Below are 57,671 nucleotides of genomic sequence, written 5' to 3' on the forward strand. Positions count from 1 at the left end.
AGCTGCCGCGGCTCGAAAACGGCCAGAACGTCTATTCGCATGTGCTGGATATCCGCAACGGCTATGTCTCGCTGCTTCCGGTCCATTTCGATACAATGCCGGATGTGGCTGCCGAAACGCCCCTTATCGCCGCCGAATAAAGCCTGTCTCATCGCTCGAAACACCGTAGAGTTGCAAAAGTCCAAATTTGGACTATATTCTGATCTGGACGATCGGAGGCAATTATGGCCAGAAGCAATACGGTGTTGAAGACAATGATAGGTAAGGGGCCTGATGTTCTCGACGCGGCTCGTTTTTCTCCTCATTCGCGCAAGCGATTGAGCGGGCCGGGCCTGCGTACATTTCTGACCATTGCCGATCTGTGGGGGCTGGACGAGCAGCAGCGGCTCATGGTGCTGGGTCTGCCTTCCAGATCAACCTATTACAATTGGGTGAAGGCGGTGCGCGAACGTCGCGATATCACGCTGGATGTGGATGTGCTGATGCGCTTGTCCGCCGTGCTTGGCATTCATCAGGCGCTGGGCGTACTTTATCCAGATGGGAAAGCTGGTATCCGCTGGCTGCACACGCCCAATCAGTCCGGTGTCTTCGGCGGTCATCCGCCGTTGAGCCTGATAACAAGCGGTCTGCAGGATGGTTTGCTGACAGCTCGCCGGTTTCTGGATGCGGCGCGCGGCGGCCTTTATATGGAACCGAACGAACTGGATCGCGAGTTCCGACCTTATCGCGATGAAGACGTGGTGTTCTCGTGAAGCGCAATCCCGCGCCACAGCCAAGCTATCGCCTGATCCCGTCGCGTTTCCCGCCGATTGGTCTTTTTGACACGGTTGCCACTGCTGCCGATCTGGAAGCGGTGATGGAACTGGCAGGCTGGACGAATGATCGTCTTCTGACTGAGCGATTGCAGCGCCTTCCGCACGAGGAATGGGTGTTTGGCAGACCCAATTCCAGCATCGTCATGGCGACGTTTCTGCATGTCGCGCCGGGCGGCATGCGCTTCAATAGTCCTGAGCTTGGCGCCTGGTATGCGGCGGCGCGGCTGACCACGTCCGTCGTCGAGGTTGCGCACCACATGCGTCGCGAAACCGTTGCGACGCAGCAGGACAGTCTGGCTCGCACTTTTCGGGTCTATACGGCGAAGCTGGAAGAAGATTTCGTCGATATATGCGGCGAACAGGCAGCATTGCCTGCCATCTACGATCCGACAGATTACGCCGCGTCACAGACGTTCGGCGAGGAGATGCGCGTGAGTGGCGAATTCGGAATCCTGTTCGACAGTTTGCGCCACGAAGGCGGTATCAATGCCGTAGCATTTCGTCCGAGCCGGATCGCTGAAGTAACGCAGGGCGACCATTATGAAATCACGGTCGAAAGAGCGTCTTCGCGCATTCAGGCGAAGAAGCTCAGTGCCTGAAAAGGCAGGCGTCGCCGCCTGCCTCGGTTCGTCCGATTATGACCACCCATATTCCTCATCGAGATCCTGAAATTTCTTCAGGTCAACGATGTCGCAATATTGCTGATAGGTGATCATATCGCCGGAGCGGGCCTTCGGCGTACCGTCGCGCTTGAGGACTGACAGCGTGTCGCTCATTGCCTTCACAGCCGAGAAAAGTGTTGAAAGTGCATAGAATATGACGTTGAAGCCCATCTGTTCGAGGTCGGCGGCCGTCAGAGCCACGGTTTCGTTGCCGTCGACAATGCTGACGACCTTCGGCCCTTCGACGTGTCGGGCGACAGCTTCGACTTCCGCGATGGTCTTGATGCCGTCGACGAAAACAAGATCGACACCCGTATCCTGATACATTTTCGCGCGGCGGATGGCTTCTTCCGCACCGGCCGCAGGCATGGCGTCGGTGCGGGCGATCAGGAGCAGGTCCTTGTCGGCGCGCGCCGCAATCGCGCATTTGAGGCGGCGCACATTTTCTTCTGCGGGGATCAGCCGGATACCGGCAAGCTGGCCACAGCGTTTCGGCGCCATCTGGTCTTCCAGATGAATGGCTGCGACACCGGACTGGATATATTCCTCCACCGTACGAACGATATTGGCCGGGCCGCCATAGCCAGTATCGGCATCGGCGATGACCGGAATATCCACCACGCGGGTCATATCCCGCGCATGGGTTGTCATTTCGGTCTGTGTGAGAAGACCAAGATCGGGCGTGCCGAGGCGGCTTGCCGTCGCGCCGAACCCGGTCATGTAAATGGCCGGAAACCCTGCCTGCTGCACGAGACGAGCGGTCAACGGATCGGGTGCGCCCGGCGCCTGAATGATGTGACCGGTTTCGATGAGGCTTTTCAGGGTCTTTGCCTGCGTCATCATTGTCTCCTTATCGCCCGCCCGAAACGTCAAGCACAACACCGGTAATATAGGCCGCTCCCGGTGACAGCAGCCAGATGGTTGCGTCTGCAACTTCGTCGGCAGTTCCAAGCCGCTTCAACGGAATGAGGTCGGCCATTTTCGCGATACTGGCAGGATCGGCAAAGACGTCCTTCTGGATTTCCGTGTCGATCACGCCGGGCGCCAGCGCATTGACGCGGATTTCCGGCGCAAGCTCCTTGGCGAGTGCGTAGGTGTAGGAAGCGATTGCTCCCTTGGTCGTCGCATAGGCGATATTGCCGACCATGCCGCCGGTACGGCCGGCGATGGAAGACAGGCCGACAATCGATTTACTCGGCTTGATGCCCGGATTGTTGAGGAAAGCACTGGAAACGTAGAATACGCTTTTCAGATTGACGGCCAGCACACGGTCCAGTTCGTCCGCATCGAATTCCTTCACGGTCATGCGCTGACCGATGATGCCTGCGTTGTTGACGAGATGATCGATGCCACCCCATTTGGCGGCGATATCATGCGCTGCGCGATCAACTGCGGCCTTGTCAGAGACATCCACAATGGCCGTCAGAACCTGCTCGCCATGTTTGTCCGCCATTTCCTGCAGGCGCGCGCCGTTCACATCCCAAAGCACTACCTTGGCCTTGAGCGCGATGAGCTTTTCAGCAACGGCCTTGCCGATGCCCGATGCACCGCCGGTGACAAGCACCACCCGGTCTGCAAAAAAATCGGCTAGAAACGCTGTTGAACTTGTCGTCATGAAATACTCCTCCTCGAAGAAGGGCGTCGCTGCGCGCCCATAGGTCACCGAAGAGAATCTGCAGACTCAACCATTCGGCGACAGTGGCTTTAAAAGCCATGTGCGGACACTTCTGTCAATCTAAGGTACAAGATTTTGTATGCTACTTGTAAAGTAGTTGTTTGCACGCTAATCATTGCAGTGGGAGTGAGACGATAACGGCCGGATCAGTGCTCGTGGCCTGTCCGTGATCGGGATTGCCTATCTGTTGAAAGTGAGCCGGATTGGCCTCGGTTCGATTTCCGCTGATGAAGCTCTGAACGGGAGCGCGCATTAACGTGTGACAGCTCCCGCAAAGATTATTGCATGCCGCTCATGCTGGAACGTGAGCGGAGACCTGGGAGGACATCGTGGTCAATTCCACTCTGAGTGCGGTCGGCGCAACGCCCGACCTGCGCGACAGCACCATTCGCAAGCTCAATCTGCGGATCGTTCTGTTCTGCTTTATCTGCTTTATCGTCAACTATCTCGACCGTGTGAATATCGGCTACGCCGCGCTTCACATGAACAATGATATCGGCCTGACACCCTATATGTTTGGCATCGGTGCGGGTATTTTCTTCATTGGCTATATGCTGTTCGAAGTGCCGAGCAACATGATGCTGCACAAGCTCGGCTCGCGCGTCTGGATTGCGCGCATCATGGTCACGTGGGGGATCGTGTCCTGCGCTATGGCTTTCGTGCAGGGCCCGGTTTCGTTCTATGTTCTGCGCTTCCTGCTTGGCGTGGCAGAAGCCGGTTTTGCGCCGGGCGTTCTGCTTTATCTGACCTACTGGTTCCCGGCCAAGGAACGTGGTCGCGCAACGGCCCTGTTCATGACGGCAACCGTGCTTTCCATCGTCGTGGGCGCACCGTTTTCCGGCTGGCTGATGGATGCGGGCGAGGGGCTTTTCGGTCTGCATGGCTGGCAGGCGATGTTCATTCTTGAAGGACTTCCCGCCGTGATCCTCGGTGTCGTGACCTTCTTCTATCTGGTCGACAGTCCGGAAAAGGACAAGCGGTGGCTCACCGCCGACGAACGCGCATGGCTGATGGCCGAACTTGCCAAGGAAAATGCAGGCAAGCAGGCCGATACCCGTCACTCGCTGAAAGAAGTGTTCAGCGATTACCGCGTCTGGCTTCTGACGCTGGTTTATATGTTCAACGGTATCGCTGTTTACGGCGTGATCATGTGGTTGCCGCAGATCGTAAAGAGCCTTGGCGACTATACCGCAGCGCAGACCGGGCTCATTTCGGCCATTCCGTTCGTGTTTGCCGCGATCGGACTTGTCGTGATTTCGCGTAGTTCGGATCGTACCGGCGAGCGCAAGATCCACACGGCAATTGCCGGCCTGTTCGGCGGTGTCTTTCTTGCCGCCAGTGCGCTGGCTCCGTCGCCGATCCTGAGCCTCGTGCTCCTGTCGGTCTGCGCGTTCTTCCTGTGGTCCTATCTCGGCGTGTTCTGGACGCTGCCGACGCAATTCCTGTCCGGCGCCGCTGCCGCTGGTGGACTTGCGGCCATCAATGGCTTTGCACAGCTTGGCGGGTTCACAGGGCCCTATCTGGTCGGCTGGGTCAAATCCACGACTGACAGCTTCTCGCTGTCGCTGCTGGCTTTGTCCATCTTCCCGATCCTTGGCTTCTTCCTCTGCATGAGCCTGAAAGCCAAACGGGACTAATCAGATTGACGGGTCCGGTTTTCGGCCGGGCCCGTTATCGTTGATGGGTGTAATTTGAATGCGGTTTCAACCGCTCTATACGTCGCAATGAGGCGTCTGTAAGATTCGGACATGAGAGAGATTCGAGGCAAGAGCAAGAAGTCGCTGGCAAGCAGCATCGCCGAACGTATTCGCGGTGCCATTGTCGATGCAGAGTTTCAATTCGGAGAGAACCTCTCCGAAGACATGCTCGCTGCGGCTTTCGATGTCAGTCGCACGCCGGTGCGCGAGGCACTCAACATTCTGCAGATGCAGGAACTGGTTCACATTGTTCCGAAGTCCGGCACCTATGTTTTCACGCCGACGCAGGAAGATATAGCCGAGCTTTGCGATTTCCGCGTCGGGCTGGAAGATCAGGCCATGCGGTTGGCGCTGATCGGCAATCGCAAGAAGCTCGTCTCTCAATTGAAAAAGCAGTACGATCTTATGCGCGCGGCAATAGATGAGGACGATCTGCGCGCTTACGGGCGTTGCGACACCGAATTCCATCTGGCCTTTTTCCGCGTCTGCGGTAATCGCTATCTCGCCCGTGCCTATGACAGCATTCTGGGGCGCGTCGCAGCCTTGCGGACACATCTTGCCATCGGTGCCGAAGGCGAGCCTGCGCGATCCTTCGCCGACCATGCCACCATCATCGAGCTGGCCGATGCCGACAAGCCCGAGGAATTGCGGGAAATACTGGAGGCGCACATCATGCGCACCAAGACCAATTATTTGAATGCTTTCAATCGGCTGCCTCGTCAGCCGGGGGACAGCCGCACGATGCGGCTGCGCCGACAGTTGTCGCTGACGAACGAGTAACAACCATTCAGGTCAGACGGCCCACTCAACATCCGTCGTAAACGCGATGGTCAACCACCGGTCCGGCCCCTCACCGCCGAGTGCATCACCGATTTCGTCGCGTAACGCATCCCACTCCTCGAGCTTTCGTGGCGGAAGATCGGGCGGAACGATGAAATAGAGTTCGATCTGCTTGCCGCGACCAACCTTGGCGACATAAGCGCGGTATGACAGAAAGCCGTTGCGTTTGACGAACTCTTCCGCAACCGCATCGACATGCTGCTTAAGGTCGACAGGCGTAACAAGAAATATGTCAGCCAATGCCTGTCTGATCGTGCCGACTGGCATGGGGATGATGACAAGACAAACAACCGCGAGAACTGCCGGATCGATATAGGGCGTCAGCCAGCCGAGTTCTGTTCCTTCAATGGCATAGCCGACCGAAAAAGCGATCAGAAGCGCTGCAGTTATGCCACCAGACATGATCCAGGCTTTGGCATCGAGTGCGACGAAATCTGATTTTAGGGTTCGGTTTGCGCGCATTTCCAGGAGTGCCATGCCCAGACAGGCAATCAGGGCAACGACGGCATAGAAAATCGCGTAGCTGAATTCGAGATCGCGTCCGCCATCCATCAGGCTGCCGACTGCGTTGATGAGCGCGTAGATCGCAACGCCGGTGAGCATCATGCCGTTAAGGCCAAGCACCATCGGTTCGAGATGCCAGAAGCCCATTGTGAAGCGATCGCGCAATTTTCCGCGTGGCTGTTCCGGCAAGGCAGAAAGGGCGATGAGGCGTGAGACGAGGAGGGCGAGCCCGCTCATCGCAGCATCAGCCAGCATGTAAACACCATCGAATACGATAGAAAATGAGCCGGATAACAGGCCGAAAACGACACCGAAACCAGCAACCAGAATAGTAACCGCTATGGAAATTTGAAGAATAGATTGTTCACTACGCAATTTTTACTCCGATATAAACCGCATGCAACGCGGTTTGGTTTCGGATGCGTATTTCTACGTGCTGAACCAATTCCGCGTTGCACGACAAATCTACACCAGCGGCCTGAATCTGACAAATCGCGTCAAATCTTGAATATTACTAGGCCCATTCCGGCACGCGGGTTGCTGATTCTCGCAGGATCAGTTCGACCGGCCATAATTCATGGATGTCAGTTGCCGCGCGTCCGTCGAGTATGTCCATCAGGAGATCGGCGCAACGTTTTCCCGCAGCGCGCATCGACGAGCGGGTTGCGGTCAGGGACGGCACCATATTGTCGGCGCTCAGGAACGAGATGACATCGTCATGGGCGATGACGGAAATATCCTTGCCGATAGTCAGGCCGAAAGAGCGCGCGGCCCGGTATATGCCAAGCGCAGTCATCATAGAGCCGGCAACAAACGCGGTCGGGCGCGGATCGCGCTCCAGAAGTTTGCGCGCGAGGCGATAGCCGATCTCGTCCGTGAAGTCGCCGTGCTCGACAAGTTCCGGATCGAAGGCGATGCCTCTGCTTTCGAGAGCTTTCCGGTAGCCTTCGTCGCGATGAAGCGAAAAGGTGAAGCCGTAGCGACCGTTTATCATCGCAATGCGACGGTGGCCGAGGTCGAGCAGATGGGCAGTCGAACGGTAAACCGCGCCTTCATTGTCGATGTCGAGCCATGCATGCGGAATATCGGTTTCAGATCGTCCGTGCACGAGGAATGGCATGCCCAGTTCGTGCAGCATGCGGATGCGCTCATCATTGGGCTTTGGAGATGTCACGATGATGGCATCGACGCGATGGCTGGTGGCCAGACGTCGGCAAAGCTGCACTTCGTCGTCGGTGCCGTTGTTTGCAATCGGGCTGACGAGAATATCGACTTCATCCTGACTGAGCCGTTCTGCCATGCCGCGCATGAACTCGGCGAAGTGAAACTCGCTGTTACGGCCCATCACGACGCCGATTGCACCGGCACGCCCGGTAACCAGTCTGACCGCGTTGACGTTAGGCCGGTAACCGAGGCGCACAGCCTCGTCCATGACCCGCTTGCGCGTGCTTTCCGCCACTTCGGGATAGCCGCTCAACGCCCGGCTGACGGTCGTGGCTGAGAGGCCGAGATGTTTGGCGAATTCACGGAGCTTCATTTGGCTTTCGAATTATTCAGGCAGGCAAGGCAGCGGATTATAGCCGCTTCCTTGCGATTAACAATTGGTCGGTTGAGTTCTTTGAACTGCTGCAACATATAGGGTGCACGAAAACCAAACCGATTTCAAGTTTGTTTCAGTTTTCGCTTTGTGATGTTTGGGAAGCTAAGGCTCCAGACCGACAATCAACAATGAAACAGAATGGTAAGATATTGAAATATCACTGTTTCATGGTTGGTGTTGGATGAAGTGAAGCATGGTGCAGAATCTGCGGCTTGACAGAAATGCGGTCCTCTGCAACCTTTTCGCCATCCAAACCGTTTTCGATTTTATCAAACCGCTTACAGAATGGATGGGAGGAGGGAACAATGAAGGCTTTTCAGGGTGTGCTCGCGGCCTGCGTGGCATTTGGTATGGCGACAGTGAGCGCTCATGCGGTGGAGATTTCCATCGCAGCCAATTCAACGGGCAATAACATCAAGTTTCTGCAGGAGCAGATCGTCAAGTTCGAGAAGGATACCGGCAACAAGGTCAACATCGTCTCGATGCCATCATCAAGCAGCGAGCAGTTCAGCCAGTATCGTCTGTGGCTTGCAGCCGGTAACGCCGATATCGACGTTTACCAGACGGATGTAGTCTGGGCGCCGCAGCTGTCCGAACAGTTTGTTGATCTGACGGAAGCCACCAAGGATGTCACGGGCGCGCATTTCCCGTCCATTATCGCGTCGCAGACCGTGAATGGAAAGCTGGTTGCGTTGCCATTCTATACTGACGCTCCGGCACTTTTCTATCGCAAGGATCTCCTCGAAAAATACAACAAGCAGGTTCCCAAGACCTGGGACGAGATGACGGCGACCGCCAAGGAAATCATGGACAAGGAGCGGGCCGAGGGAAAGTCCGATCTCTGGGGCTTCGTGTTTCAGGGCAATGCCTATGAGGGCCTGACCTGTAATGCGCTCGAATGGGTAAAGTCGTCGGGTGGCGGCCAGATCGTCGAAGCCGACGGCACGATTTCCATCAACAATGAAAAGGCTGCGGCAGCGATCGATCGCGCCAAGGGCTGGATCGGTTCGATATCGCCGCAGGGCGCACTCGCCTATCAGGAAGAGGAATCGCGCGGCGTCTGGCAGACCGGCAATGCCGTCTTCATGCGCAACTGGCCTTATGCCTATGCGCTTGGCAACAGTGCCGATAGCGGCGTGAAAGGCAAGTTCGACGTTGCGCCATTGCCTGCCGGTGCGGAGGGTGACGCGCCATCCTCGACGCTTGGCGGCTGGAATCTTGCCGTTTCCAAATATTCCACCAAGCAGGATGCTGCCATCGCGCTGGTGAAATATCTGGCTTCGCCGGAAGTGCAGAAGGTGCAGGCGGTCCAGATTTCGCGCCTGCCAACCATTGAAGCGCTTTACGACGACAAGGATATCATTGCAGCGCAGCCATTCATGGCCAACTGGAAGCCGATCTTCCAGAATGCAGTGCCGCGCCCGTCGGCTGCGACAAAGGTGAAATACAACGAAGTGTCGTCGAAATTCTGGACTGCCGTGCACAAGACGCTCTCGGGCAACGGTACGGCTGCGGAGAATCTCGAAATGCTTGAGGTCGAGCTGACTGAGCTGGAAGGCTCCGGCTGGTAGGGACCGATCAAGCCGCGTCCGGGTTGTCCTCCCAAGCCCCCGAAAAGGGCAGCCCGGACGCTCCAGTTTCTCTGAGCAGGACCAAGAGTGGGATCATGACGGAGACTTCTCTCGATATGTCAGGGAGCTCGGCCACAAAAAGCCGGGTTCACTCCGATCTGCGCGCGCAGCGTATCCGGTCGGCATGGGTGTTTCTCGCACCAACACTGATCGTGCTGGCGCTGGTGGCGGGCTGGCCGCTGCTGCGGACCATCTATTTCAGTTTCACCAATGCATCGCTGACGAGCCTCGGTACGGCGGAATTCGTTGGCTTTAACAATTATCTGTCCTGGGTGACGCTCAAGAGCGGGCGTACCGTCTATCGCGGTCTTCTGGCTGATCCCGCTTGGTGGGGTGCGGTCTGGAACACGATCCGGTTCACTATTCTGTCGGTCAGCCTTGAAACGATTTTTGGATTGATCGTCGCTCTGGTGCTGAACGCGAATTTCCGGGGGCGTGGGCTCGTGCGCGCCGCAATCCTGATCCCGTGGGCAATCCCGACGATTGTTTCAGCCAAGATGTGGGGCTGGATGCTCAACGACCAGTTCGGCATCCTCAATCATATCCTGCTCAATCTGGGCCTCATCAGCCAGAAGATCGCCTGGACGGCCAATCCCGACACCGCGATGATTGCGATCCTGATTGTCGATGTCTGGAAGACGACGCCCTTCATGGCGCTGCTTATTCTGGCCGGTCTGCAAATGGTGCCATCCGACATTTACGAAGCGGCCAAGATCGATGGCGTGCATCCGGTCAAGGTGTTCTGGCGTGTGACGCTGCCGTTGATCCGTCCAGCGCTGATGGTGGCGATCATCTTCCGTATGCTGGATGCCTTGCGCATCTTCGACCTGATCTATGTGCTGACGCCGAATAATGCGCAGACCAAGACCATGTCGGTTTTCGCCCGCGAAAATCTCTTCGATTTCGACAAATTCGCCTATGGTGCGGCGGCATCGACGATGCTGTTCCTCATCATTGCGGCGATCACCGTGCTCTACATGTTCTTCGGACGCGTCAATGTCGGCAGCAGGGGGGAATAGCATGATGCACTATGTGAAAACCCTCAGCTTCTATCTGCTGGTGGCGCTCATCATTTTGATCGCGGTGTTCCCGTTCTATTATGCGATCATCACCAGTCTCAAATCCGGGACGGCACTGTTTCAGGTCGATTACTGGCCAAGCAGTTTCTCGCTCGACAATTATGCCGGTGTTCTCACGCAGGGCAGCTTCCTACGCAGTCTTGGCAATTCATTGCTGGTGGCGACCGTTGTCGTGGCAATCTCGCTGTTGCTGGCGGTGACGGCTGCCTATGCGCTGGCGCGTGTGAGTTTTCGCGGGCGGGGCTTGTTGCTTCTCACCATTCTTTCGGTGTCCATGTTTCCGCAGATCGCCGTTCTGGCGGGTCTGTTCGAGCTGATCCGTTTTCTCGGTATCTTCAACACGCCGCTGGCGCTGATCTTCTCCTATATGATCTTCACGCTGCCGTTTACGGTCTGGGTCCTCACCACCTTCATGCGTGACCTGCCAATCGAGATTGAGGAAGCGGCCATCGTGGATGGCGCATCGCCATGGGTGATTATCACGCGTGTTTTCATGCCACTGATGTGGCCGGCGCTGGTGACAACCGGATTGCTCGCTTTCATCTCGGCATGGAACGAGTTCCTGTTCGCGCTCACCTTCACCTCTTCGGGCAGCCAGCGCACCGTGCCTGTGGCTATCGCGCTTCTGTCCGGCAGCAGTCAGTTTGAAATCCCCTGGGGCAACATCATGGCGGCTTCCGTCATCGTGACGGTTCCCCTCGTCATCCTCGTGCTCATCTTCCAGCGGCGGATCGTGTCCGGTCTGACGGCAGGCGGCGTAAAGGGTTAGGTACAACCATGGCAGAACTTCAGTTGCGCGATGTGCGCAAGTCTTTCGGTAACTTCGAGGTCATCAAGGGCGTGGATATGGATATCCGACCCGGTGAGTTCATGGTCTTCGTCGGTCCATCCGGTTGCGGAAAGTCCACGCTGTTGCGCCTCATTGCAGGCTTGGAGGAAATCTCATCAGGCGATCTGTCCATCGACGGAACGGTGGTCAACAGCTTCGCACCTTCGAAGCGCGGCATCGCTATGGTGTTCCAGTCCTATGCGCTTTATCCGCATATGACCGTCTACGAGAACATGGCCTTCGGCATGCAGCTCGCGGGCAAGAGCAAGGATGAATGCAAGAGCCGCATTCACAAGGCTGCGGAGATGTTGCAGCTGACGCCTTATCTCGAGCGCCTGCCACGCCAGCTTTCCGGTGGGCAGCGGCAGCGTGTCGCGATTGGTCGTGCCATCGTGCGCGATCCGAAAGTGTTCCTCTTTGATGAACCCTTGTCCAACCTCGATGCGGCACTACGTGTGGCTACAAGGCTTGAGATCGCCAGGCTCCACCAGAGCATGGAAGACACCACCATGATCTATGTGACGCACGATCAGGTGGAGGCGATGACGCTGGCCGACCGCATCTGTGTGCTGCGCGACGGACGCGTGGAGCAGATCGGAACGCCGCTCGAGCTTTACGAAAAGCCAAATTCGCTTTTCGTCGCCGGGTTCATCGGATCACCGAAGATGAATTTCCTGACCGGCAGATATAGTGAGCCTTTTGGCGCGCATACGGTGGGTTTGCGTCCCGAACATCTCGCTATCGTACACGAAAATGGTCACTGGACCGGTCAGGTAATCCATACCGAAATTCTCGGGTCCGACACCTATGTCTATATCGATCTCGGCCTGGAGGAACCGCTGGTGGTCCGCGAAAGCGGCGTGGCGGCGCGTAAATCAGGTGAGACGCTTTCGGTTTCCCCGATGGGTGAAAACATTCATCGTTTCGATGAAAAGGGCCGCGCCGTCTGACGCTGACCTCCCAAGCATAATGACACATGAGACAAATGGGCTGTGATGCCCGCAGCAAGGAGAATACTCGTGCCTATTCGTACCATCGTCTGGGGTGAAAACATTCACGAGCAGATCAATGAAACAGTGCGTTTGGTTTATCCGGACGGCATGCACAACACTATCGCCAGGGCGCTGAGCGAGGATAGCGCCATCGAAGCGACGACTGCCACCTTGCAGGAACCGGAGCACGGCTTGACTGAAGAGCGTCTCGCCAAGACCGACGTGCTGGTCTGGTGGGGCCACAAGGATCATGGTGGCGTCAGTGACGAGGTTGTGGAACGCGTGGCCAAACGCGTCTTCGAAGGGATGGGGCTTATCGTGCTCCATTCCGGACATTTCTCCAAAATCTTCAAGCGTCTGATGGGAACGCCCTGTGCGCTCAAATGGCGTGAAGCGGGCGAGCGCGAGCGGCTCTGGGTAGTCAATCGCGGCCATCCGATCACACAGGGGTTGGACGAGAATTTCGTGCTTGAGAACGAGGAAATGTACGGTGAACAGTTTTCCGTGCCGGAACCGCTCGAAACCGTGTTCATCTCGTGGTTCGCGGGCGGTGAAGTCTTCCGCTCGGGCATGACATGGCGGCGCGGTGCGGGCAATGTGTTCTACTTCCGCCCCGGTCATGAAACCTACCCAACCTATCATGATGCGAATGTGCAGACAGTTCTGCGCAACTCGGTCAAATGGGCCTACAATCCGCAACCGGCATGGACGGGCATTCACACCGCGCCGAATGTTCCCGTCGACAAGGCGCCAGAGCCGATTGTCGAGCGTGGGCCTAAACTGCACAAGCCGGGCGAAGCCGGTTATCGTTGAGGTGCATGATGCGTCTTCTTATTCTGGGAACAGGCGGCATGGCGAAGAACCATGCCGAAGCCTTCAAGGCCATCGAGGGCGTCGAGGTGGTTGCTGCATGTGACGTTTCGGCGGAGCGTGTCGATGCCTTCTCCGAAAATCACGACATCCACAACCGCTTCACGCGGCTTGAGGATGCGCTGGAATGGGGCCGCTTCGATGCGGTTGCCAATGTGACGCCGGATGCCATCCACCATCCGACCACGCTTGCGCTGGTGGGCGCGGGAAAGCATGTCTTCTGCGAAAAGCCGCTTGCAGAAAGCTACGAAAAAGCCGCTGAAATGGCGGATGCGGCAGAGCAGACCAATGTCATCAACATGGTCAACCTGACCTATCGCAATGTCGCGCCCCTGCAAAAGGCGCGCGAAATGGTGATGGCGGGTGAGATCGGCCAGGTGCGCCATTTCGAGGCGTCCTATCTGCAAAGCTGGTTAGTCTCGAAGACATGGGGCGACTGGAAAACTGAAAGCAAATGGCTCTGGCGCCTTTCGACCAAGCATGGTTCGAACGGTGTTCTGGGCGATGTCGGCATCCATATTCTCGACTTTGCCAGCTATGCTATCGGCAGCGATGTGGAGCGGGCCTCGGCACGTCTCAAGACATTTGAAAAGGCGGATAACAACCATATCGGTGAGTATGTGCTCGATGCGAATGACAGCTTCGTCATGATGGCGGAATACGCCAATGGCGCGCTGGGTGTCATTCACGCCAGCCGTTGGGCAACGGGGCACCTGAACGAGCTGCGGCTGCGGATCCATGGCGACAAGGGTGCGCTGGAAATCCTCCACGCACCGACAGGCTCAAGCCTGCGTGGTTCCATCGGCGAGGACATTGAAACGCCAGTCTGGCGGGACATCGATGCGGGAACGGTAGAGACGAACTACCAGCGTTTTGCGCGTGCTGTGGCCGATGGTACGGAACTGGAACCGAGTTTCCGTCACGCCGCCAATCTGCAACGGGTTCTCGATCATGCGATGACAGTGGATCGACCGTTGCCTGAAGTCGTGAGTGGATAAAAACCAGAAGCCCTCCCGGTGGGACCGGGAGGGCTATCGGTCAGTTGTCTTTGGTAAAAGTGTTGTCTACTTCACCACGGAAGAAGTCACGGCCATATATCAAAAGGCAGAGGACGACACCGGTCGCAAAAGCCCAGGCTGCACCGCGAGTGGCAAGAACCGCGCCGACCACGCCGGCAATGCCAAGATCGCGTTGGGAACGTGCTTCGAGAATGCCGACGCGAACCGAAACATATCCCTGAATAAGCAAGGTGAGGGCGAGTGCGACGCCAAGGATCGGCTGCACCAGAGTGACGATCGGCATCAGAAACAAGCCGGTATTGGTGCCCCAGCGAAATGAGCCTGCGCCACCAAAGATCGAATGCATGGCCTTCTTTCCTTGCGAAAAACGCTCGGTGATGACGACGTGCATAGCCGACCAGAGCGGGCCGCACATGCATACATCCGGTCCGAGAACACTCATTGCAGCATTGCGTCCGCCAAAGATGAGATGCGCCCGGTCGGGGTTGTAGTCCACTTTTTCATCAGGACGCGCTTCATCGGCTTCCTTCAGAATGGCGCGGCTTTGCAGGACATCGCCGAACACGACGATATAGGCCGCAAGCATTGTCGGGATTGCGCTGAGGAACATCGAAAGCGGCGGCAAGCCGAGGCCGAAAACCGTATATTCGCGCCATAGCGTGGTGAAATCCGGACTTGTGATCGACCATTCAAGCTTTGGCCACTGTGCTTCACCGAAGAGGGGAGCGATAACGACAGCGAGCAGAATAATCGGGAACACACCAAGCTTTCCGACAATGGCAAGCACCGGATTACTGTTCTTGATACGCGCAAAATGGCGGGAGAAGATGACGTAGAAGCCGAGGCCAACAGCAATGGTGATCGTGAACGGGAACGTATCGAAACGTCCGCCCAGCTGGAAAACCGATATCACGGCGGCAAATCCCGCGCCGACAATGATACCTGCCTTGATGGCGGCGGGAATAAGCTGCACCACCCGATGCGCCATGCCCGTCGCGCCGATAAAGATCGAGAATATGCCGAGCATCATCTGGAATGCGACCAGAGCGTGAACGCGTTCGGGACCTTCGGGGAACGTAGAGCAATAGGCCATCAGAAGCGGGATGGCAGGCGTGATCCAGCCCGGAACGACGGGATCGCCCAGAAGATGATGCGCAAGATAGAACAAGCCGTTCAGCACGACCACAGCAAGGGCGACCTCGAAAGGCATCCCAAGAAGTTCAGTCATGAGCGGGATGGCCGACAGATCCACTGCGCACATCAGCAGCCCTTGAAAATAATCGGGCCATTCGAATTTGTAGTGAACGAAAGGCAGACGAATTTTGAATGGTCCGGCAGGCCAATAGGGCTGCTCCTGACCGTCGATACGTTCAGTGCTCAATTTATTCTCCAAAGACACAGAGACAAGCTGCGGAGAAGCAGCTGTCAGCTCGCTTCTCCGGTGTCCGGTCCGTCAGGTCGTTATGTTTGATCAGAAAGCTTCGCGATAAAGCGCCAGAGCGTCGGCCTCGGTCACATCGACCGGGTTGTTACCCAGAAGCCGTGTTTGCAGCATCGCGTCGCGCGCGAGCATTTCGAGGCTTTCTTCCGTCACGCCAACATCACGCAGGCGGCGCGGTGCGCCGGACTTGTTCATCAACTCTTCCATATAGGTGACGAATGCTGCAGAACGCTCTTCCGTCGTGCCTTCGGATTTCTCCAGCAGCAGATCGCCAAGCTCTGCATAGAGCTTGGCCGCGCCCGCCATGTTGTAACGCAGCACAGGCCCCAGCATCAGCGCATTGGAAAGACCATGCGGTACATGGTAGTGGCCGCCAAGCGGATAAGCCAACGCGTGAACAGCGCCGACGGGCGAGTTGGAGAAAGCCTGACCGGCATAATTCGCGCCGAGTAGCATGGCCTCACGGGCATGACGATCATTGCCGTTTTCGCAAGCGGCGATCAGATTGGCCGAAAGAAGCTTCAGCGCTTCGCGTGCAAATGCGTCGGACAGCGGGTTCTTCTTGATCCGGCTTGTGTAGGCCTCGATTGCGTGGACCATGGCGTCGATGCCGGTTGCGGCTGTATGCAGGGCAGGCAGGCCACAGGTCAGTTCTGCATCGAGAATAACGAAATCGGCGTAGAGCTGACGGGCAACGACGCCCATCTTCGTGGTTTCACCGGTCGTCAGAATGGTGATGTTCGTGACTTCAGATCCGGTTCCAGCTGTGGTCGGGATCTGGATCAGCGGAAGACGGCTGCCCTGCACCTTGCCGATACCATACAGTTCGGAAAGTTCCTGTTCGGAGACAAGCAGCACTGCTGCGAGCTTGGCGATATCCATGGACGAACCGCCGCCCAAACCGAGCACGATGTCGCAACCAGCGGTCTTTGCTTGCTCGACGCAGGCAAACAGCACGGATTCCGGCGGATCGGCCACCACGTCATCGAAAACGCTGATACCGAAACCAGCTTTCTCCAAAGAAGCCAGTGCATGGTCGAGAACGCCTGCCTTGTGCAGGCCTTTGTCCGTCACGATCAGAATATTGCGTTCGGAAAACCGTTCGCCGAGGATTTCGCCGAGGCGCTTCGCAGCGCTCCATTCGACGAGCATCGAACCGACGGTGTCGAACGAAAATGGCTTGATCTCTGTTGTCATCATTCCACCCTTATCACATTCACCAGCGCCGAGGTCTCTCATTTCCTCACCGGCACACAACGCTGGGCTTATCCCGGACCTGCTTCTGTCTTGGGAAGGAAGCGTATCCGTAATTCTCCGATGCAGCCGATGCACCGGTGGCTTTGAAAGAAGGCCTTGGGAGAAACCTTCGATTGTTCAATATATTGAACGATGTTCAAAACCTAAAGATCGATACAGGATGGAAAGGCAGACTGTCAATTTCTCCCTTCGGCTAAGACGCTGAAATTAAGCCCTAAAAGCTGACAAGCGAAACATGCCTGAACATAAGTGGTTGAAAATGTTTACCAGTTCTTCGACGCCAGCCACACAACTTTGTGAATGTTTTATTTAATGCAGCTTGCCGGGCACTGCCTGACGCTACAGCGCGCCATGGAAAAGTACGTTCGCGTCTCCGCCGGATGCAGGATGGACGGAGAACCTCCTGCGCGGAGATCCATGACGATGCCGCAACCGCTTCGGTGGGGCCGTGCTGAACACTTCCGCACATTTTATCAAATGAGGATTCTAAAAAGTGACGAAACAAGCAGGATTTGCACTTGACCTCAACCAAGGTTGAGGAACTAGAGAAGCATGGCCGATCATCTGGAGTATCGCCCATGCGCTTGTCGCTTCTTCTTGTTCCCCTGGCATTTCCCGCTGCGCTCTTCGTCTCAACAGCTGCCTTTGGCGCGGAGGATGACGCTAGTGCGGGAGAAAAACTCTTCAAGCGGTGCTCCGTCTGCCACACAGCCGAGGCTGACAAGAGCAAGCGTGGGCCGTCATTGAACGGTGTCGTGGGCCGAACAGCCGCATCCTATCCCGGCTACCCCTATTCGGACGCGATGCGCAAGGCCGCCGCCGAGGGGCTTGTCTGGAATGAGGATGAACTGAAGAGCTTTCTCAGGAAACCGCAGGCCAGGGTCAAAGGCACCTGGATGGTTTTTGCCGGACTGACCAAGGAAAAAGACCTCGAAAACATGATTGCCTATCTGAAACAGCATTCCGAGTAGTGCTCGTTTCAGTTCGATGTGGCCGAGCGGGTATCCCGCCGCAAGGCCATAGCCGGTCGGAAACGCTGCGGGGTGTTTCCGACCGGCGCTACACAGGTATTCAATCCGAAGGGTTTGCAAGATGATGAACAGAAACGTGCTGCACTTAGATCGCGACGCAATAGGTGCTGTTTCGAAACGAGAGTTCGCGGATGCGATGTCGCGGATGGCATCCACCGTGTCCGTGGTGACAGCGTGCGATGCAGGAGAGGCCCATGGTCGCACGGTAACCGCAGTCTTATCACTTTCAGCAGAACCGCCGATGGTTCTGGTCTCGGTGAAAAGTGACAGTGCACTGGCTACAGCAATCATGGCGGATGGCGGTTTCTCGCTTGCCATGCTCGCGGAAGGGCAGGAAATGATCGGTGATGCCTTCGCAGGCAAGGTACAGCATGCGCAACGCTTCCTCATCGGCGTATGGGGGGAATGGCCGTCTGGCAGGCCGCATCTCTTTGGCGCTTCGGCTGCCATCGATTGCGAATTGGCGGGCAGCGTTCCAATGGCGGATCACACGCTTTTTGCCGGGCTGGTAACGGACACTGATTTGCCGTTGCATTCACGCCCATTGCTATGGGCGCGCCGCAATTATCGCGCACTGAGACATGACACGGATTTATGAGATATCTTGCATTGCCATGAGGCCGCAGCCTACACAGTTTGCATGATTGAGTTTGACGATATGGAACAGTCTGGTCTCAAGAAAAGCCTGGCGGTCGGTGATGTTTCCCGGCGCGCCGGTGTGGCGGTCTCCACGGTTCATTTCTATGAAACCAAGGGCCTGATCGAAGGCTGGCGTACGGAAGGAAACCAGCGTCGCTATCACCGCGCTGTGCTGCGCCGCATCGCCATTATCAAGATCGCGCAGCGCGCGGGCATCCCTCTGGTGATCATTCGTGAGGCCTTGGCGGATCTTCCGCACGATCACGTGCCAACGGTAGAAGACTGGCGGCGGTTTTCTGAAGCCTGGAAAGATATGCTTCAGGAACGTATCGACAGTCTGATGCAGCTTCGCGACCAGATAACGAGCTGCATCGGCTGCGGTTGTCTCTCGCTTTCCGAATGTCCGTTGCGAAATCCCGATGATGTCCTTGGACAACAGGGCGCTGGTCCCAGAAGGTTGATGGTCAAGTCCGGCAACCACACCTAATCGCACAGGGCCTGCATTGAGCCTTCTTTGACCGCAAATAGAGCACGTGGTGTGCTGCATCAGGTCTTTTCGCTGCGGTCTCGGTGCCGCGAAATTCATAATCGTCGTTATAGCAGCCATTCCATCGCGCAAAGTCTAAAGTGCTAGACGCATGGATCGGCCTGCCTGTACCTTACCTGTCGTCTGATCGATAGGCAGGGAGGGCCTCGCATGGACGTGACGATCATAACGGGAGCATCGGATGGGATCGGTGCCGAAACTGCACGGCAGATTGCCCGGCGTGACCGTGCCAATGCTGCTCTGGTGCTTGCTGCGCGCAATGTTGAAAAGCTGGAAAATCTGGCCATCGAATTGCGGCAACTGGGCAGTTCTGTTCTCGTGGTACCAACCGATGTGAAAGATCGTACAGCCTGTATCGATCTTATCAATAAAACCGTTTCCGCTTTCGGTTGTATCGACACTTTGATTGTGAATGCAGGCATGTCGGCCCACGCCAATTTTGCTGAGATCAAACCAGATGATCTCAACTGGATGCATGATCTGATGGAGTTGAATTACTGGGGTAGCGTCTGGCCCATTCATGCAGCACTTCCGTATCTTGCCGCCAGCAAGGGACGGATCGTGGCTGTGTCTTCTGTTGCCGGATTGATCGGTGTGCCGGGGCGCACTGCCTATAGCGGAACGAAGTTCGCTCTTTCGGGTTTTTGCGAGGCGCTTCGCGCGGAACTGGAACCAAGCGGTATATCCATTACCATCGTCTATCCGGGCGTCGTCAAAACCGACATTCGCAAGGTGGGTTACAGCGCAAGCGGCGGTGCGCTGGGAACAAGTGGTGTGCGCGAAGATGACATGATGCCCGTCGAGGAAGCTGTGCGGCTGATGCTGGAAGGCGTGCAGGCTCGCAAGCGTGAAGTGTTGATGACACGCCAGATGCGATTCGGGCGCTGGTTGAAACTGATTGCCCCCTCAATGGTGGATCGCATGGCCCTCAAGGCCATCAAACCGGAGTTCAGACCGAAACCGATTAAGCCAGCTGGGTGAAGAACGCTTCGTTCATTCCACGCTTTGCGGCCAACTATCTATTGACGAGTTTTTAACTTCGACTACTATATATAGTGTTCTAGGTTCTTTCGATTCGTTGGGTCGAAAGCTAAGACGGGAATCCGGTGCGTTTCATCCATGACGGATGCGGCAATGCCGGAGCTGCCCCCGCAACTGTAAGCGGAGAGTTCTGTCCATCACGTCACTGGCTTTGGCTGGGAAGGCGGACAGAATGTTGATCCGTGAGCCAGGAGACCTGCCTTGAACGAGTACGTCCACGGGCGGGGTGTCCGGTTGGCGCGCAATCTTGTGTGGCAAATCGTTGCCTTACGGGTTGCTGCCCCGAACTTCCCGCTCATAGCTTCGGGGTGAAGTCCATGTCCAGTTTATTCAGTTTCGGTTCCGATCCTCCCTTCGAGGCATAGTTTGTGTGGTCAGGCTGCTTGTTCGTGCGGCTGGCCGATCCCGTATCTCATGTCTTTCGACGCGCATTTTGCGATGCGCGAACGGCTCTTTGCGTCTCCTATCGAGAGTATTCCAGTTTAAACCGGACCGTTGGAAATACTCTATCTCTTTGTTTTTATGCATGTCTTAACCCCAAAACCGGTTCCCACTTTTGGGAGACATGCTCCAGTGAGGAAAAAATGAACGTCACCGTTTACAGCAAACCCGCCTGCGTCCAGTGCACGGCCACCACGCGCGCCCTCGACCGCCAGGGTATCGAATATGAAGTCATCGATATCTCCGCCGATGCCGATGCTTTCCATCTCGTTCAAGACATGGGTTATCGCCAGGTGCCGGTGGTTGTGGCAGGTGAATCCCATTGGGCGGGCTTCCGGCCCGATATGATCAGCGCTCTCGCCTGAGGGCTATGGTCACATGAGCCTGATCGTCTATTTCTCCAGCCGGTCGGAAAATACACACCGGTTTGTCGAGCGGCTTGGAATGCGGTCGAACCGTATCCCGATGGACGGTTCAGGCGGATTGCAGGTGCGCGAGCCATTCGTGATCGTGACGCCCACATATGGTGGCGGCGGCTCCAAGGGCGCTGTCCCCAAGCCTGTGATCCGCTTTCTCAACGATGAGAGCAACCGCTCTTTCATCCGCGGCGTGATTGCCGCGGGAAACAGCAATTTCGGCGAGGCTTTCTGTATCGCCGGCAACATTATCTCCGCCAAATGTCAGGTTCCCTATCTCTACCGCTTCGAGCTTCTGGGAACCGATGAGGACATTGGCAATGTCAAGAACGGGATGGAACGATTTTGGACACGGCAGACACGACCTTGATCCGAGAGCGCGAGGCACAGCCAGTGGCGCAGGATGCGCCTCAAGCTGTAACTTCCAACAGCAGTAAACCGTCAAAATCCTTGGACGGGCTGGATTATCACGCGCTCAACGCGATGCTGAACCTTTACGATGACGAGGGAAAAATCCAGCTTGACCGCGACCGGCAGGCTGCGCGCCAATATTTCCTCCAGCACGTGAACCAGAACACGGTCTTTTTCCATAACTTGCGGGAAAAGATCGATTATCTGGTGACCGAAGGCTATTACGAGCAAGAGGTACTGGATCAGTATTCCTTCAATTTCGTGCGCGATCTTTTCGACGAAGCCTATGCGAAGAAATTCCGGTTTCCGACCTTTCTCGGCGCGTTCAAATATTACACCAGCTATACGCTGAAAACCTTCGATGGAAAGCGCTATCTGGAGCGCTATGAAGACCGTGTCTGCATGGTAGCGCTGACGCTGGCGCGCGGCAATGAACAGCTGGCACGCAATCTGATGGAGGAGATCATTGCAGGCCGCTACCAACCTGCGACGCCGACTTTCCTCAATGCAGGCAAGAAGCAGCGCGGCGAGCTCGTTTCCTGTTTTCTGCTGCGGGTTGAAGACAATATGGAGTCCATCGGGCGCTCAATCAATTCGGCGTTGCAATTGTCGAAGCGGGGCGGCGGGGTGGCCTTGAGCCTTACCAATATTCGTGAGGCGGGCGCGCCTATCAAGCAGATTCAGAACCAGTCATCCGGCATCATTCCGGTGATGAAGCTTCTTGAGGATTCCTTTTCCTACGCCAATCAGCTTGGCGCGCGACAAGGTGCGGGCGCTGTCTATCTGCATGCGCATCACCCGGATATCATGCGCTTTCTGGATACGAAGCGCGAAAACGCCGACGAGAAAATCCGCATTAAAACCTTGTCGCTTGGTGTGGTCATTCCAGACATTACCTTCGAACTCGCAAAGAACAACGAGGATATGTACCTCTTCTCGCCTTATGACGTGGAGCGGGTCTACGGTGTGCCACTGACCGAGATTTCGATCACCGAAAAATATCGGGAATTGGTCGATGATGCGCGCATTACCAAGAAGAAGATCAATGCACGCGAGTTCTTTCAGGTGCTGGCGGAAATCCAGTTCGAGTCCGGTTATCCCTATATCATGTTCGAGGACACGGTGAACCGCGCCAATCCGATTGACGGGCGCATCACCATGAGCAATCTCTGTTCGGAAATCCTCCAGGTGAGTGAGGCGAGCATCTTCGGCGAAGACCTTTCCTATGATCATCTTGGCAAAGATATTTCGTGTAATCTGGGTTCGCTCAACATTGCATCGGCAATGGACTCGTCCGATTTCGGCAAGACCATCGAAACCTCCATCCGCGCTCTGACAGCAGTTTCCGATATGAGCCAAATCGGTTCCGTGCCGTCGGTCGCCCGAGGTAATGATGAAAGCCATGCCATCGGTCTCGGTCAGATGAATCTGCATGGTTATCTCGCCCGCGAGCGGATTTATTACGGCTCGGAGGAGGGCGTCGATTTCACGAATATCTATTTCTATACGGTTACCTATCACGCGATCCGCGCATCGAACCTGATTGCAGTGGAAACGGGCAAGTCCTTTAAAGGTTTTGAGAAATCCAAATATGCAACGGGTGAATATTTCGCCAAATATACCGAGCAGCTTTGGGAACCAGCGACGCAAAAGGTTCGAGAAATTTTCGAAAAGGCTGGCATTGCGATTCCGACGCAGGATGACTGGCGCGATCTGAAAAATGCGGTGATGGAGGGCGGGCTTTATAACCAGAACCTTCAGGCCGTGCCGCCGACAGGCTCGATTTCCTACATCAATCATTCGACGTCATCGATTCATCCGATCGTGTCGAAGATTGAAATCCGCAAGGAGGGCAAGATCGGTCGCGTCTACTATCCGGCAGCGTTCATGACCAATGACAATCTCGATTACTATCAGGACGCCTATGAGATCGGGCCGGAGAAGATCATCGACACCTATGCGGCAGCAACACAGCACGTCGATCAGGGCCTGTCTCTGACATTGTTCTTCCGCGATACCGCAACGACACGCGATATCAACCGCGCACAGATCTACGCGTGGAAGAAGGGCATCAAGACCATCTACTACATTCGCCTGCGCCAGATGGCGCTCTCCGGCACGGAAGTGCAGGGTTGCGTTTCCTGCGCCCTCTGACCACTGGTGATGACCAATGAATATTCAAGTGAAAACCAAGAACCCGAAACCCGCCGCAGTGCGTGCGATCAACTGGAACCGGATAGAAGATGAGAAAGACCTTGAGGTCTGGAATCGTCTGACCGGCAATTTCTGGCTGCCGGAAAAAGTGCCGCTTTCCAATGACATTCAGTCGTGGGAAACGCTGAAACCGCAGGAAAAGCAGCTAACGATCCGCGTTTTCACCGGGCTCACACTTCTTGATACGATCCAGAACGCAGTCGGTGCCGTGAAGCTGATGGATGATGCCGCGACGCCGCATGAAGAAGCGGTGCTGTCCAATATTTCCTTCATGGAAGCGGTTCATGCACGATCCTATTCGTCGATTTTCTCGACGCTGTGCCTGACGCCGGATGTTGACGATGCCTATCGTTGGTCCGAGGAAAACGAATTCCTGCAGCGCAAGTCCGTTCTGATCCTGGACCAGTATCGCGCGGATGATCCGCTGAAAAGGAAAATCGCCAGCGTCTTTCTGGAGAGCTTTCTGTTCTATTCCGGCTTCTATCTGCCCATGTACTGGTCGAGCCGGGCAAAGCTGACGAATACAGCCGATCTTATCCGGCTCATCATTCGGGATGAGGCCGTGCATGGCTATTACATCGGTTACAAATTCCAGCGCGGACTGGAACGCTTGAACGAAGAGCAGAAGCAGGCAATCAAGGATTTTGCCTTCGAGCTTCTTCTGGAACTTTACGACAATGAGGTTCGCTACACGGAAGCGCTCTATGATGGTGTTGGCCTGACCGAAGACGTCAAGAAGTTCCTGCATTACAACGCCAACAAGGCCCTCATGAACCTCGGCTATGAGGCACTCTTCCCGGCTGAAGCGTGCAAGGTCAACCCGGCGATCCTGTCCGCTCTTTCGCCGAATGCAGACGAAAACCACGACTTTTTCTCCGGTTCCGGCTCTTCTTACGTCATCGGCAAGGCGGTCGCGACTGAGGATGAAGACTGGAGTTTCTGATGGCATCTCGGCGCCGCGTAATACCGGTGCCGAAGTTTTCTGTTCTGGAGATGACGTTGACGTTGCGGTCTTGTTTTGCGACACATGAATGATGCAGACCGCCATCACAATCGATCAGGACTATCTCGTAACACGGCTCAAGGCGCTGCTCGCCATACCGAGCCCGACCGGGTTTACCGACGAAGCCGTGCGTTATGTTGCGCGCGAGCTGGAGCATCTGGGGCTTGAGGTTATGCTGACGCGCCGGGGGGCTATTCGCGCGCGCAGGGTGGGCCTGACGGAGAGACCGGCGCGCGGGATCGTATCGCATGTCGATACACTCGGCGCACAGGTAAAATATCTGAAGGAAAACGGACGACTGGAACTGGTTTCCATCGGTAACTGGTCAGCGCGTTTCGCCGAAGGTGCCCGCGTTTCCATCTTTTCGTCCAAAGGAATTTATCGCGGTTCGATCCTGCCGCTGAAAGCTTCCGGCCATACATTCAATGACGAAGTCGATACGCAACCGGTCGGCTGGCCTTATGTCGAACTCCGCGTCGATGCGCTCGCCCGAAATCGTGATGATCTGCTGCAGCTCGGTATCGATGTCGGTGACATAGTTGCCGTCGATCCCGCGCCCGAATTCATCGATAATGGCTTTATCGTCTCGCGTCACCTTGATGACAAGGCAGGCGTTGCAATCATGCTTGCGGCCCTCGAAGCGATGCAGAGAGCCAATGTGGAAACGCCGGTCGACAGCTATTGGCTGTTCACCATCGGCGAGGAAGTTGGAGTGGGTGCCTCTGCGGTCGTTGTGCCGGATATTGCCTCGCTGGTCGCCATCGATAATGGCACGACTGCGCCGGGCCAGAATTCATCGGAGTTTGGCGTCACGCTTGCCATGGCGGACCAGACCGGACCGTTCGATTACCATTTGACGAAGAAACTCTACGAGCTTTGCGGAGAGCATGACATTCAGGTCCAGAAGGACGTGTTCCGTTATTACCGTTCCGATGCTGCGTCTGCGGTTGAGGCGGGGCATGATGTGCGCACGGCTTTGCTGACCTTCGGTGTTGATGCCTCGCATGGTTATGAGCGCATTCATCTAAGCGCTCTGACTTCCATTGCAAAACTTGCAGTTCATTATGCAATGAGCGAAGTCGAGATCAAACGCGATGCCGAGGAAACCGCCAAGGGCCTCAAGGGTTTCACGCATCAGAAATCGACCAAGGCAGAGCAGGATTTGAGACCCGAGGATACGCCTGTGGAATAGGCTTTGAACTTTTTGAGATCACGAGCGGGCTCAGGCCCGCTTTTTTTGTCTCGCAAAAATTAATTATGATAATTCATTGATGGTCGTTGATTTATGCCTATAAATTAGAGTCTGACGGATTTGACAAATGAAGGGGAACCCCATGAGAAGGTTATTCCGTGCCGTCCTGACTGCTATGGCGCTTTCGGTCGCCGGGGCGGGCACAGTCGCGCTGGCCCAAACGCCGCCCAATGTGCTGATTGTCGGGCAGATTGCAGAGCCGCAATCGCTCGATCCGCATACAGTCACGGCTACCAATGATTTCCGCATCCTCGTCAATATTTATGACGGCCTTGTGCGCTACAAGGACGGAACGCTGGAAGTAGAACCGGCACTGGCGGAAAGCTGGACGATTTCGGACGACGGCAAGACCTATACGTTCAAGCTGCGTCAAGGCGTGAAGTTCCATGACGGTTCGGATTTCAATGCCGAAGCGGTCAAATTCAACTTCGACAGAATGCTAAAGGAAGACCATCCGTTCTATAACACTGGCCCATTTCCGCTTTCGTTCAATTTCTCGTCCATCGATGCAGTCAATGTGCTCGATGAACACACTGTCGAGTTCAAGCTGAAGGAGCCTTTCGCTCCATTTCTTTCCAATCTGGCCTATCCGACCGGCCTGATCGTGTCGCCGGAAGCGGTCAAGAAATACGGTAAGGAATTTGGCCGTCATCCATCAGGAACCGGTCCGTTCAAGTTCGCGGAATGGCAATCCGGCCAGCGTGTGGTGGTGGAGCGTAATCCCGACTATTGGGACACAGCGCCAGCATTGGAAGCGGTTGTGTTTCGCCCGATCACGGATGCCAATACACGCGTCGCGGAGATGATGGCAGGCGGGCTGGATGTCATGGTGGAAGTGCCGCCGGATAATCTTGCCACCTTCAAACAGGACGCGAATTTCGCGGTTGCCGAACAGGCGGGCCCCCATGTCTGGTTTACCATCCTGAACGCGAAGAGCGGTCCATTCGCGGATAAGAAAGTGCGTCAGGCGGCGAATTATGCGGTCAACAAGCAGGGGCTTGTCGATAATGTTTTGCAGGGTTCCGCAACTGTTGCTGCGGGGCCGATCCCACCCGCCTTCAACTGGGTCGAGAACAAAGCCGAACCCTATCCTTATGATCCGGAAAAGGCCAAGGCGCTCCTTGCCGAAGCTGGTGCAAGCAATCCTGAAATCACGTTCTATGTGACCGAAGGCGGTTCTGGCATGCTTGATCCAATCACGATGGGTGCTGCAATCCAGGCCGATCTTCAGGCTGTGGGCTTCAAGGTCAAGATTGAAACCTATGAATGGAACACGTTCCTTGGCCGGGTCAATCCGGGGCTGGAGGGCAAGGCCGATATGGCCGAGATGGCATGGATGACCAATGATCCGGACACGGTGCCTTATCTGACGCTTCGCAGCGACGCACTGCCGGACAAGGGCGGTTTCAATTCCGGTTACTATTCCAACCCCAAAGTGGATGAGCTTCTGGAGAAGGCGCGGTCATCGACCGATCAAACCGAGCGCGGCAAGCTTTATGGCGAAGTGCAGAGCATCGTCCATGACGATGCACCATGGCTGTTCGTGGCGAACTGGAAGCAAAATGCAGTCACGACCGCTGCCGTCAAGGGGTTCAAGTTGCAGCCGTCCTTCCTGCTGCATTTGAAAGACGTAACCAAGCAATAAGCGGGGAGGGCATTCATGCCAGCCTATATCCTCAAGCGACTTGTCGCCGTTGTTCCTGTGTTGCTCGGGCTCTCGATCATCGTTTTTCTCGTCATGGCGATGATCCCCGGTGATACGGCGACTGCCTTGCTCGGATCATATGCGACGCCGGAAAATGTCGAGCGGATCAATCGCGATCTCGGTCTCGACAAGCCGTTGCTGCAACAATATTTCATCTGGATGGGCAATCTCCTGCATGGAGATTTCGGGCGTTCCTTCGTGCTCAATCGTCCGGTGCTGGATGAGGTTATGGAGCGCTTTCAGGCGACACTCGTGCTTGCGGGCGTAGCACTGGTACTGTGTTCAGTCTTCGGCCTGCTCGCGGGCATCGTTTCGGCGGTACGCCAGTTCGGCTGGGCAGACAGGACGATCACTTTCATCGTGCTTGCCGGAATTTCCATTCCCTCATTCTGGTTGGGGTTGCTTCTGATCTATCTCTTCGCGGTCCATTGGCGCATTCTGCCAGCGTCCGGCATGTATGCTGTTTATGGTGGCGGTGACCTGAAGGATCTGCTCTGGCATCTGATCCTGCCTGCCACGACGCTGGCCGTGGTAGCGGCAGGCGTGATCGCACGTCTGACCCGCGGCGCGATGCTGGAAGTGCTTCGTCAGGACTATATCCGGACAGCCCGGGCCAAAGGTCTCAACGAACGTCGTGTGATATACGGTCATGCGTTTCGCGCCGCACTTGTCAGCGTCATTCCTGTAATCGGTATTCAGGCGGGATTTGTGCTGGGCGGCGCCGTCTACATCGAAACCGTGTTCCAGTGGCCCGGTATTGGCGCCATGCTGGTGAAAGCCATTTCCACCCGCGATATCTTGCTGGTGCAGGGTGGCGTACTTGTGGTTGCCGCGAGTTATGTTCTTTTCAATCTGCTCGCTGATGTCATCCAGACCATGCTCGATCCAAGGATACGCTCATGAGCGCGCTTCCAGAAATTTCTGCCGCGCCAACGGCGGTCCGCATGTCATCATGGCGGCTCCTGATGAGCAATCGACTGGCGGCTTTCGGCTTTTTTATGTTGGTCCTGATCTGCCTCGTCATTCTGTTGGCCCCGATTCTCCCGCTTCCCAATCCTGACGCGACTTCTCCCGCAATGCGATTGAAACCCGTGTTCAGCGAAGGACATCTTCTTGGAACGGATCAGCTCGGGCGCGATATATTGAGTCGTGTCATATGGGGCACGCGGGTGTCTGTCGCAGTTGGCTTTGCGGCGACGCTGATCGCAGCAATCGTCGGTTCTGCCATCGGTCTCGTGGCCGGCTATGCGGGCGGGCGAACTGACAATTTGATGATGCGCGGCATCGATATGCTGATGGCATTTCCTTATATCCTACTGGCGCTGGCTATCGTGGCAGTGCTTGGGCCGGGCCTGATGAATGCGCTTTACGCGATTGCGGTGGTCAATATTCCGTTCTTCGCGCGTAATGTTCGCGGGGTTACGCTTGGTCTCGCGCATCGTGAGTTTATTGATGCTGCCCGGCTCTCCGGGAAAAGTCCGGTTTCGATCCTGTTAAGCGAAGTGCTGCCCAATGTGCTGCCGGTTATCGTCATTACCATGTCGACCACGGCGGGCTGGATGATCCTCGAAACGGCGGGCCTGAGCTTCCTCGGTCTTGGCGCACAGCCGCCGCAGGCCGATCTCGGCTCCATGCTTGGTGAGGGGCGGGCACAACTGTTCAATGCCCCGCACGTCTCCATCGTGCCCGGCTTGATGATCTTCCTTCTGGTCATCAGTCTCAACGTATTGGGAGATGGGGTGCGCGATGTTCTCGATCCACGATTACGCTCAGGTGCGCTGGGTCGGCCAGGCGCGATAACCGATATTGCCAAGGACCGGTCATCGCCCGTGATCAAGGATAGCGAAAAAGCTCTTTCTATTGCCGGTCTCGAAACGGGCTTCGTCAATGGTGGGCATTTCACCCCCGCTGTCCGCAATGTTTCACTGGAACTTGAACGCGGCGAATGTCTCGGCCTGATCGGGGAGAGCGGATCGGGCAAAAGCGTGACCGCCCTGTCAGTAATGGGCCTCGTGGCGTCCCCGCCCGGACTTATCCGCAACGGCGCGATCTATCTGGGCGACCGGGACGTTCTTTCAATGTCTGAAACCGAGTTGACGGCGGCACGGGGCGCAAGAGTTGCTTATGTGTTTCAGGACCCACTGACAACGTTGCATCCTATGTATCCGGTCGGTCGGCAGGTCGAGGAAGCAATTGCAGCGCATCGGCGGATTGGAGCCAGTGAGCGGCGGGAACAGGCGATTGTGCTTCTTGACAAGGTTGGCATTCCAGATGCAGCAGAACGGGCCAATCACTATCCGCACCAGCTTTCAGGTGGCCAGCGTCAGCGTGTCGGCATTGCCATGGCTCTGGCCAATGATCCAGACATCATCATTGCGGACGAGCCGACCACGGCGCTCGATGTTACGGTGCAGGCGCACATTCTCGAGCTGCTACGCGATCTCCAGCGCGAGCGCGGCATGGCTCTCCTGTTTATCACCCATGATTTTGGAGTGGTTTCGGAGATTTGCGACCGCGTGGCAGTGATGAAAGACGGCGAGATTGTCGAGACGGGCACGACATCGGAAGTTCTTTCCAATCCGCAGCACAGCTATACGAAACGCTTGATAGCCTGCGTTCCCGAACTTGGGCAGGGTGCCGACTTTCTGGAACGTGTGGCTGGTCTCTTCAAGCGCGAAAACGGGAAGGCGGCAGGATGAGCGGAAATGCGATCAGCGTTCGTGATCTCACCAAAACCTTCGGTGGCGGACGAACACTTCTGGGGAAAGAGCGTCACAAGGTCGAGGCGGTTAAAAATGTTTCGTTCGATCTTGGAAGCGGTGAGACACTGGCGATTGTCGGTGAAAGCGGATCGGGCAAAAGCACGCTCGCCAGAATGCTCGTCGGGCTGACAGAGCCGACGGGCGGTACGATGACGATTGCTGGACGCGATGCGCATGAACTGCGAAATTCCGGTGCTCGGGCATTCGGCAAGGTCATACAATATGTGTTTCAGGACCCTGTCGCTTCACTCAATCCCAGAAAGACGATCCGGCAGATACTGGAAACACCACTAAAGCTTCTGGGCGGGCTGGATTCAGCTCAGTGCCAGCAACGCATGATCCAGTTGCTGGACGCCGTTCAGATGCCCAAGGATACGCTGGAACGATATCCGCACGAATTCTCCGGCGGGCAGGCGCAACGTATCGCCATTGCGCGCACGCTGGCCGCTGAAGCGGAAATCGTCGTGCTCGACGAACCGGTTAGCGCGCTGGATGTCTCTGTTCAGGCGCAGGTTCTGTTGCTTCTGGATCAACTGAAGAAAGAGTTTGGTCTCTCCTATCTCTTCATCAGTCATGATCTTGCCGTGGTGGAAGCCATATCCGACAGGGTTGCGGTTATGTATTTCGGGGAAATCGTTGAGGAAGCAACCGCAAGCGCTCTTTTTGCCAGACCTGAACATGCCTATACACGACAACTCGTGGAAAGCGCGCCGCGCATCAGGAGAGAGTAGCAAGATATGGTCAGAATGGCCCGGAATTCCGATCACGAACCGCAATCGCGCGCGAGGGCGGCAAAGATCCGTCGGCGCCCGGAAGAGATTGCTGACCGTATCAAGGACGTTATCCGTTCCGATGCATTGAGGCCGGGAGATCGACTGCCACAGGAAAAGGAACTGATTGACCAGTTCAAGGCCGCCAAGGGCACTGTGCGCGAAGCGATGAAGGCGCTGGAGACGCAGGGTCTGATTTTTACGCGCAGCGGTCCCGGCGGTGGGGCTTTTGTGGCCGAACCTTCCGCCCAGCACGCAATGGAAATGCTCGGAAGCTATTTCTTTTTCGATCAGCCGAGCCTTGCCGAAGTTTACGCTATCCGTAAGCTTCTCGAACCGGAGGTTGCCGCTCTCTTGTCCGGCAGATTGACTGGTGACGACATTGCTCGGCTGGAAAATGCGATGCGGGTCTACGATCGCCCGCCGGTCGATCTTGATGATCAATATCGCCAGCGCATTGCGGAACTGGATTTCCATTCCTTGCTGGCACAGCTTTGTCCGGACCGTCTGTTGGGCTTCATCTGCGGATTGACCCACAATCTGTTGCGAAGCCTGCCAATAGCGCGCGCAATCTATGCTGATCCGACACCGGCTTCGCGCGAAGAAGGACTTATCTTCCAGCACCGATTGCTCGCAGCGCTTGTCGAAAATCGCAGCGAGGATGCGCGCCGTATAACGTTTGAGCATATGGTTTCCGCTGAAAACTATATGCTTTCCAAGGCGAATTTAGTCGGAAAAGCCACATAGCGGAAACGAAAAAGTTGGGAACAATCCCGACGCTCCCGCATTTGCAATTATGCAGGCCGCCGCCTTAACAGATGCGACGGCCTCATTTGTTTATGAATGACAATGGAGGTTTCGACCCTTTTTATGTGTGGTATTTGCGGAGAAGTCAGGTTTGACGGTGGTTCGCCGTCAGTTTCGGCAGTCTCGAAAATGGCGGATGTACTCAGTCCTCGCGGGCCCGATGCATCCGGGATTGTGATCCGGGGCAATATCGGCTTCGGGCATCGAAGATTGAGAATCCTTGATCTTTCTGAAAAATCGCAGCAACCGATGATCGACGCCGACCTCGGTTTGACGCTTGTGTTCAATGGCTGCATCTATAATTTCCGCGAATTGCGCACAGAGCTGGAACAGAAGGGCTACAAGTTCTTCTCCGACGGTGACACAGAAGTCATTCTCAAGGCATGGCATGCATGGGGCGAAAGCTGTGTAACGCGTTTTCTTGGCATGTTCGCTTTCGCCATTCACGAACGTGATACCGGCAGGGTTATCCTCGCGCGTGATCGGTTCGGCATCAAGCCGCTCTATATTGCCGAGGCGGAGGGTGCCTTGCGGTTCGCCTCTTCCTTGCCTGCTCTGGTTAAGGCAGGCGGCATCGACACCTCGATAGACCGCGCGGCCTTGCACAATTACATGAGTTTTCATGCCGTCGTGCCGCCACCGCGCACGATCTATAATGGTGTTCGAAAGCTCCCCCCGGCGACGATCCGTGTCTATGAACCGAATGGGCGTTTCGCTGACCGCATCTATTGGCAGGCGCCTTATCGCCGACTGCCCGGCGACGGCGCGTTGAGCCGCGAGGAATGGCAGGAGCAATTGCTCGCTATGCTGCGTGTCGCAGTCAAGCGCCGGATGATTTCCGACGTGCCGGTCGGCGTGCTTTTATCCGGCGGGGTGGATTCCAGCCTGATCGTCGGTCTGCTTGCTGAGGCCGGTCAATCGGGACTGATGAGTTTTTCAGTTGGCTTTGAGGAAGCAAACGGGGAAAAAGGCGACGAATTTGTCTATTCCGATCTGATCGCCGAGCATTTCGGCACCGAACATCATAAGATCTTTGTGCCCTCGGCAGACCTCATGGACGCCTTGCCGGGAACGATCGCGGCAATGTCCGAACCAATGGTGTCCTATGATAATGTCGGCTTCTACCTCCTTTCCAAGGAGGTTTCGAAGCATATCAAGGTTGTCCAGTCGGGACAGGGGGCAGATGAAGTTTTCGGCGGCTATCACTGGTATCCACCGCTAGTCGATTCCAACGATGTCGTCAGCGACTATGCCAAAGGGTTCCGTGACCGCTCGCATGACGTTCTCGCCACGCAGCTATCGCCGGAATGGATGCCGGAACGTGATTACAGTCAGGACCTTCTGGAAGAACATCTGCTGCAGGATGGAGCGGATACGCCTGTCGACCGTGCGCTGCGGCTCGATACGAATGTGATGCTCGTGGACGATCCGGTCAAGCGCGTGGACAACATGACGATGGCTTGGGGGCTTGAAGCGCGGGTGCCATTTCTGGATCATGAATTGGTCGAGCTTGCCGCCCGCATTCCGCCGGAGGAAAAACTGCGTGACGGCGGCAAGGGTATCCTAAAGGATGTGGCGAGAAAGGTCGTTCCAAGCGAAGTGATTGATCGCAAGAAGGGATATTTCCCGGTTCCGCAGCTCAAATATATCGATGGCCCTTATCTCGATATGTTGCGAGACGCCCTCTCTTCACAAAAGGCGAGGGAGCGCGGGCTTTTCCAGCGCGATTATCTTGAACGCCTGTTTGCAAAACCGTCCGAACACATAACGCCGTTGCGCGGTTCTGAGCTTTGGCAGGCCGGCCTCCTTGAAATGTGGCTGCAAACGCAGGAGGCATGAAATGCGGAAAACCGGTGAGGTGGATATGACCCGGCAGAAAGCGAAAGGTCGCAAAGCCTTTTCGCACCGTCTTACGCGCTTGCGTACACCTGAAAGCGCAGGCTTTTATCAGGAACATGCGCACGGCCATGACAAGGCGGGAAGCGAAGATCGCAAGCAGGATGTGGTTGTCGATTGCGGCTGGGGCCGACTACTCTTCGCGCAGACCTTCGAGACCAATGAAGCCATAGTGGAAGCATTGCGGGGGGAAGCGCCAGCGAGCCGCGATATCGTCTTTTACGTCAGCGATCCTCACGTACTGCTGTCACTCGCACCACATGAGATATTTCTCGATCCGTCGCATACATACCGGATTGAACTTGCGACCTATCGACCGGGCGGGCGACGGATGCGTGGCATCACCATACGTCGCGCAGTCTCCGAAGTGGACGCGGAAGGCATCAACGCTGTTTACGCGGCCTGTGGGATGGTTCAACTGCGTCCCGACTTTTTCTCATCGGAACGAGACAATCGTGCTGTTACCTATTTCGTGGCTCAGGACGATGCTACCGGCGAAATTGTTGGCACCGTAACTGGCATCGACCATCAGCGCCTTTTCGATGATCCTGATCGCAGTGCTTCGCTTTGGTGTCTTGCAGTTCATCCTCAAGCGCGGCAGCCGGGTATTGGTGAAAAACTGGTGCGTAAACTTGCCGAGCATTTTCAGGCTCGCGGCTTGAGCCATATCGATCTCTCGGTTCTGCACGATAATGAGAATGCCATAAGGCTCTATGAAAAGCTGAAGTTTCGTCGCGTTCCGCTCTTCGCGATAAAGCGTAAGAACGCAATCAACGAGAAATTTTTCGCCTCGCATCTGGAAACCTTCGATGCGCTCAATCCCTATGCTCGCATAATCGTGGATGAAGCGGTGCGTCGTGGTATTCAGGTTGAAATAACCGATGCTGAAGGCGGCTTTTTCCGCCTCTCCTATGGCGGGCGTTCCGTCCATTGCCGTGAGAGCTTGTCTGAAATGACATCGGGTGTAGCGATGTCAATCTGCGACGACAAGGCCGTGACGCGGCGCGTCGTCGAGAAGGCTGGTCTGATAGTGCCGGAGCAGATTGCCGCCGAAGCGGACGATGATGCGCTGGAAGCTTTTCTAAAACGTCACAGCAAGCTGGTGGTGAAACCAGCCCGGGGCGAACAGGGAAGAGGAATTTCCGTCGGCATATCGACCATGAAAGACCTGCGAACGGCGATCAAACAGGCGCGAACCGTGTGCGACCGCGTGCTGCTGGAGGCGTGTTTTGAAGGTGAGGACCTTCGGCTGGTGGTTATCGACTACCAGCTCGTTGCCGCTGCGGTTCGTCGCCCGCCACGTGTTGTCGGTGACGGCAAGGCAACCATCCGCAAGCTTATCGAGATACAATCGCGCAGACGCGCTGCGGCGACTGGCGGAGAAAGCCGCATACCGGTCGATACGGAAACGAAAAGGTGTCTTGAGGAACAAGGCCTGTCGCTCGATTCCGTTCTGGAAGATCATCGTGAAATCACAGTGCGCAAGGCGGCCAATCTACATACAGGCGGTACGATCCACGACGTGACAGCGACTGTTCATAGAAACCTTGTCGATGCTGCCTGTAAGGCTGCGCGTGCAATCGGCATTCCCGTTGTCGGGATCGATTTCATGGTCAAGCAGCCCGAAAAGCCGGACTATATTTTCATCGAAGCCAATGAGCGTCCCGGCCTTGCCAACCACGAACCGCAACCGACAGCAGGCAAGTTTGTCGACTTGCTTTTTCCGGGCTCAAGATAATGATAGTTTAGAGATATCTAAACTATGGAATGTTCGCCGGAAAGTCTCTCCGGCGAACTTGAAACTATGCAACCCGCAAACAATATGCTGTATTTTAGCTATTGAGGAAATTTTAAGCAGAAACTGTACTCAGCAAATCAATTCTCGATTGTAACGGAAAAATTCATTTTTCATTTGGTTTCTGCCTCTATCCCTTTACGACAGGGGGCTCGGGCGGAAAAGGTTGATCGAACCGCATTCACGCCTGAGCGGAAAAGGGCTGAAAATGGATACGCGGGGGCAAAGCAGCAAGAATGTGCCGCTGGCAGTCGATCTGGACGGAACTCTGGTTTCGACCGATCTGCTGTGGGAGGGTATTTTTCTTCTTTTGAAGAGGAACATCCTGTTCGTCATCATGCTGCCGGTGTGGCTGTTCTCAGGCAAGGCATATCTCAAGCGACAGGTGGCTGAGCGCGTAACGCTCGATGCATCGCGACTTCCCTACCGAACCGAGTTTCTGGAGTTTCTGCGTAGCGAACATGGGTCGGGGCGGACTTTGGTGCTGGCAACAGCTGCTGCTGAACCGATGGCCAAGGCTGTTGCGTCTGAGCTTGGGATTTTCAGCGCTGTCTATTCAACATCCGGTACGACCAATCTTTCGGCACAGCGCAAGGCTGATCTGCTTGTCGAGCACTATGGGCGACAGGGATTCGACTATGCCGGAAATGATCGTGATGACCTGCCTGTTTTCGACGCAGCCCGACAGGCGATCGTTGTCGCACCTGATCGTGCAGCGGCACATTTCCAGAAGCAAACTGGTTGTGAACTTTTCAGTGCCGAAAAACCAACTATTCGAACCTATGCTCGTATGCTCCGCGTTCATCAGTGGCTAAAGAATCTGCTCGTCTTTGTCCCGGCCATTCTGGCGCATGACATAATGAAGCCAGACGTGTTGATTGCGACTTGCTTGGCATTCGTGGCCTTTTCTGCGGCATCGTCTGCGATCTATATCGTCAATGATATTGTCGATCTTCCGGTGGATCGAAGACATGTGCGAAAAAATCAGCGACCTTTTGCACACGGAAAGATATCCATTCCCTTTGGCCTAAGCGTTGCGGCCCTGTTGTTGCTTCTGACGGCTTTTATCTGCTTTTTCCTTCCGCCCGCCTTTACGCTTGCAATCGTCACCTATCTGTTTTTCACGACCGCCTATACCTTCGCCTTGAAACGCATGTTGTTGGGAGACGTGATTTGCCTCGCGGGACTTTACAGCCTGCGGCTATTGGGAGGGTCGGCGGCTTCCTATATCCCGCCATCGTTCTGGCTGATGGCCTTTGCCATGTTTTTCTTTCTGTCGCTGGCGCTGGTGAAGCGTTATGTCGAACTGCAGGGCGCTACCGTGACAGAAAAGGACCGGATTTTGGGGCGAGGTTACCGTCCGGAAGATCGCGATATTGTCGGACAGTGTGGGGTCGCAGCCGCGTTTACCGCAGCGCTGGTTTTGGCACTCTATATTAATAGCGATGCCGTCAAGACGCTCTACACCTATCCCTGGCTGATATGGCCGCTCGGTCCGATCGTGCTCTATATCAACGTGCGTGTGTGGATACTGGCGCATCGCGGCGACATGGATGACGACCCGGTCCTCTTCATTGCCAGGGATTGGCGCAGTCAGGTCGTCATCGCGCTTGGCGCGGTGCTGCTTCTTGTGGCTGGTATGCGCTGATGGAACAATCCTTCGACAGTTTCGGACGTATTAACCGGCGAAGGCGGCAATACCTTCCGCTGGAGAGACTGGAGACTGATTTCACGCGAGCCTTGCCCGGCGATGCGAGCCTTTTGCCATTCGGAAATGGTCGCTCCTACGGCGATAGCTGCCATAATGATATGGGCTTTCTCGTGCCCATGCAGGCGCGGAAAAAGATACTACACTTCGATCCAGATACGGGATTGCTGACGGCTGAAAGCGGCGTGTTTTTGAGTGAAATCGTCGCCCATGTTGCTCCGCATGGCTATTTTCTGCCTGTCACGCCGGGCACGCAGTTTGTGACGCTCGGCGGCGCCATTGCCAATGACGTGCATGGTAAAAACCATCACCGGCAGGGTACTTTCGGGTGTCATGTTGAAAGGCTGGAACTGCTTCGCTCGGACGGCGTCTACTACAGATGTTCCGATACGGAGAACATCGATCTGTTTCGGGCAACCATCGGTGGAATGGGACTAACCGGATTAATTCTTCGCGCAACGATCCGGCTCAAGCGGGTCGGCGGTCTCGATGTCGAGGAAAAGGTTCTGCCCTTCGCCAACCTCGATGCTTATTTTGATATGGCCGAGGTGGCCGATCATGAAAATGAATATGCTGTTGCCTGGGTCGATCAACTCTCCGATGGCCGGGGCTTGCTGATGGTCGGTAATCATGTTGCCGCGCCGAATGGCTCTATTTCGATCGCTGGGCGGTTTGGCGTGCCGATTGAATTGCCATTCTCGCTGTTGAACGAGACAAGCTTGTCGCTTTTCAATGCGGCCTATTTCCAGCGCAAGAGGCGGCTGAAAACAGCGCGTAGAGTGCCGTATCAAAGCTTCTTTTATCCACTTGACGGAGTGAGAAACTGGAACAGGCTTTACGGCTCGGCAGGGCTCTACCAGCATCAAAGTGTAATTCCGTTCGAAGCAGCCCGAAAGATCATTCCAGCGATGCTTGAGGCAAGTCGCAATGCAGGACAGGTCTCCTTTCTGACGGTACTCAAGCGTTTCGGTTCGATGAAGCCTCCCGGTCTCATGTCATTTCCGATGCCGGGATATACGCTGACGATGGATTTCCCCAATCGTGGCCACACAACGCTGGAATTGCTGAACCGTCTGGACCAGATGACTGTTGAGGCCGGTGGCCGGATCAATCCGTATAAGGACCAAAGGATGAGCGCAGAGGTTTTTGCTGCAAGCTATCCGCGCTGGCGCGATTTCGAGGCCTTTCGCGACAAGGCTTTCAATTCCAATTTCTGGCGCCGGACCGCATTGATGCTCGGCGCTGCAGGTTAGGAAACGTGATGAAATATATTCCCTTCATCCTGTTCACAGTCATGACCAATGCGGCCGCGCAGTTGATGTTGAAATATGGCATGCTGACGCTCGGGCCGATCAGCTTTTCAGCCGAAACATTGATCCAGCGCATATTCCAGATTGTCTTCAACCCCTGGATTTTTGCCGGTTTGCTCACCTTCGTGATCTCGATGGCGTCGCATCTTTACGTGCTGTCGAAAGTGGACCTTTCCTTTGCCTATCCGTTCCTCAGTCTTGCCTATGTCGCGGTCGCTCTGTTCGCCTGGCTTTTGTTCAAGGAGGAACTTGGCGCCTACAAGATTGCGGGAATTGCGTTCATCTGCATCGGGACGGTGCTGATCGCACAAAGCGGCAAGCCGTCCGAACCGCAGGCGGAGACGCAGGTGAGTCAGCAGACGCATAGTTGAACGGGGGCAGTACGATGAGACATGTAATCTTCGGTGGCGACGGTTTTGTCGGGCGCTATCTTGCTCCAAAGCTACTTGCTGATGGTCAGGAGGTCATTGTCGCGGATATCGTGAAAAGCGATCTGCCACACTATGCTGATACCGCTTTCGTCGCGACTGATGTGACCGATCCGGAAGCAATCCGCAGGCTTGGTATCCGCGCAGACGACATGGTCTACAATCTATCCGCCAAGATGCTTTCACCAATTCAGGTCCGGGCGAAGCGTCATGATTTTTTCTTTCCCGTCAACTATTACGGGACGGAAAACATCATCAAGGCAATGGATGCGGTTGGTGCGAACAAGCTCGTCCATTTCACCACCGATATGGTGTACGGGCACACCTATGTCTGGCCGCAGAAAGAAGATCATCCGTGCAAGCCGCTCGGTGAGTACGGCCTGTCAAAACTGAAAACCGAAGAACTCGCCATTGAATGGCGCGTGCGGGGCATGAATATCTCCCTTTTTCGTCCTCGTCTTATCATTGGACCGGGCCGTCTCGGCATTCTGGAAAAGCTGTTCAAGCTGATTGATTACAATTTGCCGGTGCCGATGATCGGCTCGGGCAGGAACCCTTACCAGTTCATTTCGGTGTTCGACTGTGCGGAGGTGGCACGTGCCGCTTTCAAGGCTGGTGTTCCAAACGAGGCCTATAATCTCGGCTCGCTCAATCCGCCTCCTGTCCGCAAACTGCTTGGTGATCTGATCAGCCATGCAGGTTCGAAATCTATTTTGTTGCCAACACCCGCCTGGGCGGTGAAACGCACGCTGGATCTGCTGGACTGGATGAACATGCCGATCATGGACCCGGAGCAATATCTGATTGCCGACGAAATGTGTGTTCTCGATGTCTCGAAGGGCGAGCGCGAACTTGGCTGGATACCGCAATATCGTGATGAGGATATGCTGATCGCGGCTTACAGCGAATATCGCAAGAAAATCGGCGCTGCATCGTCGGATGTGCGGGCTTCCGAAACGGCATAGGGGCAGAAATGAACAAGACGAACATAACGCCAAAGCCGAAGCTGTTAACGGTTGCCGAGGCGAAAGCGCTCGATCTGCCGAGGATGACGGAGCTGTTTACCGCTCATCTTAATCCCGGCCAGCTTCACTTCATGAAGCTGCTCGGCTTTCATAAGGTGAAGATCGAGCGTGCTGAAGGCATGTATTATTATGACCAGAATGGGCGCCCCATTCTCGATTTTTTCGGTGGTTTCGGATCGCTGGCTTTCGGCCATAATCATCTACGTATTCTCGAAGCACGGCGTCAGTTTCAGGAAGAAATGCGCCACGAGATTGCAATCGCCTTCATGTCGCAATATGCGGCCGCTCTTGCTTATGACATTGCGGCTTGCTCGCCGGGCGATCTCGACATGGTGTTTCTGGGGTCTTCCGGTTCTGAGGCGATGGAAGCCGCGATCAAGGTCGCAGAGCGCGCCGCGGGGCCGAAAAAGCCCAAGATCGTCTATGCGGAAAATTCGTTCCACGGCAAAACGAAGGGTGTTCTGTCCATCACTGATGGTGGGCTATATCGTGGCGAATTCAAGCTGGTCGATAACACCGTTCGGGTTCCCTTCGGTGACATTGCAGCCATTGAAAATGCGTTTCGCTCTGACCCCGAGATCGGGGTGATTGTGCTTGAAACGGTGCAAGGTGGCGGCGGTATCATTCAGGCTGACGCACAGTTCTGGCAAAAGTTGCGAAACCTTTGCGACCAGTATGGTGTGATCTGGGTTGCCGATGAAGTGCAATGTGGACTGGGGCGAACCGGGAAATTCTATGCTTTCGAGCATTATGGCGTCATACCGGACGTCACCGCGCTGGCGAAGTCGCTTGGCGGTGGAAAGACCGCAATGGCCGCCATGATCGCGCGCCGCGACGTCTACATGAAGGCTTACGGCACGCCCAAGACGGCGATGATCCATGCGATGGCGACTTTTGGCGGGATTGGCGAAGCCTGCGTCACGTCGATTGAAGCTCTGAACGTTCTTTACGACGAGCATCTGATCGACAATGCAGCCGATGTCGGAGAATATCTTCTGGATCGTCTGCATGAGCTGCAGAGCCGCTATCCTGCGCTTTTGAAAGACGTGCGCGGGAAGGGGATGATGGTGGGGCTGGAGTTCCATGATTTCTCACAAACGATGCCGGTCGTGTTGCGACCTGTCCTGGCGATGCTTGATGAGAAGCTGAAAGGTTCGCTTCCCGGCTTTATTGGCAGCCATCTGCTGCGCGATCATGGGGTTCTGGTCGCCTTTACTGAATATAATCGAAACGTCATCCGCCTTGAGCCGCCGCTGATCTGCGGGCGCGAGCATGTGGACGCGTTCATCAAGGCGCTGGATGAGGTTCTTTCACGCGGCATCGTCCGAATTGTGCGGGATTTCGTCAAGGCTCAGATCAAATGAGCCATTTCTGATTACGGGATCAGACCGGGGCGAAGCAGCAAATCCCAACAGGGGTTCAAAGCGACGACGGCGCGATCCTGCAGTGCTTCGGCATATATTTTCTGTAAGGCAAGACGATTGGTCGTCGTCGGACATTTCGGACGCAATATGCCGTCGGTTGCTTCTACGGTAGCCTTCGTTTCCTTGGATAACGCCGGGACGGTGCGGAAGGGATCGGCGCCGATCTGGATATGCCGTGTCGCATCGCGATCCAATATCCATGCAAACGGATTGACGAAGTCGAGCGACATGACGCTTTGCAGGCGAACGTTGTTCCGGGTCTCGAAGGATTTCAGATCCTTCACCATCCGGTTTGCAGAAACGAGCCAATAGACCTGGAAATCGATTTCCGAATAAAGCTGCCAGCTAGGTAGTTGGCCTTGAGCTGCCAGCGCGTCATAGGCTGCATTGTTTTCCGGGTAGTGGGTTTCGAAAAGCTCTGCCCGTTGCAGGAAATCGGGCCGGGTCAACACCTGCCCGAGGTTCTTCAATTCCGGGAAGGACGGTTGCACATAAGTCGGGGCTACGGCAACGGCGCGCAGGGTACGGTGCGCAACCTTGGTAAATGTCGGGAGGACACAGAAGGCAGCGAGCACGACGAAGGCGATTTTGAGCTTCTCGGTGCCGGCTTTTATCCGCTGAAAAATCATAAGCAGGATGGGCCAAAGGAATATGAATTCCTGGCTTCCGGTGTTCTGTGTCTCAAGGATGATGCCACCCAGAAGCCCAACGGCGAGCCAGACCGAACTCCGGTCGAAAAAGCGATTGTGTTTGCCGGAATGGAACTGTTCATTCCAGAAAAGAATGAGAACAAGGATCGCCGCTGGCAGAATGACGTCCAGCTTCAACGATATGACGGTCAGGAAACGCGGGAGCAGGGCTTCTTCGTTCAGGGCGATCAATGAGGCGATATCGTGAACATATCCGCCGATAATCCCGTTGTACAATTCAAGGACGAGCAGAAATGCAACGGTAACGGCGGCGGCCAGCAGAATGTTGCGTATAGAGATTCTTCCAGCGAGAAGTGCCACAAGCCCGAACAGTCCACCTGCAAGAAAGCCCGTGACCTTCATCAAGAACAAGGCGAGCATCACTGCCGCACAAAACAGCGCGAGCTTTGCGCCGTTTCGCATAAACAGCAATCCGCACATCAGCACGTAGAGCAAAAGCGATGTATGGCGGTTATAAATGCCAAACCCATCCAGTCCGGGATAGGGATAAAAGCTTTGTGTATTGGCCGGAAAGATTGCGAAAACTAGAAATGGAACAAGGATCAGAAATCCGGTTATTCGATTATGGGGGGGAAGCTCTGTCAGTACCCATGCCATCAGAGGGGCTGCAACGACCAATATTGACCATTGAACGAGCAAAAGCGGTTGTGCCTGTGGGAGCAGGGAGTGTCCCCATGCAAAAAGATAGTAGCCAAGCGGTCCGACAGGCGTGGAAAAGTCTACACCGGGAATCTGGTCCATTCTTATGCGCTGGGCTGCGTCGAAGTAGATGTAGCTGTCCCAGTACATTGGCCCAATGGGGGCATTGAGCCTGAATGACAGAAGCGCGATCAGCAGAACGAGAACAAAACCTAGCCAGAGCATAGGCGCGCATAGCAGCGTCGGTCTGGCCGATTTGAAGGTCGTGCTGAAGAACATGGAACCCCGCTCCCTCGTGCATCACGCGCAGAAATTACCTGCAAACCCTTAAAACTACTGAAATAGCCACAGGGTCACCTGATTGGGCACAAATTTCCGATATGTGTGAAGAGTTTTCCAGAAAAGAGAGCGCCCACTGCACTGGGAGGAGGAATGTGCAGTGGGCGGATCTATAAAGCGCGATTGGGAGGAGGAGTATCGCGCTTTGGGTTCGGTTTTTGGGAGGAGGAGTAAAACCGAACAAGCCCAAGATAGGAATAAGGGCCGCTGCTTACAAGGGGCAACGCTGCAATGCAGATATGCATTTTTGGGTAGCTAAAAAAGAAACCGCCCCGCAGCGGTCTAGCGCGCTGGGGCGGTACTCCCTCCTCCAAGTGAGAGGAACAATAACCGTGCTCATGGAGAAAGCAACCCCTTAATAGAACTCTATAATTTTCAGAAAATACTGAAATTTGTGTAGGGTTATTGGTGATAGTCATTCAGGTTCCACCCGGTACAAGAGCATTTTAATTGCACTGCAGGACTGAACTATACCCGATCTTTAATAGTGTTTAGTCGAACGGTTGCAGACGCGGAAAAGTTCGTTGAGATAGGTTTCTCAACCATTGGCTGATATTGTTCACCAGATTTTCAAGTGTGCGTGCAGATTGTCTATTTATTTTCGTCAAAGCTGTGGGTAAGTTCCTCTATCTTCTTCGATTGGGGGCTTTCGGGGGAGATATGCCGCCTCAGCGCGTTCATTCGCTGCGAGGCGGTTTTCATTTGGATCTGTTGAAAGTGCATATCAGCAATGCAAGCTTGTTGATTGAGTAGGCCGGCCGGACGGGTTATTAAAAAAAACGTCCGGTTCACTCCTCCTCCCAAGAACCGGACCCAAAGCGCGATACTCCTCCTCCCAATCGCGCTTACAGATTAAGCCCACAACGTTCTCCTCCTCCCGAGCGTTGTGGGCTTTTCTATATTCTACTCACGTAATTTTTCAGGCTGGAACGTATTGTTAGTTCCAGAATCGGAGCTAACGTTCCATTTTCCCTGTGCGTGCACTCCTGAGAGCTCGCCCGCCTCGCGCCCCTAAGCCCCCCGCCCAAACGCGAGGCGGTTCCTTTGAGCGGAACCTTCCAGAAGATTTATATTTCAGTGTTTCCGTCAGGGATTACTCCCACTGAATAAAGCTGTGTTCGAAGAGGAATGAAAGCGATCAGAAAGATCGCTGTTGCTTCGTTGGGTTATACTCATTTGCTGCGTCGGCTAGATTGGCTGATAGGGCGTGTGAAGATTCTTCATGGCGCAGATTGTTCATGGAATTCTTGACGCAGTGTCGACAATACCAGAAACTGATTTAGTTGATCTGCAATCTCGGAAAAATTAGAAGAAATATACCTTAAAAAGAATCGGATAAGGTTCGGCAGCTTTCTAATTGCTACAAGTTATTCTGATTTTTGGCCAAATAAAAATATATTATAAAATTATAATACATTACGTAGCGTCATATTTGATTGGAAATTAAGTTTATATTTTCTGCGCTGTCTTCTGTGGATGGGTGAAGAAACGATGATTATCGATCCTGATATCCGTTTACAATCAAGAATAGGCTGAGTCGTTTCCAGGCTGGAGGCGCTTTCGGCTGTTCAGGTGGGCACAATGTTGCGTTCTGTGTCTGGAGGCTAATGCCTCGTCGATAGTTATGCTTTGATCGTCAAAAGAGACCGGCCGCTCCAGCAATGGGGGCGTTCTGGCTTCAGAAATTAACCATCTGTTAACCATTGCGCATATAGACCGGATAAACCGTTTTTTAACCAAGATGAATCAAGTGCTAACACAGTCTCGTCCAATCCGTTTGAAAGGGAGATCCTTTCTTGCGCTGGTACTCTCGCCTGAACTGCCGCTCGATGGCTGGCTCGACAAGCTGGACGATCTTGCAGCCCGTTCCGTGGGTTTCTTTCTGAACCGCCCGATCGTTCTCGATCTGGAGAACGTTTCGATCGAGCGTCCGCAATTGGTTCAATTGCTTGAGGATTTGGTTAAACGTGGTGTCTGGATCACGGGCTTTGAAAATGCGCGGCCCTCTCTGCTGGGGCCAGGCATGCCGCCAGCGATGCGTGGCGGACAACCTGCCGCAGATTTCGACCCGGAGATCACAGAACCGAAGTCGCAGGAGCGCACTCCGGTGGCACCCGCATCGGTACAACTCGTCAAGGCCGTTCCGTCCATGGTGGTTACCGAGCCGGTACGGTCTGGTCAGTCGGTCTACTTTCCGGACGGCGATGTAACGATTGTTGGTTCTGTAGCGTCCGGTGCGGAAGTGGTGGCTGGTGGCTCGATCCACGTTTATGGCGCGCTGCGCGGTCGTGCGATGGCTGGGACAGCCGGAAATGCCGATGCGCGCATTTTCTGTCGCAAGATGGAGGCAGAACTCGTTGCCATCGACGGTCTTTACAAGACGGCCGAAGACATGGAGAGCCGATTGCGCGGACAGGCAGTCCAGCTCTGGCTCGACGGCGATTACATGATGGCCGAAACGCTAAACTAGCATGTTTCCCAAACGGCCGAGCAGCCTTGGGAAAATGCTGGTCCAGACAAATTGTCAGGGCACTTTTGAGTGCTGAAAAAGAAAAGCAGAGCATTTCATATCCCGGGTAACGAATGCTCTGGAGGCGCGCGGGAGATACAGGAGACAAATATGGCAAAAGTGATTGTTGTAACTTCCGGTAAGGGTGGCGTTGGCAAAACGACATCAACCGCTGCAATCGGCGCTGCGCTGGCGCAACGCGGCGAGAAGACAGTCGTTATCGACTTCGATGTTGGTCTGCGTAACCTTGACCTGGTCATGGGAGCAGAACGTCGCGTCGTATTCGATCTGGTCAATGTCATTCAGGGTGATGCAAAGCTTCCGCAGGCTTTGATCCGCGACAAGCGCCTTGAGACACTGTATCTGCTGCCTGCCTCCCAGACGCGCGATAAGGATAACCTGACCACTGATGGCGTCGACCGCGTCATGGAAGATCTCAAGAAAGAGTTCGACTGGATCATTTGCGATAGCCCCGCCGGGATCGAACGCGGTGCCACACTCGCCATGCGTCATGCGGATATGGCTGTGGTTGTCACGAATCCTGAAGTGTCGTCTGTGCGCGATTCCGACCGTATCATCGGTCTGCTGGATGCCAAGACACTCAAGGCCGAACGTGGCGAGCGTGTGGAAAAGCATCTCTTGCTGACCCGTTATGACCCGGTACGCGCCGAGCGCGGCGACATGCTGAAGGTTGATGACGTTCTCGAAATTCTGTCCATTCCGCTTCTGGGTATTATTCCGGAAAGCCAGGACGTTCTGCGGGCATCCAATATTGGTTCCCCCGTAACGCTCGCCGATCAGCGCAGTGCGCCTGCATTGGCTTATCTCGACGCAGCCCGCCGCCTCGCCGGCGAAGAAGTGCCGATGACTGTTCCATCCGAAAAGCGCGGCCTTCTGGGTAAACTTTTCGGAAGGAGAGCGGCATGAGCCTGTTTCGTTTCTTCAGCAAACCTGCTTCCGCGCCGCAAGCGCGAGAACGGTTGCAGGTTCTGCTCGCCCATGAAAGGGCGTCACACGAACATTCCGATCTTGTTGCGGTATTGCGGGAGGAAATTCTCGCCGTTATCGCCAAGCATATCCAGATTGATCGCGACAAGGTCAGCGTGAAAATGGATCGAGGTGACCAGATGTCGACGCTCGAAGTCGATATCGAGCTTCCGTTGAAAACAAAAGCGAAGGTGCGGGCAGCCTGATTAAAGCACAATCCGACCGGAGTGAAACGAAGGTCGATAAGATTATGCTTACAATAGAAAAGGTTAGAGCGCCGATCTGATTTAATCGGATCGAAATGCATTCTAACACCAGTCTTGCGGATAGCCAGAAAGATGGAGGGAAAACCATGAACCGCGGTGCACTTCTCACCAGATTGAAGGAGCTTCAGGAGCTTCCAAAGTTTCAGAAGCGGGATATCTGTACCATAAGCGCTTTCCTGCAGCTTGAGGCACTGGCTGAACATGTCAGAGTCTGCGAAGAGGCAGCGGGCGTTGCACAAACGGGGCAGGATCATTGATCCTGCCTTTTCCTTGTAGGATTGAGCTTTCCTGAACACTCATAGCGTGTGTTCTCGGCAGATCAAGATTGTTGCGTGTTTACGGCACGGCAAAAAACATCTGCAAATAGCAGCCGAGAAAGGCAAGGGCGATCAGCGCCACGATGAGGAACAGGAGCTTCATGCATCATGCATCGCTTAATCGCTGTTCACGTTCAAGAAAACAGATGGTGATTGACGGCAATGGTACAGAAAATATTGCTTCATCCCATTGTTTCCATGTGTTTTTCGAATTGGCGGCTTTCCTCATTTGTTTGAGATAGGCGCAAGCTCCTGTCGTGCCGTCGTCAAAACCGTCTGTGTGAGGCTTGCGAGCCTGTCGGCCGCAAGGCGGTTGACCTGCCAGAACAGGGGAATATCCAGCGGCGTATCCGGGATGAGTTCCACCAGTTTGCCCGACTGCAAATGGTCACCGACCAACTGCACCGGATTCATCCCCCATCCCATGCCTGACAGGCTTGCCTCGACAAAAGCCTGTGTCGAGGGAAGCCAATGTGTCGGGCATGCTATATCGGTTCGGAGGGCAGTGCGCACCCACTGATCCTGCAATCTGTCCTTTTGGTTGAACGTCAGTGCCGGCGCTTTGGCAATAGCATCGTGGGTTATTCCGTCTGGAAAGTGGCGAGCGATGAATTCCGGTGATGCCGTGGCGCGATATTGAAGGATACCAAGCGGGGTTAGACGACAGCCTTGAACTGGTTTTGATAAAGAAGTCACGGCGGCTACGACACGCCCGCGCTGCAGCCATTCGGCAGTGTGATCCTGATCGTCGACCGCAATGTTGAAAAGATATTCCGCTGTCGTGCTGAAATGCGAGATTGCTTTCAGAAACCACGTGCCCAGACTATCAGCGTTGGTCGCTATATGAAGCGTTACGCGCTGTGCAGTATTTTCGCTTCCGGACAGTCCAGGCAACTCTGCCAGAAGTTCGCGTTCGAGCATGCCTACCTGCTCGATATGCCGGCACAACCAGTCTCCTTTTTCGGTCGCCGTGCAAGGAGAGCCTCGCTCAATGAGTACTGCGCCAAGCCGCTCTTCGAGATGTTTGACACGTTGCGAGATTGCTGACGGAGTGACGTTCAACGCTCGTGCGGCTTTCTCAAAACTGCCCGTCTGCACCACCATCGCCACTGCTCTCAAGGCGGAATAGTCGATCATTAGAATTCCTAAACTGGAGTTATTAAGTTTAATTATTCTAATCCTTTAGCATTTGGTATCCAAGTGCCAACTTACTCCCAGATGGCGACCATTTATGAACACTTCAATCTACGTAACCGGCTTTACCATGGGCCTCACCCTCATTGTCGCGATTGGTGCACAAAACGCTTTCGTTCTGCGGCAGGGTTTACGCGATGAGCATGTGTTCGCCGTCAGCCTGGCTTGTGCCGTATCGGATGCCATCCTGATCCTGATAGGTGTGACAAGCTTCCAGAAGATCGCTGCCATCATGCCTGCGCTTGATCCCATCATGCGATATGGCGGTGCAGCTTTTCTGATCTGGTATGGTGCGCGAAGCCTTTACTCCGCTTTCACCTCGTCAGCGGTTCTGGCCACTGCGAACGGGGCGTCCGTGAGCCTTACCAAGACGCTTGCAACCTGTCTGGCACTGACATGGCTCAATCCGCATGTCTATCTGGATACTGTCGTGCTGCTCGGAACGATTTCTACGCAGTTTCCCGGTTTGGAAACGTCGTTCGCGGCGGGGGCTATCACCGCATCCTTCGTGTTTTTCTTTTCGCTTGGCTTCGGTGCCCGCTGGCTGCGCCCGATCTTTGCCCGCCCGTCGTCATGGCGCATTCTTGAAGGCGTCATTGCCGTTACGATGTGGTCTATCGCGCTGAAGCTCGTGACCGGCGTGTAACGATCTCAGGCTATCCAAACTAAAAAGCCGGATGCGTTTACTGCATCCGGCTTTTTAGTTTTTGGAAGAACACACCTAGAGGCCCATAGCCTTCAATTCCTGAAGCGGAGGGATCGTTTCGTACATAACAGGATCGAGGCGGTCCCATATGATTCCGCAGGTTGGCTTGTGCGGGTCCTTCACCTCTATTGTGCGGGTGGGTGTGAAAATCACGTCCGCGACGGTGTCATAGACATCCGGCGTGAGCTTTTCGCTCAGAACCTGACAGTCGTGTACGACAGCGGCAGCAGGCGTCGCTGCAGTGATGCGGCCCAGACGGTAAAGCATACCCCATTCGGCATCGAAGAAGCCATGCCCTTTGCCGAAGCGTACGCCCTCGAGATTGATCGCGCCGGTGCCGGTGACCATGTAATCGACGACTGGCATAGCCGAGATATCTTTCAGCGTGACCGGCTGTCCCACACGCTCCATGCCGTCGAGCGTCGAGGCGTAAAGATAATAATCCGGCGAAATCAGCTTCGGATCGAGAACCCAGAAGCCGCGCTTGATGGAATATGTGGTTATCAGAACGGTCTTGCCGTCTTTCAAAGCCTGAAGACGCAGGCGGTCGAGACAATTATCGGGCGTAATGAAGATGAAATCTGCATTCTGATAATAATGATGGCTTGTCAGCCGGGCTACCGCATCCTCTCCACCTTCAAAATCTGCGATGAACTCGCCGAAGTCGAAATGGAAACGGCTATCCGGGACAGCAACCTTGCGCAACTCGCTCCACACACGTTCGCGAACGGAAGCTTTGTGATCGGTGATTTCCATGGGGACTCCTTGCATTTTAGTCTGCCGGGCTCATGCCGCGGCGTGCGAGCACCTGGCGCTCGCAGAGGGCTACGATTTGATAGAAAATGACGGACAGCATCACGGACACCACGGCAACGGCCCAGATCATGCCGTAGTCGAGATAGCCGCGTGACTGGTTGAGAAGGTTTCCGAGCCCCGTACCCGTTGCCAGCCATTCTGCAATCATGACGCCAAGCAAAGCGCGCGGTACGGCAAGGCGAATGGCAGCGAAGAGATAGGGCAGGGAGGCGGGCACGGATACCAGATGGATTTGTGTCCAGATGCTGGCGCCATAGGCGCGGGGCACATCCAGTGCGGCACGAGGAACCAGTGCCATACCCTGAGCCATAGTCACGAAGGCAGGGAAGAATGTGACTGAGACCGTAATCCAGAGGATGACGGACGGGCCGCGTCCCAATAACAGAACGAGTAGGGGTGTCAGGGCAACGAGTGGCATTGTCTGCGTGACAAGGGCGACAGGCATGAAGCCGCGCACGATGGCAGGCTTGGCGACTGAGGCGATGGCGAGCGCAAAGGCGAAAAGGATGCCTGCTGCCATGCCAAGAAAAGTAAGCGGTAAAGTTTGCGAAAGCGCTGTCAGCAATTTTGCCTGTGCGGGAGCTGCAGACGGAGCGAGGAAAAGATAGTCGAACAGTCCGGCTGGTGTCTTGGCAATCATGGCCGGTGTTCCCATGAAAACGAGCAGCAGCCACCATAAGACGAACGGAAGCGCGATCGAACAAATGACGAGAATAAAGTTTAGGCCGCGAGAGTCGCGCGGGGCAGTGTTTGGAGCGTTGGCTGGGACGGTGATGGCCTTGGTGCTGCCAGTCAGCATTTTTGCAAGAATGGAAAAGAGCGCATAGGCCAATCCTGCGAGCAAGGTAGCGCACAGACCGATACCCCAGAGCCGGGTCGGTTCTGCTCGCCCGAGAGAACCGATCAGATAGGCGCCGAGACCGAAACGCCCACCGCCACCAAACTCAGCCAGAATGGAGCCTAGAACCGCATTGGGAGCGGCAATACGCAGACCGGCAAGGATTGACGGCAGAGCGGATCGCAATTGGGCCAGACGCAGCACTTTCCATCGGTTGCCACCATAGGCACGAACAATATCCACCATACGGCGGTCCGTCTGGCTGATGCCAGTCATGGTGGCGGCCATGGTGATGAAATAACAACCAAGTGCCGCCAGCGTGATACGCGGCGTCATTCCTGAAAAAGTCAGAACCAGAATAGGCGAGATGGCAATTGGAGGCAGTGCAAAAATCGCGATGTTGACGCCCCGACCCAGTTTCGCGGCAGCTGGAAAGAGGGCGAACAGAATGCCTGCAGCTACGGCAACAAGGTTTCCGATGACAAAGCCAGCACCAGCGCCCTGAAGTGTCGCTAGTATATGAGCTGGATAATCGGCACGGTCGATCCACAGACGGGCCAGGACCGCCGAAGGTGCTGGCAAGGCGCCGCCTGCAATCAGGGAAAAGCGGCCACAAATCTCCCAGACTGCAAGAAGAATAACCCAGTTGCGCAAGGTGGAGAGATGGGTTGATGGCTTCATGTCAGCCATGCAAAGCCTCCGCGACAGCGTCCTCCAGCGCATGGAATTGCGACGTGCTGAATATTTCGGGGCTGCGTGGGCGTTCCAGCGGAATATTGATGATCTTCGCGATGCGTCCGGGGCGACTGTGCATCACCACGATCCGGTCGGCGAGGAAAACCGCTTCGTCTATGCCATGGGTGACAAGTAGGGTGGTGGCCTTGCTTTCAAGCCATATGCGTTGAAGCTCAATGTTCATCTGGCGGCGCAATATCTGGTCGAGTGCGCCGAAAGGCTCGTCGAGAAACAGAACGCGCGGATCGGTGACCAGAGAGCGGGCAATTGCCACACGCTGGCGCATGCCGCCGGAAAGCTCACCCGGAAGTGCTTTTTCGAAGCCTTTGAGGCCAACAAGGGCGATCAATTCGGCAATCCGGTCGGTCTTTGCTGAACGAGACAGGCCAAGCACATCCAACGGTAAGGCAATATTGTCTTCGACATTGCGCCAAGGCATGAGCGCCGCATCCTGAAAAGCCACACCGGTCAGTCCGGCCTTTGCGGCCTCTACAGGGCTTTTGCCCATGACTGAAATCGAGCCGTTATCAGGCTGATCGAGACCGAGTGCCAACCGCAACATGGTCGACTTGCCACAACCGGACGGTCCGATGAGTGCAGTGAACGAGCCGGTGGGGCATTCGAGCGAGACATCGGATAGCGCAACTACATTCGTGCCGCGCCCCGAAAAGGAGCGCGTCACATTTTCAAGTTTGATACCGGACATATCAGGCATCAAATCTCTTCAAGAAGCGTTGTGTCGAAATGATCGCGCTTGGCGGCGATGCCAATCGTACCGAGCGCCTTGATCGTGTTCTCGATGGCTTCTTCGCTCATGGAGAATACACCATTCGGTGTCTCGATCAGCGGCTTCTGCGCCGTGTTGAAATAGACTTCGTTTTCGATCGAGCGGCCGGTGCCCTTGAACCAGCTGTCGGCAAATTTTGGTGGGTAGGCTGCTGGGTCCTTGAGGTTTTCATCCCAGCCCTTGCGGCTTGCGCGAAGGAAAGCAACGAGATCCTTGCGCTTTGTCTTGAGTGTTTCTTCCGTAACGACAACCGTATCGTTGAAGATCGTAAAGCCAAAATCATAGAGCAGGAAGGAAACTGCCTCTTCGCCAGCCTGCTTGATGGTGAAAGGAACATTGGTCGTAAAATCGAGTGAAGCGTCGATTTCACCCTTGATGAGCGGCGTCGGATCATAGGCGTAAGGAACGATGTTGACTTGAGAAGGCTCTATGCCCGAAATCTTCAGCATGGCTTCAACCGAGATGACGTTGACCGGCGGCACAGCCAGCGTTTTGCCGATCAGGTCCTTTGGCTCCCTGATCGGGTTCTTGGCCAGCGAAATAATACCGATTGGGTTCTTCTGATACTGGGCGCCGATGATTTTGAAAGGCGCACCCTGTTCGACGATGGCCTTGATCGTCGTGTCGGGGGTGGTGAGGGTCAGATCGGCCTTGCCCGCAATGATCGTGCTTTCCGGAATGACGTCGGGACCACCGGAGATATAGTTCAGGTCGAGGCCTTCTTCGCGATAGAAGCCCTTGTCGACTGCAATGAAATAGCCGCTGAATTCCGCATCATTGATCCAGGAAGCCTGAAAGTTGAATGGTGTATCCGCAGAGGCAAAACGGCTCATGGCTGGCAGAGCGGCTGCGGCGCCCATCAGTCCGAGAAAACGACGGCGATCCAGGGCAATATTCATTGAATTTTCCTTTTGGTGCTGAACTGTCAGGCAATGCCGCGCATGCGCGCAAGCTCACGCAGCGGGGGGATGGACTGGATTTCTTCGGCTGAAACGTCGTTCCAGCGAATACCACGCGGCCTGCGACGGTTGCGCGTTATCTCGATCAGGCGGCTGGGCGTGGCAATGAAGTCGAGAGCAATATCGTTCTCCGATACGTTGAGGCGCTCTTCCACGATCTGTACGTCATGCACGGCTGCCACAATCAGAGACTGCTCGTCGGCAAGTCCCAGATCGGTGAACATGCCCCATTCCAGATCGAAGAACGCATGGCCTTTGCCAAAACGGACTCCATCGATGGAAACAGCGGATGCGCCAGTCGCAATGACATCAAAACGACCGATATGGGTCAGGTCTTCTAGACTGACCGATCGACCGAAATGTTCCATTCCGTCAAGCCAGGCTGCGGCTTTCTCCAACCCCGGGGGAACGGATCCCGGTTCGAGCAGGAGAAAGCCGCGCTGCATGCCGTAGGTCGGCATGATGAATGGTGTACCCGACATGATCAGGCGACGGCGCAACTCGATCATGGAATTATCTGGCGTCACAAAAACCAATTTGGCTTTCGCAATCCCTTCAATCGCCAGCAAGCGATCCGTAGCTGCCTCTACTCCTTCAAAGTCCGGTATGAATTCCGAGAATTTGAAGTGGAAGCGTGCATCAGGGCGCGCGACGTCTTTCAGCCGATCCCAGATGCGCTGCCGTGTATTGCGGGAATACGCCATGGAGAATCCATGAATTTCAATGTTTCACTATCAATGAAACAAATGTTTCAGTATTGCAAGAGGCGATGATAAGCTTTTTTAGTGCACAGAGAGATTCGGAATAAACGCACATGGCTTCACGTCTGGTACTGCGCATACAGGAGCGCTACGCAAAGCTCACGGCAGGCGAGCAGAAAATCGCGCAGCTCGTTCTCGAGCGCGAGGACGACATTCTGATTCATTCCGCTACCGAAATCGCGGAGATGGCCGGCGTATCCAAGGCTACCACAGCTCGCTTCTTTCAGCATCTGGGCTATGCCGATTTCAATGAAGTGAAACTTCAGGCGCGTGAAGAGCGCAATCGCACTGAACCTTTTGAATATTCGAGTACGGTTGACGAAGAGGTGCCGCTGGTGCGTACCATCAGCGCACATCTCGATCTGGAGATCGCCAATATAACCCGAACATTCGAGGCGCTTCGCTCCGACAAGATGCGCGAAGCTGCCGAACTTATTGCAGAAGCGCCGCGTGTCTGGGTGATCGGGCTTGGTGACGAGGAAGGGTTTGCGCGCTACGCGCGGCTTCTGTTTTCAAGGCTGCGCCACAGCGTGATGCTCCTGGGCATCAACCAGGGGTCATGGGCTGAGGACCTGGCCATGACTGGTCCGAAGGATGTGTTGCTGCTGATCACATTGCCGCCGCATCGGGCATTGCTGAAACAAATTCTGGGCTACGCCGCAACGAGCCGGTTGAATATCGTGACTATTACAGATCGTGGATCAGTTTTTGAGGCACAGCGTTACGCGCGTGTTGTTCTCCCATGTCATGTAGACAGTATCGCATTGGGCGCATCTTATACCGCCGTCAGCAGCGCCATCCGGCTTTTGGCGCTGACCTATGCTTCATATGCGGGGAAATCGGCGCAACAGCGGCTGGAAATCGTCGCCGGTATTCACGACGAACTTGACGATATGGACTGAAACTCAGCCGTTCAGTTGTTTCTGACATGTTCCGGGCGGAAGCCGACACCGATCAACCTGCCCGCAAGATGTGCAAGAATGGGCCAGCGTGCGAGGTGACGCATAAAGGTGGGTGGCCCATCGCGTCTGGTATTGTTTGTTTCACGCTTGCGACGATCACTGCGCATCATCAGTTGCAGTTTCTGCGTTGCCTTTGTGGGAAAGCGACGTCGGGCTTCGACTGCTTGGAGATACGGTTCCAAAGTTTGGTTATCCTTAAGCGGTGCGGCCAGAATATTGGCTGCTGCAACGGCATCCTGAATGGCGAGATTGACCCCAAAGCCACCAATTGGCGACATGGCATGGGCGGCATCGCCGATACACAGAAGCCCCGGTTTCCACCACGTTTTAAGTCGGTCGATGCGTACGCTCAAGAGATGAATGTCATCCCATGTGCCTATTTCGTTCATTCGGTCAGGAGGCAATGGAGAGACTTCTGCAACTGCCTTGCGGAATGCATCGAGTCCTCCCTGCCTGACTTCGGCAAAGGTCTGTTTGCGGAGTACATAACCGCATTGCCAGTAGTCACCGCGATCAATCATGACGAAACCTTGTCGAGGGCCGCCATGGCCCATCGTATAGGGTGGGTCATTGGGAGCGTGCGACAGCTTCATCCAGAGAATTTCGCTTGGCGAGCCAAAACTTTCGACCTCCAGACCGGCTTTTGCGCGCACCACGGAGTTTCTTCCGTCCGCACCCACAACAAGTTTGGCATTGATATTTATGGTTTCAACTGGTGTTGTCGCGACGAGGCCGGTAACACTTCCGTCCCTCTCGGTCAGATTGATCACACTTGCAGGCATAAGGAGCCTGAAGTTTGAATATTTCGCAGTTTCGCGTGCAATGTAATCCAGAAATTCCCATTGCGGCATGAAAGCGATGAAACGACACTGAGCGGGAATTCTCGAAAAATCGGCTATCGTGATGTCCTTGCCGCCGATTTCCGCATGTAGCCGATGCGCCTTGGTATGGGGCAAGTCAAGAAGACCGTCCAGCAAGCCGAGTTCATGCATGACTTGAAGCGTGGACGGGTGAATTGTGTCCCCGCGAAAATCACGCAGAAAATCTGGATGCTTTTCGAGAACGGTCACGTTCACACCAGCGCGTGCAAGCAAAAGTCCCAGCATCATTCCTGCTGGCCCACCACCCGCTATCGCGCAATCGGTTTCGATATAGCTTATTGGCTGCGTCATGACTGTTCCACTCGACCGCGCTTGTTTTGCACAAGACATAAAAAGACCGGCGCTCTCAATAGGTCAAGCGCCGGCTGGAAGTCTACGCGACCAGTAGAGGTCAAAACATGAATTAAATTATCAAGTTTAATTTGTCAAGCCGGTGAGCCCTGTCGTTGGGTCAGTGATTGGAGCTGATTTGACGGAAAGTACTCGAAACCTCTGACTCGTCGGTATATCAGGCATTGAGAATTGAAACCTATCCAAGCGCGGGTGGATTTCTTTTGCCAAGCTGCCGCTCGCGGAAGACCGAGAACAATCCGGCGCTGACGACGATGACCGCACCGGCAATGATGTTCCATGTCAATTGCTCGTGGAACACTGTGACTGCGATACACGCGCCGATAACGAGCTGCAGATAGGTAAGCGGTTGTACTTCTCCTGCCTCCAGAATGTTGTAGGCACGGATGAGGAAATAATGGCTTGCTATACCGCAGGCACAAAGGGCTGCCATCCAAAACCAGTCGCTTCTGGCAATAGGCATGAGATAGAAACTGCCGACAAATGTGAGGGCAACAGCACCTGCTATGCCAGTGTAGAAGAAGCTGGTCATGGCATCGTCGCTCTTGCTGACGGCGCGTGTCGCAACCGCGTAAACGGCGAACATGACCATCGCCGCCACGGGTAGAAGCAGGCTTGCGTCGAATGTCGCGTTCACTGGATTGATAATCAGCAGAACACCGATCAACCCGACAATAATTGCAGTCCAACGTCTCCAGCCAACCTTTTCGCCAAGGAAGGGCACCGAGAGCATGGTCACCAATAGCGGCGCGCCCTGAAAAATCGATTGTGCCGTTGCCATGCCCGCGCGACTGAGGGCGAATATGAATGTAACGATTTCAGCAGCAAGCAGGATGCCGCGAAAAACCTGCAAAAAGGGACGTTTCGTTGCTGCGGCCTTGGCAATGCCTCCGGAGCGGATTGCAAGCAGGAGAACGAAGGCAGCAAAGACCCAATAGCGGATCATCGTTATGAGGATCGGCGAATAATGGGTGCCAAGATACTTCGAGATACCATCCTGCGTTGCAAAAATGGTAACCGCGAGAAGTGTGAAGAGATAGCCCTGGCCTTTGCGTGTCATGGCGCACTCATATCGACACAGCTTTGGTGCTGCCACCCATAAAATCCGAAATGCCCACATTGTATGAGCATTCCATCGTTATCGACGGAAGATTTTCAGTCGATGTACTTTGATGGATTGACACCTCCAAGTTCTCGGTTATTCTTTTATAAAAGCCTATATAACATAATTGTGGAACAAATCAAAAATGGGGGTTCTGCCTTGCGGATCAAATTAGCACTCCTTCTGGCTTCTGCCATGATCTTCAGTCCCGGCGTTTCGCTGGCTCAGGACAAGGGTGGTGTCATCAATGTCGCGACCATTGGCGAGCCGCCGACG

At 55.0% G+C, this 57,671-nt stretch carries 54 protein-coding genes and 1 riboswitch (2 of these 55 running past the window's edge); of the genes, 39 read left to right on the forward strand and 15 right to left on the reverse strand.

What is annotated here, in order from left to right; genetic code table 11:
• The 3 genes from OANT_RS15190 to OANT_RS15200 form a co-directional block, all read left to right on the forward strand.
• Positions 1–140: the 3' end of an ABC transporter ATP-binding protein/permease gene (locus tag OANT_RS15190; protein ID WP_049768428.1), read on the forward strand. The gene continues 1,711 nt to the left of window position 1, outside the view; the window shows 140 of its 1,851 coding nt (coding positions 1,712–1,851); its start codon lies off the left edge, out of view; its stop codon occupies positions 138–140.
• Between the two features lie 84 nt (positions 141–224).
• Positions 225–752, forward strand: a complete 528-nt coding sequence (locus OANT_RS15195) for an MbcA/ParS/Xre antitoxin family protein (protein ID WP_011982672.1) — start codon at positions 225–227, stop codon at positions 750–752.
• On the forward strand, positions 749–1,414 hold the full coding sequence (locus OANT_RS15200; RefSeq protein WP_011982673.1) for an RES family NAD+ phosphorylase: 666 nt from the start codon (positions 749–751) through the stop codon (positions 1,412–1,414). Before OANT_RS15195 ends, OANT_RS15200 begins: the two co-directional genes overlap by 4 nt.
• A gap of 36 nt (positions 1,415–1,450) precedes the next feature.
• Here OANT_RS15200 and OANT_RS15205 read toward each other — a convergent pair whose 3' ends face one another.
• Positions 1,451–2,320: an isocitrate lyase/PEP mutase family protein gene (locus OANT_RS15205; protein ID WP_235915741.1), complete on the reverse strand. Its 870-nt coding sequence runs from the start codon at positions 2,318–2,320 to the stop codon at positions 1,451–1,453.
• A 7-nt stretch (positions 2,321–2,327) separates the two neighbouring features.
• Positions 2,328–3,092, reverse strand: a complete 765-nt coding sequence (locus OANT_RS15210) for an SDR family NAD(P)-dependent oxidoreductase (RefSeq protein ID WP_011982675.1) — start codon at positions 3,090–3,092, stop codon at positions 2,328–2,330.
• A gap of 389 nt (positions 3,093–3,481) precedes the next feature.
• On the opposite strand from OANT_RS15210, the gene OANT_RS15215 reads away from it, so the two are divergent.
• Both OANT_RS15215 and OANT_RS15220 read left to right on the forward strand, forming a co-directional pair.
• Positions 3,482–4,789, forward strand: coding sequence for an MFS transporter (locus OANT_RS15215; RefSeq protein WP_010660896.1), 1,308 nt, complete (start codon positions 3,482–3,484; stop codon positions 4,787–4,789).
• Positions 4,790–4,900: 111 nt separating this feature from the next.
• Positions 4,901–5,629 carry a GntR family transcriptional regulator gene (locus OANT_RS15220; protein WP_011982676.1) on the forward strand — a complete coding sequence of 243 codons (729 nt, stop codon included), beginning with the start codon at positions 4,901–4,903 and terminating at the stop codon, positions 5,627–5,629.
• 12 nt (positions 5,630–5,641) lie between these two features.
• Here the strand turns inward: OANT_RS15220 and OANT_RS15225 are convergent, their stop codons facing one another.
• Positions 5,642–6,568, reverse strand: a complete 927-nt coding sequence (locus OANT_RS15225) for a cation diffusion facilitator family transporter (protein ID WP_011982677.1) — start codon at positions 6,566–6,568, stop codon at positions 5,642–5,644.
• Between the two features lie 139 nt (positions 6,569–6,707).
• Positions 6,708–7,730: a substrate-binding domain-containing protein gene (locus OANT_RS15230; protein ID WP_010660899.1), complete on the reverse strand. Its 1,023-nt coding sequence runs from the start codon at positions 7,728–7,730 to the stop codon at positions 6,708–6,710.
• Positions 7,731–8,098: 368 nt separating this feature from the next.
• On the opposite strand from OANT_RS15230, the gene OANT_RS15235 reads away from it, so the two are divergent.
• The 6 genes from OANT_RS15235 to OANT_RS15260 all read left to right on the forward strand — a co-directional run bounded on the left by OANT_RS15235 (position 8,099) and on the right by OANT_RS15260 (position 14,192).
• Positions 8,099–9,364 carry an ABC transporter substrate-binding protein gene (locus tag OANT_RS15235; RefSeq protein ID WP_011982678.1) on the forward strand — a complete coding sequence of 422 codons (1,266 nt, stop codon included), beginning with the start codon at positions 8,099–8,101 and terminating at the stop codon, positions 9,362–9,364.
• A gap of 95 nt (positions 9,365–9,459) precedes the next feature.
• Entirely contained in the window at positions 9,460–10,443 is a 984-nt protein-coding gene (locus tag OANT_RS15240) for a carbohydrate ABC transporter permease (protein ID WP_040128466.1), read from the forward strand.
• A gap of 1 nt (position 10,444) precedes the next feature.
• Positions 10,445–11,272 (forward strand): carbohydrate ABC transporter permease, encoded by an 828-nt coding sequence (locus OANT_RS15245; RefSeq protein ID WP_011982680.1) that lies wholly within the window; start codon positions 10,445–10,447, stop codon positions 11,270–11,272.
• A gap of 8 nt (positions 11,273–11,280) precedes the next feature.
• On the forward strand, positions 11,281–12,282 hold the full coding sequence (locus tag OANT_RS15250; RefSeq protein WP_011982681.1) for an ABC transporter ATP-binding protein: 1,002 nt from the start codon (positions 11,281–11,283) through the stop codon (positions 12,280–12,282).
• Between the two features lie 69 nt (positions 12,283–12,351).
• Complete coding sequence (locus OANT_RS15255; RefSeq protein WP_011982682.1) at positions 12,352–13,137, forward strand: ThuA domain-containing protein; 786 nt, start codon at positions 12,352–12,354, stop codon at positions 13,135–13,137.
• 8 nt (positions 13,138–13,145) lie between these two features.
• Positions 13,146–14,192: a Gfo/Idh/MocA family protein gene (locus tag OANT_RS15260; protein WP_011982683.1), complete on the forward strand. Its 1,047-nt coding sequence runs from the start codon at positions 13,146–13,148 to the stop codon at positions 14,190–14,192.
• Positions 14,193–14,232: 40 nt separating this feature from the next.
• Here OANT_RS15260 and OANT_RS15265 read toward each other — a convergent pair whose 3' ends face one another.
• Positions 14,233–15,594: a hypothetical protein gene (locus OANT_RS15265; protein ID WP_010660906.1), complete on the reverse strand. Its 1,362-nt coding sequence runs from the start codon at positions 15,592–15,594 to the stop codon at positions 14,233–14,235.
• Between the two features lie 90 nt (positions 15,595–15,684).
• Positions 15,685–16,854 (reverse strand): iron-containing alcohol dehydrogenase, encoded by a 1,170-nt coding sequence (locus OANT_RS15270; protein WP_036579386.1) that lies wholly within the window; start codon positions 16,852–16,854, stop codon positions 15,685–15,687.
• Positions 16,855–17,489: 635 nt separating this feature from the next.
• On the opposite strand from OANT_RS15270, the gene OANT_RS15275 reads away from it, so the two are divergent.
• From OANT_RS15275 to OANT_RS15375, 21 genes are all read left to right on the forward strand, one after another.
• Complete coding sequence (locus tag OANT_RS15275) at positions 17,490–17,882, forward strand: c-type cytochrome (protein WP_011982685.1); 393 nt, start codon at positions 17,490–17,492, stop codon at positions 17,880–17,882.
• 121 nt (positions 17,883–18,003) lie between these two features.
• A complete protein-coding gene (locus OANT_RS15280) occupies positions 18,004–18,540 on the forward strand; it encodes a flavin reductase family protein (RefSeq protein ID WP_011982686.1) in 537 nt (178 codons plus the stop codon).
• Positions 18,541–18,600: 60 nt separating this feature from the next.
• Positions 18,601–19,068: a redox-sensitive transcriptional activator SoxR gene (soxR, locus tag OANT_RS15285; protein WP_040128766.1), complete on the forward strand. Its 468-nt coding sequence runs from the start codon at positions 18,601–18,603 to the stop codon at positions 19,066–19,068.
• 210 nt (positions 19,069–19,278) lie between these two features.
• Complete coding sequence (locus tag OANT_RS15290; RefSeq protein ID WP_011982688.1) at positions 19,279–20,109, forward strand: SDR family oxidoreductase; 831 nt, start codon at positions 19,279–19,281, stop codon at positions 20,107–20,109.
• A 64-nt stretch (positions 20,110–20,173) separates the two neighbouring features.
• Positions 20,174–20,387: riboswitch (cobalamin riboswitch) on the forward strand.
• Between the two features lie 366 nt (positions 20,388–20,753).
• Positions 20,754–20,975 (forward strand): glutaredoxin-like protein NrdH, encoded by a 222-nt coding sequence (gene nrdH / locus OANT_RS15295; RefSeq protein ID WP_010660916.1) that lies wholly within the window; start codon positions 20,754–20,756, stop codon positions 20,973–20,975.
• Positions 20,976–20,988: 13 nt separating this feature from the next.
• Positions 20,989–21,396 (forward strand): class Ib ribonucleoside-diphosphate reductase assembly flavoprotein NrdI, encoded by a 408-nt coding sequence (nrdI, locus tag OANT_RS15300; RefSeq protein ID WP_011982689.1) that lies wholly within the window; start codon positions 20,989–20,991, stop codon positions 21,394–21,396.
• Complete coding sequence (nrdE, locus tag OANT_RS15305) at positions 21,372–23,591, forward strand: class 1b ribonucleoside-diphosphate reductase subunit alpha (RefSeq protein ID WP_011982690.1); 2,220 nt, start codon at positions 21,372–21,374, stop codon at positions 23,589–23,591. The genes nrdI and nrdE overlap by 25 nt, the downstream gene beginning before the upstream one ends.
• Positions 23,592–23,607: 16 nt before the next feature.
• A complete protein-coding gene (nrdF, locus tag OANT_RS15310) occupies positions 23,608–24,594 on the forward strand; it encodes a class 1b ribonucleoside-diphosphate reductase subunit beta (protein WP_011982691.1) in 987 nt (328 codons plus the stop codon).
• 91 nt (positions 24,595–24,685) lie between these two features.
• On the forward strand, positions 24,686–25,846 hold the full coding sequence (locus OANT_RS15315; RefSeq protein WP_040128763.1) for an osmoprotectant NAGGN system M42 family peptidase: 1,161 nt from the start codon (positions 24,686–24,688) through the stop codon (positions 25,844–25,846).
• A gap of 142 nt (positions 25,847–25,988) precedes the next feature.
• Positions 25,989–27,551, forward strand: coding sequence for an ABC transporter substrate-binding protein (locus OANT_RS15320; protein WP_011982693.1), 1,563 nt, complete (start codon positions 25,989–25,991; stop codon positions 27,549–27,551).
• A 15-nt stretch (positions 27,552–27,566) separates the two neighbouring features.
• Complete coding sequence (locus OANT_RS15325; protein ID WP_011982694.1) at positions 27,567–28,514, forward strand: ABC transporter permease; 948 nt, start codon at positions 27,567–27,569, stop codon at positions 28,512–28,514.
• Complete coding sequence (locus OANT_RS15330) at positions 28,511–30,310, forward strand: dipeptide/oligopeptide/nickel ABC transporter permease/ATP-binding protein (protein WP_011982695.1); 1,800 nt, start codon at positions 28,511–28,513, stop codon at positions 30,308–30,310. Before OANT_RS15325 ends, OANT_RS15330 begins: the two co-directional genes overlap by 4 nt.
• A complete protein-coding gene (locus OANT_RS15335) occupies positions 30,307–31,104 on the forward strand; it encodes an ATP-binding cassette domain-containing protein (protein ID WP_011982696.1) in 798 nt (265 codons plus the stop codon). The genes OANT_RS15330 and OANT_RS15335 overlap by 4 nt, the downstream gene beginning before the upstream one ends.
• A gap of 6 nt (positions 31,105–31,110) precedes the next feature.
• Positions 31,111–31,890 carry a FadR/GntR family transcriptional regulator gene (locus OANT_RS15340; protein WP_011982697.1) on the forward strand — a complete coding sequence of 260 codons (780 nt, stop codon included), beginning with the start codon at positions 31,111–31,113 and terminating at the stop codon, positions 31,888–31,890.
• A 123-nt stretch (positions 31,891–32,013) separates the two neighbouring features.
• The gene (locus tag OANT_RS15345; RefSeq protein ID WP_029928038.1) at positions 32,014–33,789 is read left to right on the forward strand and encodes an N-acetylglutaminylglutamine amidotransferase; all 1,776 of its coding nucleotides are present in this window, start codon (positions 32,014–32,016) and stop codon (positions 33,787–33,789) included.
• A 1-nt stretch (position 33,790) separates the two neighbouring features.
• Entirely contained in the window at positions 33,791–35,584 is a 1,794-nt protein-coding gene (gene ngg, locus OANT_RS15350; protein WP_011982699.1) for an N-acetylglutaminylglutamine synthetase, read from the forward strand.
• Between the two features lie 265 nt (positions 35,585–35,849).
• Entirely contained in the window at positions 35,850–37,289 is a 1,440-nt protein-coding gene (locus OANT_RS15355; RefSeq protein WP_011982700.1) for a UbiA family prenyltransferase, read from the forward strand.
• Entirely contained in the window at positions 37,289–38,602 is a 1,314-nt protein-coding gene (locus tag OANT_RS15360; RefSeq protein WP_011982701.1) for an FAD-binding oxidoreductase, read from the forward strand. The genes OANT_RS15355 and OANT_RS15360 overlap by 1 nt, the downstream gene beginning before the upstream one ends.
• An 8-nt stretch (positions 38,603–38,610) precedes the next feature.
• A complete protein-coding gene (locus OANT_RS15365) occupies positions 38,611–39,030 on the forward strand; it encodes an EamA family transporter (RefSeq protein ID WP_011982702.1) in 420 nt (139 codons plus the stop codon).
• A 14-nt stretch (positions 39,031–39,044) separates the two neighbouring features.
• On the forward strand, positions 39,045–40,052 hold the full coding sequence (locus OANT_RS15370) for an NAD-dependent epimerase/dehydratase family protein (RefSeq protein WP_011982703.1): 1,008 nt from the start codon (positions 39,045–39,047) through the stop codon (positions 40,050–40,052).
• Between the two features lie 8 nt (positions 40,053–40,060).
• Complete coding sequence (locus OANT_RS15375; RefSeq protein ID WP_011982704.1) at positions 40,061–41,476, forward strand: aspartate aminotransferase family protein; 1,416 nt, start codon at positions 40,061–40,063, stop codon at positions 41,474–41,476.
• An 11-nt stretch (positions 41,477–41,487) separates the two neighbouring features.
• On the opposite strand, the gene OANT_RS15380 is transcribed toward OANT_RS15375, so the two are convergent.
• Complete coding sequence (locus OANT_RS15380; protein WP_011982705.1) at positions 41,488–43,164, reverse strand: hypothetical protein; 1,677 nt, start codon at positions 43,162–43,164, stop codon at positions 41,488–41,490.
• Between the two features lie 1,801 nt (positions 43,165–44,965).
• Between OANT_RS15380 and minC the strand changes: the two genes are divergently transcribed.
• The 4 genes from minC (at position 44,966) to OANT_RS26920 (ending at position 47,243) form a co-directional block, all read left to right on the forward strand.
• Positions 44,966–45,694: a septum site-determining protein MinC gene (gene minC / locus OANT_RS15390; RefSeq protein WP_010660935.1), complete on the forward strand. Its 729-nt coding sequence runs from the start codon at positions 44,966–44,968 to the stop codon at positions 45,692–45,694.
• Between the two features lie 150 nt (positions 45,695–45,844).
• Positions 45,845–46,660: a septum site-determining protein MinD gene (minD, locus tag OANT_RS15395; protein ID WP_010660936.1), complete on the forward strand. Its 816-nt coding sequence runs from the start codon at positions 45,845–45,847 to the stop codon at positions 46,658–46,660.
• A complete protein-coding gene (gene minE / locus OANT_RS15400) occupies positions 46,657–46,926 on the forward strand; it encodes a cell division topological specificity factor MinE (RefSeq protein WP_006468449.1) in 270 nt (89 codons plus the stop codon). Before minD ends, minE begins: the two co-directional genes overlap by 4 nt.
• Positions 46,927–47,072: 146 nt before the next feature.
• Entirely contained in the window at positions 47,073–47,243 is a 171-nt protein-coding gene (locus OANT_RS26920; protein ID WP_010660937.1) for a hypothetical protein, read from the forward strand.
• Positions 47,244–47,528: 285 nt separating this feature from the next.
• Here OANT_RS26920 and OANT_RS15405 read toward each other — a convergent pair whose 3' ends face one another.
• Positions 47,529–48,440 (reverse strand): LysR family transcriptional regulator ArgP, encoded by a 912-nt coding sequence (locus OANT_RS15405; RefSeq protein ID WP_011982706.1) that lies wholly within the window; start codon positions 48,438–48,440, stop codon positions 47,529–47,531.
• A 94-nt stretch (positions 48,441–48,534) separates the two neighbouring features.
• Between OANT_RS15405 and OANT_RS15410 the strand changes: the two genes are divergently transcribed.
• Complete coding sequence (locus tag OANT_RS15410; protein ID WP_011982707.1) at positions 48,535–49,143, forward strand: LysE/ArgO family amino acid transporter; 609 nt, start codon at positions 48,535–48,537, stop codon at positions 49,141–49,143.
• A 75-nt stretch (positions 49,144–49,218) separates the two neighbouring features.
• Here OANT_RS15410 and OANT_RS15415 read toward each other — a convergent pair whose 3' ends face one another.
• From OANT_RS15415 to OANT_RS15435, 5 genes are read right to left on the reverse strand one after another with little or no spacing between them, the layout of a single operon-like run.
• Complete coding sequence (locus OANT_RS15415) at positions 49,219–49,959, reverse strand: 5-formyltetrahydrofolate cyclo-ligase (RefSeq protein ID WP_010660940.1); 741 nt, start codon at positions 49,957–49,959, stop codon at positions 49,219–49,221.
• A gap of 16 nt (positions 49,960–49,975) precedes the next feature.
• The gene (locus tag OANT_RS15420; RefSeq protein ID WP_011982708.1) at positions 49,976–51,547 is read right to left on the reverse strand and encodes an ABC transporter permease; all 1,572 of its coding nucleotides are present in this window, start codon (positions 51,545–51,547) and stop codon (positions 49,976–49,978) included.
• Positions 51,540–52,307 carry an ABC transporter ATP-binding protein gene (locus OANT_RS15425; protein ID WP_011982709.1) on the reverse strand — a complete coding sequence of 256 codons (768 nt, stop codon included), beginning with the start codon at positions 52,305–52,307 and terminating at the stop codon, positions 51,540–51,542. The genes OANT_RS15420 and OANT_RS15425 overlap by 8 nt, the downstream gene beginning before the upstream one ends.
• The gene (locus OANT_RS15430) at positions 52,307–53,278 is read right to left on the reverse strand and encodes an ABC transporter substrate-binding protein (protein WP_010660943.1); all 972 of its coding nucleotides are present in this window, start codon (positions 53,276–53,278) and stop codon (positions 52,307–52,309) included. The genes OANT_RS15425 and OANT_RS15430 overlap by 1 nt, the downstream gene beginning before the upstream one ends.
• Before the next feature lie 26 nt (positions 53,279–53,304).
• The gene (locus OANT_RS15435) at positions 53,305–54,042 is read right to left on the reverse strand and encodes a 5-formyltetrahydrofolate cyclo-ligase (RefSeq protein ID WP_011982710.1); all 738 of its coding nucleotides are present in this window, start codon (positions 54,040–54,042) and stop codon (positions 53,305–53,307) included.
• A gap of 110 nt (positions 54,043–54,152) precedes the next feature.
• Here OANT_RS15435 and OANT_RS15440 point away from each other — a divergent pair, with 110 nt between their 5' ends.
• Positions 54,153–55,001, forward strand: coding sequence for a MurR/RpiR family transcriptional regulator (locus tag OANT_RS15440; RefSeq protein WP_011982711.1), 849 nt, complete (start codon positions 54,153–54,155; stop codon positions 54,999–55,001).
• A gap of 11 nt (positions 55,002–55,012) precedes the next feature.
• Here the strand turns inward: OANT_RS15440 and OANT_RS15445 are convergent, their stop codons facing one another.
• Both OANT_RS15445 and OANT_RS15450 read right to left on the reverse strand, forming a co-directional pair.
• Complete coding sequence (locus OANT_RS15445) at positions 55,013–56,233, reverse strand: FAD-dependent oxidoreductase (RefSeq protein WP_040128455.1); 1,221 nt, start codon at positions 56,231–56,233, stop codon at positions 55,013–55,015.
• A 238-nt stretch (positions 56,234–56,471) separates the two neighbouring features.
• On the reverse strand, positions 56,472–57,353 hold the full coding sequence (locus tag OANT_RS15450) for a DMT family transporter (protein WP_029928014.1): 882 nt from the start codon (positions 57,351–57,353) through the stop codon (positions 56,472–56,474).
• Positions 57,354–57,554: 201 nt separating this feature from the next.
• On the opposite strand from OANT_RS15450, the gene OANT_RS15455 reads away from it, so the two are divergent.
• Positions 57,555–57,671, forward strand: partial view of an ABC transporter substrate-binding protein gene (locus OANT_RS15455; protein ID WP_011982714.1) — the 5' end (the start) only. Its footprint extends 1,410 nt past the window's final position; the window shows 117 of its 1,527 coding nt (coding positions 1–117); the start codon lies at positions 57,555–57,557; its stop codon lies beyond the right edge, outside the window.

The organism is Brucella anthropi ATCC 49188, assembly GCF_000017405.1.
Lineage (GTDB): Bacteria > Pseudomonadota > Alphaproteobacteria > Rhizobiales > Rhizobiaceae > Brucella > Brucella anthropi.

What these genes read in the sequence shown, in the direction of transcription:
- OANT_RS15195 (WP_011982672.1), top strand. Translation starts at nt 225, where the DNA reads ATGGCCAGAAGCAATACGGTGTTGAAGACAATGATAGGTAAGGGGCCT.
- OANT_RS15205 (WP_235915741.1), bottom strand. Translation starts at nt 2,320, where the DNA reads ATGATGACGCAGGCAAAGACCCTGAAAAGCCTCATCGAAACCGGTCAC.
- OANT_RS15210 (WP_011982675.1), bottom strand. Translation starts at nt 3,092, where the DNA reads ATGACGACAAGTTCAACAGCGTTTCTAGCCGATTTTTTTGCAGACCGG.
- OANT_RS15220 (WP_011982676.1), top strand. Translation starts at nt 4,901, where the DNA reads ATGAGAGAGATTCGAGGCAAGAGCAAGAAGTCGCTGGCAAGCAGCATC.
- OANT_RS15230 (WP_010660899.1), bottom strand. Translation starts at nt 7,730, where the DNA reads ATGAAGCTCCGTGAATTCGCCAAACATCTCGGCCTCTCAGCCACGACC.
- OANT_RS15235 (WP_011982678.1), top strand. Translation starts at nt 8,099, where the DNA reads ATGAAGGCTTTTCAGGGTGTGCTCGCGGCCTGCGTGGCATTTGGTATG.
- OANT_RS15240 (WP_040128466.1), top strand. Translation starts at nt 9,460, where the DNA reads ATGACGGAGACTTCTCTCGATATGTCAGGGAGCTCGGCCACAAAAAGC.
- OANT_RS15245 (WP_011982680.1), top strand. Translation starts at nt 10,445, where the DNA reads ATGATGCACTATGTGAAAACCCTCAGCTTCTATCTGCTGGTGGCGCTC.
- OANT_RS15250 (WP_011982681.1), top strand. Translation starts at nt 11,281, where the DNA reads ATGGCAGAACTTCAGTTGCGCGATGTGCGCAAGTCTTTCGGTAACTTC.
- OANT_RS15260 (WP_011982683.1), top strand. Translation starts at nt 13,146, where the DNA reads ATGCGTCTTCTTATTCTGGGAACAGGCGGCATGGCGAAGAACCATGCC.
- OANT_RS15270 (WP_036579386.1), bottom strand. Translation starts at nt 16,854, where the DNA reads ATGATGACAACAGAGATCAAGCCATTTTCGTTCGACACCGTCGGTTCG.
- OANT_RS15275 (WP_011982685.1), top strand. Translation starts at nt 17,490, where the DNA reads ATGCGCTTGTCGCTTCTTCTTGTTCCCCTGGCATTTCCCGCTGCGCTC.
- OANT_RS15280 (WP_011982686.1), top strand. Translation starts at nt 18,004, where the DNA reads ATGATGAACAGAAACGTGCTGCACTTAGATCGCGACGCAATAGGTGCT.
- soxR (WP_040128766.1), top strand. Translation starts at nt 18,601, where the DNA reads ATGGAACAGTCTGGTCTCAAGAAAAGCCTGGCGGTCGGTGATGTTTCC.
- OANT_RS15290 (WP_011982688.1), top strand. Translation starts at nt 19,279, where the DNA reads ATGGACGTGACGATCATAACGGGAGCATCGGATGGGATCGGTGCCGAA.
- nrdH (WP_010660916.1), top strand. Translation starts at nt 20,754, where the DNA reads ATGAACGTCACCGTTTACAGCAAACCCGCCTGCGTCCAGTGCACGGCC.
- nrdI (WP_011982689.1), top strand. Translation starts at nt 20,989, where the DNA reads ATGAGCCTGATCGTCTATTTCTCCAGCCGGTCGGAAAATACACACCGG.
- nrdF (WP_011982691.1), top strand. Translation starts at nt 23,608, where the DNA reads ATGAATATTCAAGTGAAAACCAAGAACCCGAAACCCGCCGCAGTGCGT.
- OANT_RS15315 (WP_040128763.1), top strand. Translation starts at nt 24,686, where the DNA reads ATGCAGACCGCCATCACAATCGATCAGGACTATCTCGTAACACGGCTC.
- OANT_RS15320 (WP_011982693.1), top strand. Translation starts at nt 25,989, where the DNA reads ATGAGAAGGTTATTCCGTGCCGTCCTGACTGCTATGGCGCTTTCGGTC.
- OANT_RS15325 (WP_011982694.1), top strand. Translation starts at nt 27,567, where the DNA reads ATGCCAGCCTATATCCTCAAGCGACTTGTCGCCGTTGTTCCTGTGTTG.
- OANT_RS15330 (WP_011982695.1), top strand. Translation starts at nt 28,511, where the DNA reads ATGAGCGCGCTTCCAGAAATTTCTGCCGCGCCAACGGCGGTCCGCATG.
- OANT_RS15335 (WP_011982696.1), top strand. Translation starts at nt 30,307, where the DNA reads ATGAGCGGAAATGCGATCAGCGTTCGTGATCTCACCAAAACCTTCGGT.
- OANT_RS15340 (WP_011982697.1), top strand. Translation starts at nt 31,111, where the DNA reads ATGGTCAGAATGGCCCGGAATTCCGATCACGAACCGCAATCGCGCGCG.
- OANT_RS15345 (WP_029928038.1), top strand. Translation starts at nt 32,014, where the DNA reads ATGTGTGGTATTTGCGGAGAAGTCAGGTTTGACGGTGGTTCGCCGTCA.
- ngg (WP_011982699.1), top strand. Translation starts at nt 33,791, where the DNA reads ATGCGGAAAACCGGTGAGGTGGATATGACCCGGCAGAAAGCGAAAGGT.
- OANT_RS15355 (WP_011982700.1), top strand. Translation starts at nt 35,850, where the DNA reads ATGGATACGCGGGGGCAAAGCAGCAAGAATGTGCCGCTGGCAGTCGAT.
- OANT_RS15360 (WP_011982701.1), top strand. Translation starts at nt 37,289, where the DNA reads ATGGAACAATCCTTCGACAGTTTCGGACGTATTAACCGGCGAAGGCGG.
- OANT_RS15365 (WP_011982702.1), top strand. Translation starts at nt 38,611, where the DNA reads ATGAAATATATTCCCTTCATCCTGTTCACAGTCATGACCAATGCGGCC.
- OANT_RS15370 (WP_011982703.1), top strand. Translation starts at nt 39,045, where the DNA reads ATGAGACATGTAATCTTCGGTGGCGACGGTTTTGTCGGGCGCTATCTT.
- OANT_RS15375 (WP_011982704.1), top strand. Translation starts at nt 40,061, where the DNA reads ATGAACAAGACGAACATAACGCCAAAGCCGAAGCTGTTAACGGTTGCC.
- OANT_RS15380 (WP_011982705.1), bottom strand. Translation starts at nt 43,164, where the DNA reads ATGTTCTTCAGCACGACCTTCAAATCGGCCAGACCGACGCTGCTATGC.
- minC (WP_010660935.1), top strand. Translation starts at nt 44,966, where the DNA reads ATGAATCAAGTGCTAACACAGTCTCGTCCAATCCGTTTGAAAGGGAGA.
- minD (WP_010660936.1), top strand. Translation starts at nt 45,845, where the DNA reads ATGGCAAAAGTGATTGTTGTAACTTCCGGTAAGGGTGGCGTTGGCAAA.
- minE (WP_006468449.1), top strand. Translation starts at nt 46,657, where the DNA reads ATGAGCCTGTTTCGTTTCTTCAGCAAACCTGCTTCCGCGCCGCAAGCG.
- OANT_RS26920 (WP_010660937.1), top strand. Translation starts at nt 47,073, where the DNA reads ATGAACCGCGGTGCACTTCTCACCAGATTGAAGGAGCTTCAGGAGCTT.
- OANT_RS15405 (WP_011982706.1), bottom strand. Translation starts at nt 48,440, where the DNA reads ATGATCGACTATTCCGCCTTGAGAGCAGTGGCGATGGTGGTGCAGACG.
- OANT_RS15410 (WP_011982707.1), top strand. Translation starts at nt 48,535, where the DNA reads ATGAACACTTCAATCTACGTAACCGGCTTTACCATGGGCCTCACCCTC.
- OANT_RS15415 (WP_010660940.1), bottom strand. Translation starts at nt 49,959, where the DNA reads ATGGAAATCACCGATCACAAAGCTTCCGTTCGCGAACGTGTGTGGAGC.
- OANT_RS15420 (WP_011982708.1), bottom strand. Translation starts at nt 51,547, where the DNA reads ATGGCTGACATGAAGCCATCAACCCATCTCTCCACCTTGCGCAACTGG.
- OANT_RS15425 (WP_011982709.1), bottom strand. Translation starts at nt 52,307, where the DNA reads ATGCCTGATATGTCCGGTATCAAACTTGAAAATGTGACGCGCTCCTTT.
- OANT_RS15430 (WP_010660943.1), bottom strand. Translation starts at nt 53,278, where the DNA reads ATGAATATTGCCCTGGATCGCCGTCGTTTTCTCGGACTGATGGGCGCC.
- OANT_RS15435 (WP_011982710.1), bottom strand. Translation starts at nt 54,042, where the DNA reads ATGGCGTATTCCCGCAATACACGGCAGCGCATCTGGGATCGGCTGAAA.
- OANT_RS15440 (WP_011982711.1), top strand. Translation starts at nt 54,153, where the DNA reads ATGGCTTCACGTCTGGTACTGCGCATACAGGAGCGCTACGCAAAGCTC.
- OANT_RS15445 (WP_040128455.1), bottom strand. Translation starts at nt 56,233, where the DNA reads ATGACGCAGCCAATAAGCTATATCGAAACCGATTGCGCGATAGCGGGT.
- OANT_RS15450 (WP_029928014.1), bottom strand. Translation starts at nt 57,353, where the DNA reads ATGACACGCAAAGGCCAGGGCTATCTCTTCACACTTCTCGCGGTTACC.